Source organism: Paenibacillus gansuensis, from assembly GCF_042684925.1.
Classification (GTDB): Bacteria; Bacillota; Bacilli; order Paenibacillales; family DY6; genus Paenibacillus_N; species Paenibacillus_N gansuensis.
In genome coordinates this window covers 346,030-394,592 of record NZ_JBHUME010000019.1, presented here as the reverse complement: position 1 = coordinate 394,592, position 48,563 = coordinate 346,030, and the positions used below count along the sequence as shown (strand labels likewise).

34 protein-coding genes, 1 rRNA gene, 1 pseudogene and 1 riboswitch (1 of these 37 running past the window's edge) are annotated in these 48,563 nt (G+C 49.8%); of the genes and pseudogenes, 3 read left to right on the top strand and 33 right to left on the bottom strand.

The window, feature by feature from the left end:
• From ACFSUF_RS24595 to ACFSUF_RS24575, 5 genes are all read right to left on the bottom strand, one after another.
• Positions 1-138 (bottom strand): 16S ribosomal RNA (locus tag ACFSUF_RS24595); the annotation flags it as partial.
• 279 nt (positions 139-417) lie between these two features.
• Positions 418-2,439, bottom strand: coding sequence for an NAD-dependent DNA ligase LigA (ligA, locus tag ACFSUF_RS24590; protein ID WP_377607632.1), 2,022 nt, complete (start codon positions 2,437-2,439; stop codon positions 418-420).
• Positions 2,440-2,536: 97 nt separating this feature from the next.
• Positions 2,537-4,837, bottom strand: coding sequence for a DNA helicase PcrA (pcrA, locus tag ACFSUF_RS24585; protein WP_377607597.1), 2,301 nt, complete (start codon positions 4,835-4,837; stop codon positions 2,537-2,539).
• A 40-nt stretch (positions 4,838-4,877) separates the two neighbouring features.
• A complete protein-coding gene (locus ACFSUF_RS24580; RefSeq protein ID WP_377607595.1) occupies positions 4,878-5,573 on the bottom strand; it encodes a heptaprenylglyceryl phosphate synthase in 696 nt (231 codons plus the stop codon).
• A gap of 345 nt (positions 5,574-5,918) precedes the next feature.
• A complete protein-coding gene (locus ACFSUF_RS24575; RefSeq protein WP_377607593.1) occupies positions 5,919-8,429 on the bottom strand; it encodes a U32 family peptidase in 2,511 nt (836 codons plus the stop codon).
• Positions 8,430-8,665: 236 nt separating this feature from the next.
• Here ACFSUF_RS24575 and ACFSUF_RS24570 point away from each other — a divergent pair, with 236 nt between their 5' ends.
• A complete protein-coding gene (locus ACFSUF_RS24570; protein WP_377607591.1) occupies positions 8,666-9,634 on the top strand; it encodes a sugar phosphate isomerase/epimerase family protein in 969 nt (322 codons plus the stop codon).
• 87 nt (positions 9,635-9,721) lie between these two features.
• Here the strand turns inward: ACFSUF_RS24570 and ACFSUF_RS24565 are convergent, their stop codons facing one another.
• Positions 9,722-9,940, bottom strand: coding sequence for a hypothetical protein (locus tag ACFSUF_RS24565; RefSeq protein WP_377607590.1), 219 nt, complete (start codon positions 9,938-9,940; stop codon positions 9,722-9,724).
• Positions 9,941-10,207: 267 nt separating this feature from the next.
• On the opposite strand from ACFSUF_RS24565, the gene ACFSUF_RS24560 reads away from it, so the two are divergent.
• Entirely contained in the window at positions 10,208-11,818 is a 1,611-nt protein-coding gene (locus tag ACFSUF_RS24560; protein ID WP_377607588.1) for a nitrite/sulfite reductase, read from the top strand.
• Positions 11,819-12,187: 369 nt separating this feature from the next.
• Here the strand turns inward: ACFSUF_RS24560 and uvrA are convergent, their stop codons facing one another.
• The 7 genes from uvrA to ftsE form a co-directional block, all read right to left on the bottom strand.
• Complete coding sequence (uvrA, locus tag ACFSUF_RS24555) at positions 12,188-15,370, bottom strand: excinuclease ABC subunit UvrA (RefSeq protein ID WP_377607586.1); 3,183 nt, start codon at positions 15,368-15,370, stop codon at positions 12,188-12,190.
• A 30-nt stretch (positions 15,371-15,400) separates the two neighbouring features.
• On the bottom strand, positions 15,401-17,395 hold the full coding sequence (uvrB, locus tag ACFSUF_RS24550; protein ID WP_377607584.1) for an excinuclease ABC subunit UvrB: 1,995 nt from the start codon (positions 17,393-17,395) through the stop codon (positions 15,401-15,403).
• Positions 17,396-17,621: 226 nt separating this feature from the next.
• Positions 17,622-18,905, bottom strand: coding sequence for a PDZ domain-containing protein (locus ACFSUF_RS24545; RefSeq protein ID WP_377607582.1), 1,284 nt, complete (start codon positions 18,903-18,905; stop codon positions 17,622-17,624).
• A gap of 142 nt (positions 18,906-19,047) precedes the next feature.
• Complete coding sequence (locus ACFSUF_RS24540; RefSeq protein WP_377607580.1) at positions 19,048-20,493, bottom strand: S41 family peptidase; 1,446 nt, start codon at positions 20,491-20,493, stop codon at positions 19,048-19,050.
• Between the two features lie 115 nt (positions 20,494-20,608).
• On the bottom strand, positions 20,609-21,886 hold the full coding sequence (locus ACFSUF_RS24535) for a murein hydrolase activator EnvC family protein (RefSeq protein ID WP_377607578.1): 1,278 nt from the start codon (positions 21,884-21,886) through the stop codon (positions 20,609-20,611).
• Between the two features lie 129 nt (positions 21,887-22,015).
• Positions 22,016-22,933 carry a permease-like cell division protein FtsX gene (gene ftsX / locus ACFSUF_RS24530; RefSeq protein ID WP_377607576.1) on the bottom strand — a complete coding sequence of 306 codons (918 nt, stop codon included), beginning with the start codon at positions 22,931-22,933 and terminating at the stop codon, positions 22,016-22,018.
• Positions 22,923-23,609 (bottom strand): cell division ATP-binding protein FtsE, encoded by a 687-nt coding sequence (gene ftsE, locus ACFSUF_RS24525; RefSeq protein WP_377607574.1) that lies wholly within the window; start codon positions 23,607-23,609, stop codon positions 22,923-22,925. Before ftsE ends, ftsX begins: the two co-directional genes overlap by 11 nt.
• A gap of 232 nt (positions 23,610-23,841) precedes the next feature.
• On the opposite strand from ftsE, the gene ACFSUF_RS24520 reads away from it, so the two are divergent.
• A complete protein-coding gene (locus ACFSUF_RS24520) occupies positions 23,842-25,443 on the top strand; it encodes a VanW family protein (RefSeq protein WP_377607572.1) in 1,602 nt (533 codons plus the stop codon).
• A 142-nt stretch (positions 25,444-25,585) separates the two neighbouring features.
• Here ACFSUF_RS24520 and argH read toward each other — a convergent pair whose 3' ends face one another.
• The 20 genes and pseudogenes from argH to ACFSUF_RS24420 form a co-directional block, all read right to left on the bottom strand.
• Complete coding sequence (gene argH, locus ACFSUF_RS24515; protein WP_377607571.1) at positions 25,586-27,010, bottom strand: argininosuccinate lyase; 1,425 nt, start codon at positions 27,008-27,010, stop codon at positions 25,586-25,588.
• A 152-nt stretch (positions 27,011-27,162) separates the two neighbouring features.
• On the bottom strand, positions 27,163-28,440 hold the full coding sequence (locus ACFSUF_RS24510) for an argininosuccinate synthase (RefSeq protein ID WP_377607569.1): 1,278 nt from the start codon (positions 28,438-28,440) through the stop codon (positions 27,163-27,165).
• A 40-nt stretch (positions 28,441-28,480) separates the two neighbouring features.
• Positions 28,481-29,446: an ornithine carbamoyltransferase gene (gene argF, locus ACFSUF_RS24505; RefSeq protein WP_377607567.1), complete on the bottom strand. Its 966-nt coding sequence runs from the start codon at positions 29,444-29,446 to the stop codon at positions 28,481-28,483.
• A gap of 23 nt (positions 29,447-29,469) precedes the next feature.
• A complete protein-coding gene (locus ACFSUF_RS24500; RefSeq protein WP_377607565.1) occupies positions 29,470-30,738 on the bottom strand; it encodes an acetylornithine transaminase in 1,269 nt (422 codons plus the stop codon).
• Positions 30,739-30,759: 21 nt separating this feature from the next.
• Positions 30,760-31,590 carry an acetylglutamate kinase gene (argB, locus tag ACFSUF_RS24495; RefSeq protein WP_377607630.1) on the bottom strand — a complete coding sequence of 277 codons (831 nt, stop codon included), beginning with the start codon at positions 31,588-31,590 and terminating at the stop codon, positions 30,760-30,762.
• Positions 31,591-31,606: 16 nt separating this feature from the next.
• Positions 31,607-32,842 (bottom strand): bifunctional glutamate N-acetyltransferase/amino-acid acetyltransferase ArgJ, encoded by a 1,236-nt coding sequence (argJ, locus tag ACFSUF_RS24490; RefSeq protein WP_377607563.1) that lies wholly within the window; start codon positions 32,840-32,842, stop codon positions 31,607-31,609.
• A gap of 20 nt (positions 32,843-32,862) precedes the next feature.
• Positions 32,863-33,912 carry an N-acetyl-gamma-glutamyl-phosphate reductase gene (gene argC / locus ACFSUF_RS24485; protein WP_377607561.1) on the bottom strand — a complete coding sequence of 350 codons (1,050 nt, stop codon included), beginning with the start codon at positions 33,910-33,912 and terminating at the stop codon, positions 32,863-32,865.
• Between the two features lie 139 nt (positions 33,913-34,051).
• Positions 34,052-34,924, bottom strand: coding sequence for a YitT family protein (locus tag ACFSUF_RS24480; RefSeq protein WP_377607559.1), 873 nt, complete (start codon positions 34,922-34,924; stop codon positions 34,052-34,054).
• Between the two features lie 57 nt (positions 34,925-34,981).
• A protein-coding gene (prfB, locus tag ACFSUF_RS24475) for a peptide chain release factor 2 (protein WP_377607557.1) occupies positions 34,982-36,092 on the bottom strand; the annotation gives its coding sequence in 2 pieces (ribosomal slippage) (positions 34,982-36,019 and positions 36,021-36,092; 1,110 coding nt in all).
• A gap of 116 nt (positions 36,093-36,208) precedes the next feature.
• Positions 36,209-38,722, bottom strand: a complete 2,514-nt coding sequence (gene secA, locus ACFSUF_RS24470) for a preprotein translocase subunit SecA (protein WP_377607555.1) — start codon at positions 38,720-38,722, stop codon at positions 36,209-36,211.
• Between the two features lie 219 nt (positions 38,723-38,941).
• Positions 38,942-39,502, bottom strand: coding sequence for a ribosome hibernation-promoting factor, HPF/YfiA family (hpf, locus tag ACFSUF_RS24465; RefSeq protein ID WP_377607553.1), 561 nt, complete (start codon positions 39,500-39,502; stop codon positions 38,942-38,944).
• Between the two features lie 261 nt (positions 39,503-39,763).
• Positions 39,764-39,961, bottom strand: a complete 198-nt coding sequence (locus ACFSUF_RS24460) for a cold shock domain-containing protein (protein ID WP_377607551.1) — start codon at positions 39,959-39,961, stop codon at positions 39,764-39,766.
• A gap of 413 nt (positions 39,962-40,374) precedes the next feature.
• Positions 40,375-40,518 (bottom strand): annotated as a pseudogene (locus ACFSUF_RS24455) (transposase); the annotation flags it as partial.
• Positions 40,519-40,670: 152 nt separating this feature from the next.
• Positions 40,671-43,562: an IPT/TIG domain-containing protein gene (locus ACFSUF_RS24450; protein WP_377607550.1), complete on the bottom strand. Its 2,892-nt coding sequence runs from the start codon at positions 43,560-43,562 to the stop codon at positions 40,671-40,673.
• Between the two features lie 78 nt (positions 43,563-43,640).
• A riboswitch (cyclic di-GMP riboswitch) is annotated at positions 43,641-43,718 on the bottom strand.
• Positions 43,719-43,742: 24 nt separating this feature from the next.
• Positions 43,743-44,078 carry a hypothetical protein gene (locus tag ACFSUF_RS24445; protein ID WP_377607548.1) on the bottom strand — a complete coding sequence of 112 codons (336 nt, stop codon included), beginning with the start codon at positions 44,076-44,078 and terminating at the stop codon, positions 43,743-43,745.
• A complete protein-coding gene (gene fliS / locus ACFSUF_RS24440; protein WP_377607547.1) occupies positions 44,071-44,475 on the bottom strand; it encodes a flagellar export chaperone FliS in 405 nt (134 codons plus the stop codon). Before fliS ends, ACFSUF_RS24445 begins: the two co-directional genes overlap by 8 nt.
• Positions 44,476-44,498: 23 nt before the next feature.
• Entirely contained in the window at positions 44,499-45,989 is a 1,491-nt protein-coding gene (gene fliD / locus ACFSUF_RS24435; RefSeq protein ID WP_377607545.1) for a flagellar filament capping protein FliD, read from the bottom strand.
• Between the two features lie 21 nt (positions 45,990-46,010).
• Positions 46,011-46,394 (bottom strand): flagellar protein FlaG, encoded by a 384-nt coding sequence (locus ACFSUF_RS24430; RefSeq protein WP_377607543.1) that lies wholly within the window; start codon positions 46,392-46,394, stop codon positions 46,011-46,013.
• A gap of 76 nt (positions 46,395-46,470) precedes the next feature.
• Positions 46,471-47,697: a flagellin lysine-N-methylase gene (fliB, locus tag ACFSUF_RS24425; RefSeq protein WP_377607541.1), complete on the bottom strand. Its 1,227-nt coding sequence runs from the start codon at positions 47,695-47,697 to the stop codon at positions 46,471-46,473.
• Positions 47,698-47,765: 68 nt separating this feature from the next.
• On the bottom strand, positions 47,766-48,563 hold the 3' portion of the coding sequence (locus ACFSUF_RS24420) for a flagellin N-terminal helical domain-containing protein (RefSeq protein WP_377607539.1). The gene runs 30 nt beyond the window's last position; only the last 798 of its 828 coding nucleotides appear in the window; its start codon lies beyond the right edge, outside the window; the stop codon is at positions 47,766-47,768.

The window sequence follows — 48,563 nt, the reverse complement described above, 5'->3', positions numbered from 1 at the left end:
AGGCAGGTTGCCTACGTGTTACTCACCCGTCCGCCGCTAAGCTTCAGAGAAGCAAGCTTCTCTTCTACTCCGCTCGACTTGCATGTATTAGGCACGCCGCCAGCGTTCGTCCTGAGCCAGGATCAAACTCTCCATAAAAGTTCGTTTGACTTGCTCAATCTATTTCGCTTGGCTTTGAATCGATGTAAACACCGATTCGTGATTCCATTCATTTGTTCAGTTTTCAAGGAGCTTACACCTGATATTTCTTTCGTGAGCCGTGTGTGTTTCTCGCGGTCACAAGAAGATATATTACACGACTCCACGAAAGAACGCAACCCCTTTTTTAAAGGTAAAATTTTACTGCATCTTTTTCTCTATTTACACTTAGTAATCCAAACTAAAAAAGCGCCCCGAAAGGCGCTTCCACATAACAAGCTACTCTGCTTTCCCCTCTAACAACCGGACAAACTCTTCCTCATCATCGATGATACGAACGCCCAGATCCTGAGCTTTAGTCAGTTTACTTCCGGCATTTTCCCCCGCTATGAGGAAATCAGTCTTCTTAGACACACTTCCGGACACCTTGGCTCCATAAGCCTCCAACCGCTTGGAAGCCTCGTCGCGCGTCATCAGGTGAAGTGTTCCTGTCAACACGACCGTTTTGCCCGTAAATATATTTTCCCCGACCGGTTCTGCCGCTCCCGCTTCTACAGCCGGGGTGACCCCGCGTGCGAGCATCCGTTCCACACTATCACGCATAGCAGGCTCAGCAAAGAAGGAAACGATACTATCCGCCACAATACCACCTACATCCGGAATCTGAACCAAATCATCAACCGTTGCTTCCATCACACGGCGCAAATCCTTGAAATGATCAGCCAGAGCCTTTGTAGTCGTCTTGCCCGTATTCGGAATACCCAAAGCGTATAAGTAAGAAGAAAGGTCACATATTTTGCTCTTCTCGATGGAAGCAAGCAGGTTGCCGGCCTTTTTGGCGCCGAAACGAGGAAGACCCAGCAAGTCATCCAATGTAAGGTCGTACAAGTCCGCCGGATCTTTCACTCCCCGCTCATCGTAGAGCTGTTCCGCCGTCATGTTACTGAACGTTTCAATATCCATCGCATCCCGCGAAGCAAAGTGGACAATACGGCCTACCAGCTGAGGACGGCAACCGTACTTATTCACACAGAACAGGTGAGCACCCTTCTCCTCCAGCAAGGAACCGCATGCCGGGCAATGGGTTGGGGCAATAATTTCCCCGCCGTCCTGCTCATCCGTTACTTTGCCGATCATTTCAGGTATGACATCATTTGCTCTCCGGATGTAGACAAGGGTTCCAAGTGCAAACTTCAATCCTTTACGCTCAATGTCCCCGACATTATTCAAAGTACAATTTCTCACCGTCACCCCGGCAATATCTACAGGTTCCACATTCGCTAGCGGAGTGATCTTCCCGGTACGGCCGACTTCCCAGCTGACATGTTCCAAAATGGTCGTAGTTTCCTCAGCCTCAAACTTATAAGCAATCGCCCAGCGTGGAAACTTATCCGTATAGCCAAGGACGTCACGCGTACGCAGGTCCACAAGTTTGATAACCGCACCGTCGATCAGAAAATCCAAGTCATGCCGCCTAGCTTCTACTTTCTTCAATTCCTCAAATACCTGATCCAGCGTATCGCAATATACGGCATAAGGGTTTACTTTGAACCGGTTCTCGCGCAGGAAATCATGCATTTCACGGTGAGTCGAGAAAGAAAGGCCTTCTTTGTAACCAACATTATAGAAAAAAGCATCCAGCTTCCGCGAGGCCGTCACCTTAGGATTCAAATTGCGGAGGGCGCCTGCGGCTGCATTGCGGGCATTTTTCAATGGTTCTGCCGCAGTTTTGTTGTAATCTTCTAGAACCGATAAGTACATGATGCCTTCGCCCTGCACCTCAAACTTCCCTTCAGTAAAGGGGATCCGGGTAGGTATAGACTTAATCGTTTTGATCTGAGGCAAAATAGCTTCGCCTACCGTTCCATTCCCCCGTGTGGAGGCTTGGACTAATTCTCCGTCTTCGTAGGTCAAGTTGAGCGTCAATCCGTCGTATTTCAGCTCAATGACATAGGAAGGTTCCGGCAGGGGTTGTTCCGGGTTTTTGGCATTATAATCCGTGATTAAACGGGCGGCGCGCTGCTGCCATGCTTGCAGGTGTTCGAACGTTTGGGCCTTATCCAAGCTCCACAGGCGAGACAAGTGTTTGTGGGGCTCGAAACCTTTCAGTATTTCACCGCCTACGCGCTGTGTCGGAGAATGCGGAAGAACCGTACCGGTTTCGCGTTCCAGCGTAACCAGACGGACATACAGTTTATCGTAGTCCGCATCGCTGATCGAAGGCCGGTCTAACGTATAGTATTCGTAATTATGCCTGCTGATCTCCTCAATTAAATGCTGCATTTCCTGTTTCGGATCCATCGCCGTGGACATGAAGGCATCGCCCTTTCTTCTATAACCTTCTATCTATGTAGCAGGGCAGGATACCCGTTAAAAGAAATACCCTGCAACCCTGTTGTTATTGTACTTTGGTAATCGGTGCAAAACCTGCCAGCAAACGCTTTACGCCGACTGGAGCAGGAAACGCAATCTGCAGTTCGGTATCGTCGCCAGAGCCCTTCACGGACACAATCGTACCCGTTCCCCACTTGCCGTGGGAAACCTTGTCGCCTACGCCAAACTCGCCCGGCTTAGGCCGGTTTGCAGCCGCAGCAGCAGAAGGAGCTGCAGACATCTGTGTCCGCACCTGCCCGCTCGATGCAGCTGCAGTGCTGCCAAAGCCCCCGAATCCGCCGCTGCGCTGCGCACCTGGACGGCTGAATCCGCCGCCCCCGCCTATACTGCGCCCAAACCCGCGGGAGGACGAAACTATTTCCCGGTGTTCCTCGGGGATTTCCTCCAGGAAACGGGAAGGCGCATTCGCCGCTGTGCGTCCGAACAATGTCCGCATCCGAGCTGACGTCAGATAAAGCTCCTTCTCTGCCCGGGTAATGCCCACGTACGCTAAACGCCGCTCCTCTTCCATCTCCTCTACGTCATTCAAAGCGCGCATATGCGGGAATACGCTCTCTTCCATACCGCAGATGAAGACAACAGGGAACTCCAAGCCTTTGGCACTGTGCATCGTCATCAGCACGACAGCCTCTTTGACCTCTTCATCTTTATCCATAGAGTCAATGTCGGCAATCAGCGCCAAATCCGTCAGGAAGGAAACGAGGGATTTATCATCATTTCTTTTCTCAAAATCCAAAGTAACGGACAGGAACTCGTCAATGTTCTCCAATCGGGATTTGGACTCGATGGTCCCTTCCCGGTGAAGCTCCAGCTTGTACTCCGTCATCTCCAGCATCTGTTCCGTCAGTTCCGTGACCGAAAGATACTCTACCATCTGATTCAAATGGTCGATCGTATTGCGGAATTCAGCCATTAACGACTTTGTGCGGGCTGCAATATCAAGCACATCCAGGTTGCGAAGCATGGCGAACGCAGAAATCCCCCGCGCCTGGGCGGCTTCCGTCAGCTTGGCTACCGTCGTATCGCCGATCCCTCTTTTGGGCACATTGATGACCCTGGCCAGTGAAATATCGTCGTCCGGATTCGAAATCAAGCGCAGATAGGCCAAAATATCCTTAATCTCTTTTCGGTCGTAGAACTTGATGCCCCCGACGATTTGATAAGGGATATCCGATTTGATCAGAATTTCCTCTATTACCCGTGACTGTGCATTCGTACGGTACAAAATCGCATGTTCATTGTAAGATTTCCCGGATTTCCGGTTTTTAATAATCTCGCCGCAAATAAAGTATCCTTCTTCATGCTCAGAGTCGGCCTGGTAGATTTGAACCTTTTTGCCGCCTTCTTTGTCGGTCCACAATTTCTTCGGCTTCCGCCCCGCATTGAGCTTGATGACCCCGTTCGCCGCGTTCAGGATATTGGAAGTAGACCGGTAGTTTTGCTCGAGCAGAATCGTAACCGCATCCGGATAATCCTTCTCAAAGTTCAAAATATTGCTGATATCCGCGCCCCGCCAGCCGTAAATCGACTGATCGCTGTCCCCGACAACACAAATCCGCTTATGCTTATCGGCAATCATCAGACAGAGCATGTACTGCGCCCGGTTCGTATCCTGGTACTCGTCGACGTGGATGTATTTGAATTTATTTTGGTAAAAATCGAGCACTTCCGGCACTTCTTGAAACAACCGGATCGTCACCATGATCAAATCGTCGAAGTCCAGAGAGTTATTCGCTTTCAGCCTGCGCTGGTATTGCGTGTACACTTTGGCCACAATGCCCTGAAAGTAGTCCCCGATTTTCTGCTCATACTGCTCCGGGGTGACCAGTTCGTTCTTCGCTGTGGACATCGCCGCCTGAATGGCCTTGGGATCAAATTTCTTCGTATCGATGTTCATATCCTTTAAAATACTGCGGATAACCGACAGCTGGTCTGTGGAATCCAATATCGTAAAATTAGAAGAATAGCCGATTTTATCAATATCTTTGCGCAAAATCCGCACGCACATGGAGTGGAATGTAGAGACCCAAATATCCCGGCCCACCGGCCCGACCAGCTTGGACACCCGCTCCTGCATCTCGCGTGCGGCCTTGTTCGTAAATGTGATAGCTAAAATGCTCCACGGAGCAGCCTTCCCAGAAGCGATCAGGTAAGCGATCCGGTGCGTAAGCACACGGGTTTTGCCGCTGCCCGCTCCTGCCATAATAAGCAATGGTGACTCTACCGTTTCTACGGCTTCTTTTTGCTGGGGGTTCAATCGATTTATTGCCTTAAAAATATCTAAAGCTTCGTTTATCACGAGCATCAGTCCTTTCCTATGAGACAGCGGAAGCAATCTGCCGCTCCTAAGCCCCGTTCCTTGTCGCCGGCACCGTTTCCAGTGCCCGTTCCAGATCTTCATAGATAATGTTGCCGACTACTATCGTATCTGCCGCTTCCGCCGCAAGTTCCGCTTTCTCTGCACTATCAATGCCGCCTCCATAGAACAGCCGGGTTTCCGAGAGCTGGGCACGGGCTTTCCGTACAATGTCCATATCGCCGAAGGTTCCGCTGTATTCTACATAAAACACAGGCATACGGAATAGATGCTCCGCCATTTGGGCGTAGGCTGCGACGTCTTTGGCATCGAGATTTGTTTGGGCTCCGGTTAGTTTTCCCACGGTAGAATCCGGATTCAACACCACATATCCTTGTGCGGCCATCTCATCCCATGGGGTCATGTGGCTGAATTCTTTCACGGCCCGCTGATGGTGTCCGGTAATCCACTCCCCTTGGGAAGTGTTCATGACGATCGGTATAAAATATAAATCAAACCCTGGCACCACAGCCTCTTCGTTGGAAATCTCCAGCGCGGCAGGCACCGTATATTGACGAACCCGGGACAGTAATTCTACGGTATTGTCGTACGTCACTCCGCTGGAACCGCCGACAATAATCGCGTCCGTACCCGACATGCAAATCCGGTCCAGCGCTTCGTCGCCGATCTCCCGGTCCGGGTCCAGTTTAAACACGTGTTTCCATGATTTCAGTTCATTCTTCAATGCTGCTTGTTCCTTTCGGAAAGGGAATGTTAGTTCTCCTTTTTAAGTCTATTCGATGGAAGAAGGAGTGTCAATTTACAAACTTTAGATGAAGGGAGAAGCTCGGCCATAGCTGCAGGTAATACGAAAAAGGTCCAAAGGAACAAGGTGACACGGCTGATGCCGTCTTTAGGTGAGCAGTTCGTTTCATTCCGGAGATATTGCAGAATCAGGTTCTGTAAAAGGAAAAACGGCCCCACCGGAGTGAGGCCATTGTTGATTCTATCTGGTTGTGCTGCAAATGAGATGTATGTTCCGTTAACCGATAACTTGGGCAAAAGCGGAAGAAATGGCCTTTGTTACAGCTTATTTCACCAGCTGTCCCCGTGTTACGCCAAGCTGATTGGTAGCTTTCAACGTACGCCAAACTTGGGTACCGCTGATTTCGCCTTTTAGTGCGCGGCTGTACAGATCCAATACTTCCAGCACTTTGTCACCGGTCTCTTCCAGGAATTCCACACGGTAAGAAGGTACACCCAGCTCCAGGAAGTTTTGCAAATATTCCGCTCCGGACTGTTCCACGGCGTTGTATACCGTGTTACGGCAGCCTTCATCCACCCTTACTGGGTGAGACATGCCGATCCTGTCTTTCAGCGAGGCGCGTTTTTCTTCGCATGGGCGGCCGCAGTTCGTGTAGTCAGTACCTTCACTCATGAACGTACAGTACACGCAGTGTTCGGTGTGGAACATCGGCAGATGCTGGTGAATGACCAGCTCTACCTTGGAACCGTCAGTCCGGCGCAGCATGTCGACCATTTGCTGAATGTTCAGGTCATAAGAAGGCGTTACTACGTCGCAGCCTGCTTCCAGGAACAGCTCCGCCGCCTTATGGTTGGCGATGTTGAGCGAGAAGTCGCCAATGAGCCGCGGATGCTGCTCGTTCGGGTTCTCTCTGCGCGCTTTCAGGTAGTAGTAAAGCGCGCCTGTGTTCCGGACCAGCACGGCGTCCGGCTTCAGGTTCAGGATGTTGCGGTGGTAGCCGTTCTCATTCGGCATATGGATGCGCGGCGTTGCCAGCGCAATCTGTTTGCCGGCCCGGCGTACCGCCTCAATCGCTGCCGGGAACTGCTTAATAAATTCAAAGTCGGCGTAGATGAAGCCGACGTCGCTGCGCGACGCAGCAGCCTCGACCTGTTCGAGGCTGCGGCACAGCACCGTCAGCTGCGCGTTTGCGCCAGCGACGGGCTGGCGGGCCGGAGCGGCGTCGCCGAATACGTCAATGCTCCGCTTGACGTAGACCGGCGGCTTCCGCCGCTCGGCCTCGAGCTGCTCCACGGCGCGGCGGCGCAGCGCGTTCAGTTCGCGGATCGGCAGGATCACATCTCCGGAGAGATGTGCATCCAGCCCGCGCAGCTCGAACAGCGTGCCGCCCAGCCGGCCGAGCTGCTCGGCCAGCAAGGCCTCGTCCATCGGCCGCTTCTGAGCAAGCTCCAGCGGCAGCTCGGACTCCACGTGAACGACGGAACCCGTCTTCACGTCTGTCCACTGCGTGCGGAGCGGCTGTCCCGCCGCGCCCGTCACGCGGATATCGACCGGAAACGTATGATACGGTTTCTCGGTCTCGAACGTCTGCCGCAGGCGCTTGTCCAAGTGCGGATCGTTCGTCTTCCAGATCCGGTCCCCGACATGCACCCGCTTCAAATCCACATCGTTTCGGCCTGCCACGATCTCGATGACCGCGCCTTCCCCGGCTTCGCCCTCGATCTTCACGCCGCGCTTGCGAAGATCATAGACGCGGCCGCCCTCTTCCTTCTTCGTCGGGTCGCCCGCGTCAAACACAATCCCGTCGCCGCGCTTCAGCGGCGCCTCGATCTCGCACACTACGCCGTCCCGGAGAATCTCCTTGACGCGTCCCAGATAAACCCCGCGGCTCTTAGGGAACGTGCCCTCCACCAACTGCTTGTTGTTGGTGCCTTTCAGGAACCCGTACGTGAAGCCGCGGGAAAAGCTTTGCTGCAGCTCCCGCACTTCTTCCTTGGCCGGCATCGGATCCCGGCCTTCGAAGTAACGGTCGATCGCTTTGCGGTATTTGCTCACTACGTTCGCCACATACTCCGGGCTCTTCAACCGCCCTTCGATTTTAAAAGACGTCACGCCGGCTTCGATCAGCTCCGGCAAAATCTCCAACGCAGCCAAATCCTTCGGAGACAACAGGTACGCGATGTCGCCCATCGGCTGGTGCACCCCGTCAACCATCAGATCATACGGCAGGCGGCATGCCTGGGCGCATTCCCCCCGGTTCGCGGAGCGTCCGCCCCACATTTCGGAAGTCAGACACTGCCCGGAATAGGACACGCAGAGTGCGCCGTGCACGAACACTTCCATCGGCAGCTTCGCCTGATCGCCGATCGTCTTGATCTGTTTCAGGTTATTTTCCCGTCCCAGCACGACCCGCTCAATGTCAAAAGGCTTCGTAAACTCCACTGCTTCCGGCGAAGTAATCGTCATTTGCGTAGAACCGTGAATCGGGAAATCCGGTGAAATTTCGCGAATCATCCGCACCAGGCCTAAATCCTGTACAATAACCGCATCTACACCGGCTTCGATACAAGCGTCGATGAGCGCCTTTGCATCCGGGAGTTCTTCCTCAAACACGAGAATATTGAAGGTGAGAAAACCCTTAACTCCGTAGCTGTGCAGATAGGACATAATTTCCGGCAGTTCCGCCATCGTAAAGTTCTTCCCGCGCGCCCGGGCATTAAACTTTTCCACCCCAAAAAAGATCGCATTCGCCCCGTTCGCCACCGCTGCCTTCATGCAGTCCCAGTCGCCGGCCGGAGCCAGTAATTCTATATCGTCAATCGTAAGATTACGCATTCTTTTTGGTCCTCCAGACTATATCTTTGTAACCCTAGTGTTCCCAACAAAAAAGGCCCCGAATCTCTTCCGAAGCCATCATTTTATTATAGCACATTTTGATACTAGATAGGACTTTTCGCAGCCCTGATACCAAAATCGCATAAAAACTCCGCAATCCTATGCATTTTATCCTGGGTTGGAGTAATGATATAATACGCGTGTATACGTTTTCTATAATTTGGAGGTGCCACGGAATGAAATTAGGAGTATTTGCAGTCTTGTTTGCACAGAAGCCTTTTGAAGAGGCATTGGACTACATCGCAGCTAAAGGTTTGGACGCAGTTGAAATCGGTACCGGAAGCTACCCGGGGAATGCGCATTGCGATCCTGCCGTACTTCTTAGCGATGACAGCAAGCTGAAAGCTTTCAAAAAAGTAGTGGAATCCCGCGGCCTGATCATCAGTGCCCTGAGCTGCCACGCTAACCCTCTTCATCCGCAAAAAGCTATCGCAAAAGCGGCGCATGACAACATTCTGCAGACGGTTGAACTTGCACAAAGACTGGAAGTTCCTGTAGTTAACACTTTCTCCGGCTGCCCAGGCGACCATGAAGATGCGAAATATCCGAACTGGCCGGTAGCTCCTTGGCCGAATGACTTCCAGGAAATTCTGGACTGGCAGTGGAGCAACAAAGTCATTCCTTACTGGACGGAAACAGGTAAGTTCGCTTCCGACCGCGGCGTAAAATTCGGTTTGGAGCTGCACGGCGGTTTCTCCGTACATACGCCAGCCACCTTGCTTCGCCTGCGTGAAGCTGCCGGTGAAGTCATCGGGGCTAACCTGGATCCTAGCCACATGTGGTGGCAAGGCATTGATCCGGTTCAAGCGGTTCATATTCTCGGCCGTGAAGGCGCAATTCACCACTTCCATGCAAAGGATACAACCATCGATCCGATTAACGTGAACAAGCACGGCGTAACTGATATGCAGTCCTACTCCTTGATGCTGGACCGCGCTTGGCAGTTCCGTACTGTAGGCTTTGGACATGACATGAAAGTATGGGCCGATATCATCAGTGCGCTTCGCTTAGTCGGCTATGACTATGTTGTCAGCATTGAGCACGAAGACGGCCTTATGTCCGTTGATGAAGGCTTCACTAAAGCTGTAAACAACCTGCAGCAAGTACTGATCCGCGAGCCTTTGGGCGAGATGTGGTGGGTATAATTTCACTGTAACACGCAAAAACCCTTTGAACGCCAGTTCAAAGGGTTTTTCATATTCATTCATATGTACTAAGTTACGTACGGAGGTCTATAGCAAGCCAAGCCAGTTCTTAATCATCAGGTAATCCAGAAATAAGAACACAAGAAGGCTGACTCCGGCGAAACCGATTGCAAATTTATTCTTCTCAGGTGCCTTCAGTAAGCGCAAAAACCCGATCAGGATTATTACTGTAAATGCAATGATGAATACATCGAACGGATCGAAATTGCTTGTGGTTTTCTTTGCCGCCTCTTCTGCCAGAAACATGGGGGGCCCTCCTTTTTGTTCACACAATATTCCTATATTAATACATGTTAGCTTCCCGGACCTCCAGTTGCAAGTCCCAAACAGATTTATTAACAAGTTTGTCACAACCTTACTTGGGTATAAGGCCATACACCTTCATTTATAATAAAGTCTTATATCTTGCAAGCTGTCAATTCGTTTACGCAGGCTACCAAATATGGTACGATCAATTATATTCATAGTAATTTAATCGGAAATAAATTTATTATGCGACCGAGGGGGATCAACATGGCTTACGAACCGGTTTGGACGGCTAATTCCGACAAATTAAATAAATTCGAATTCGCCAAACTGCAAAAGGATGGACTGGACGTCATCCGCACGATTATCGAAGAGTATGCTCACAAAGGCTATGACGCGATCGACGCAGACGACATGTCCAGATTTAAGTGGGCAGGCGTGTATGAACAGAAGCCTAAAGACGGCTATTTCATGATGCGGATCCGCATCAACTCCGGTGTATTGACTTCGGAGCAGGCCCGTATGATTGCTGCTATCGGCAAAGACTATGGACGCGGCTTAATTGACGTCACTACACGCCAGGCTATCCAGTACCACTGGTTAACTGTGCAGGATTTGCCGGATATTTTCAAACGTCTGGAACAAGTCGGCCTGTATTCTTATGAAGCATGCGGCGACTGCCCTCGTACGATTGTCGGCAACCCGCTTGCAGGAATCGATAAAGACGAGTTAATGGATACAACGGCTTTAGTGAATGAAGTAAACGACTTCTTCCTGATGAACCGTGATTTCTCCAACTTGCCTCGTAAATACAAAATGTCCATCTCCAGCAACATTCATAACAACGGCAACGCAGAAATTAACTGCCTGGCTTTCACTCCTGCCATAAAAGTGATTGACGGTGAAGAGGTGCTTGGCTTCCACGCTTCCGTAGGCGGCGGTTTGTCTGCAAAACCTCACTTGGCACGCCAGATGGATATGTTTATCCGTCCGGAAGAAGTGTTGAAAGTAGCGGAAGGCGTTACTGTCATTTTCCGTGATCACGGTTATCGCGAGAAACGCCATCACGCACGCCTGAAATTCCTTGTGGCTGACTGGGGAGTTGAGAAGTTCCAGGAAAAGCTGATCGAACTAATCGGACCTATGCCCACTCGCGGCGAAGACAAAATTGCCGGCTGGTCATCTTCCTACTATGACGGCGTTCATCCACAGAAGCAGGAAGGCCTATACTATGCCGGCTTGAATGTTCCTGTCGGCCGTTTGAACAGTGAAGAGTTGGAAGAACTTGCGCGTCTGGCTGACACTTACGGTGACGGTACAATCCGTACTACTCAATCTCAAAATATTATTCTTACCGGTGTTCCTGAAGCAAAATTGGAACAGTTCCTAAACGAGCCTGTCTTGCAGCGCTTGACTCCATTCCCTAACCGCTTCATGAGCCGCACGGTTTCCTGCACTGGCAACGAGTTCTGCAACCTGGCTCTGGTTGAAACTAAGGAATTTGCCCGTGACGTAGCCAAATACCTCGATGCTGAAATCCCAGGTATGGAGGAAGAAGTTCGTATCCACTTCATCGGCTGCCCGAATTCCTGCGGACAGAAGCATATCGCTGACATCGGCTTGCAAGGCGCTTTAGTGAAAACTCCTGAGGGTATGGTCGACGCTTTCGATATTGCAGTCGGCGGAACACTCGGACCTGAAGCTAAGTTCAACACAGCCCTGAAGGGCCGCGTAAGACATGACCGTGTAGCTCCTGTTTTGAAAGAGCTGGTGCTCTTCTACAAGAACAACAAGCTTGACGGCGAAACTTTCCACCAATATGTACAGCGCGTTGGTGTACCGGCTTTCCAAGAGAAACTGACTGAAATTATTGCTTAATTTATGAGATAGAACCGGCAGCTGATAAGGCTGCCGGTTTTTTGATTGCTTCAGTCTATGAGGGTGTTCTAAACCTACAATTCACCTGTATAGGGATAGGAAAATCGAAATACTGCACTTTGTACAACATTTGAATCGTAATTCTGATAATAATTGATGAAATGCTGTACAAAGTACAATAATTTCAAGCATAGAGGGAAACGAAGGCCAGGCATGTTGTACACCGTACAACATATTGACGATAGAGGCCGCTCATGTCGCTTATTGTTTACCGTGGACGTGATCGAACCGCCGTTAATTCTCCAAATTTCATACTCCTCATATCAAAAAAGGGATGGGCCCTTAGGGGCCTATCCCTTTATAATTATTCTATCTTTTCTTTGATGGTTTCATTGCATAATCTTCTTCTTCCTCAGCAACCTGATTCGCTAGATCCTTCTCCACCGCTTGACGGATAAAATCTGCTACGAGATCGCGGCCCTCTTCCTCATCAGCCGTCTCATCCACAGCATCATGGGCAGTATCGAAAGCTTCCTCTACATCCAAATCAGCGACCGAATGCTTCGCACGTTCCATTTCATTCTGTGCTTCAGCTGCAGCCTCAGCCATATGCAAGGAGATGTCGGTTTCTTCCGGAGCAGACGCAGCCTGAGGCCCCTTCTTCTTGGAAGATTTCTTCGTATCGGAAGTATCTGCATTTTCATCCGCCATTTCATCAGTCCGCTTCCGGTCACGCTCCAGAATTGGCTTGAGGTAACGGCCCGTATAGGAGATATCTACCTTCACCACATCCTCCGGCGTACCTGATGCAATAACGGTTCCGCCGCCGCTTCCGCCTTCAGGGCCCATATCGACCAGGTAATCGGCTGTTTTAATCACGTCAAGGTTATGCTCGATAACAAGAACGGATTCCCCTGAATCGACTAGACGATGCAGCACTTCAAGCAGGCGTTCAATATCGTGAATGTGAAGACCGGTAGTCGGCTCATCCAAAATGTAGAGCGTCTTGCCTGTGCTTCTGCGGTAAAGCTCTGCAGCCAACTTCACACGCTGTGCTTCCCCGCCGGACAGTGTTGTTGCAGGCTGCCCCAGCTTCATGTAGCCGAGACCAACGTCCAGAAGGGTATTCAATTTCCGGTGAATCTTCGGAATGTTCTTGAAGAATTCGCAGGAGTCTTCAATTGTTAACTCTAAAATTTCGGAGATGTTCTTGCTCTTATACTTTACTTCCAGCGTCTCGCGGTTGTACCTGCTGCCTTTGCAGATTTCACAAGGAACGTAGACATCCGGCAGGAAGTGCATCTCAATTTTAATGATCCCGTCACCGCGGCAAGCCTCACACCGGCCGCCCTTCACATTAAAGCTGAACCGGCCTTTCTTATATCCGCGCATCTTCGCTTCATTCGTGGAGGCAAAGACATCGCGGATATCATCAAATACCCCGGTATAGGTAGCTGGATTCGACCGCGGTGTTCTGCCGATCGGCGACTGGTCAATATCAATTACCTTCTCGATATGCTCAAGCCCGCGGATTTCTTTGTGCTCTCCGGGACGAACTTTCGCCCGGTTCAAGTCGCGGGCCAGCGTCTTATACAGAATCTCGTTAATAAGCGTACTCTTTCCCGATCCGGAAACGCCTGTTACAGCTGTGAATACTCCAATAGGAATCTTCACATTCACATTCTTCAGGTTATTCTCTTTGGCGCCGCGGATTTCCAGCCACTTGCCGTTCGTCTTGCGGCGCTTCTTCGGAACCGGAATGAACCGGCGCCCGCTGAGATACAAGCCTGTCAAAGAGTTATCGTCCTTCATAATCTCTGCAGGCGTCCCTTGTGCCACCACATTGCCGCCATGAATCCCAGCTCCCGGGCCGATATCGATAATATAATCGGACGCCAGCATCGTGTCTTCGTCATGCTCAACGACAATCAAGGTATTTCCAAGATCCCGCATATGCTCCAATGTCTGAATTAAGCGGTCGTTATCTCTCTGGTGAAGACCGATACTAGGCTCGTCCAGAATATAAAGTACGCCCATCAGGCTGGAACCGATTTGGGTAGCCAGACGTATCCGTTGAGCTTCACCGCCGGACAAAGTTCCCGCAGCGCGGCTAAGCGTAAGATAATCCAATCCGACATTCACAAGGAAGCCTAAGCGTGCATTAATCTCTTTCAGTATCAAATTGGCGATCGTACGCTCCTTCTCAGTCAGGGTAAGCGAACTGAAAATTAGCTGTGCGTCACCGATCGATTCATTCGTCAAATCGGAGATGTTCTTGCTGTCTATCGTAACGGCCAGAATCTCCGGTTTCAGACGCTTTCCTTTACAGGAGTTACACGGCTTTGAAGCCATATAAGCCTCGATATATTCACGGATACCTTCCGAAGCGGTATCGCGGTAACGGCGCTCCAGATTGCTGATAATCCCTTCAAAAGGAACCATAGCCTCCTTCGTGTGGCCGAATTCGTTCTGATAACGGAAACGGACACGCTCTCCGCCGGTACCGTGCAGCAGCTTCTTCATCTGTTCCGGGGTTAAATCCTTAACCGGTTTATCCGTAGGGATACCGTAATGCTTGCAGACCGAGTCTAAAAATTGCGGATAGTAGTTAGACGTACTTCCCGCCCAAGCTTCAAAGGCTCCTTGATCAATCGATTTCCCGGGATCGGGAACCAAAAGATCCGGATCAACAATCATCTTGCTGCCTAACCCGTCACATTCCGCACAAGCGCCGAAAGGACTGTTAAAGGAGAACATTCTAGGCGATAGTTCATCTATACTGAATCCGCATTCCGGACAAGCCAGGTTCGAGCTGAACATCAACTCTTCCTTATCGATGACATCGACCAGCACCTTGCCTTCGCCCCACTTCAAGGCGGTTTCAATCGAGTCGGCCAGGCGAGTCTCCACTTCATCCTTAATTACGATCCGGTCAATCACAAGCTCGATGTTATGCTTCTTGTTCTTCTCCAGCTCGATCTTCTCGGTTACTTCACGGATTTCCCCGTTAACGCGGACACGCACGAAGCCTTCCTTCTGAATATCCGCCAGAACTTTGGCATGTTCGCCCTTCCTTCCGGAAACGAGCGGAGCCAGAATTTGAATTTTCGTACGTTCCGGATATTCCATAATCCGGTCAACCATCTGTTCTACGGTTTGCGATGCAATCTCGATCCCATGAATAGGACAATGCGGCCGGCCGATCCGGGCAAATAACAAACGCAAATAGTCGTAAATTTCCGTTACTGTTCCTACTGTGGAACGCGGGTTACGGCTCGTTGTCTTCTGATCGATGGAGATAGCCGGAGACAACCCCTCGATGGAGTCTACATCCGGTTTCTCCATATTCCCCAAAAATTGTCTTGCATAAGCGGACAAAGACTCCACATAGCGACGCTGCCCCTCAGCATAGATCGTATCGAATGCAAGGGACGATTTCCCGGAGCCGCTCAGTCCTGTGAGCACGACAAACTTATCCCTTGGGATCGTTACGTCGATATTCTTCAGATTGTGCGCCCGCGCGCCTTTAATCACAATATTATCCCGTGACACGTTGTTTCTCCACTTCCCCTCACCCGTGCATTAGCTTTGTGCTTTTAATTCCAATAAAGCATCTCGTAGTTCCGCCGCCCGCTCGAACTGCAGATTCTTCGCTGCCTCTTTCATTTCCGCTTCCAGACGTTCGATTAACGAAGCTCTGTCCTTCTTAGACATCTTACCCGCTTGGTCGGTCAGATAATCCGCCTTCTGCTCCGCCACTTTCGTCGCCTCAATCACCTCGCGGATCTTCTTGCGGATCGTCTGAGGCGTGATGCCGTGTTTCTCGTTGTAGGCAATCTGAATCGTGCGGCGCCGTTCGGTTTCCGATATCGCTTTCTGCATGGAGTCTGTAATCCGGTCTGCGTACATGATGACACGCCCGTCGGAATTCCGCGCCGCCCGGCCGATCGTTTGAATTAAGGAACGTTCGGAACGTAAGAATCCTTCCTTATCGGCATCCAGAATGCTTACAAGAGAAACTTCCGGCAAATCAAGGCCTTCCCTCAGCAGGTTGATCCCGATCAGGACGTGGAACGTGCCCAAACGAAGATCACGCAAAATCTGCATGCGTTCCAGTGTCTTGATATCCGAGTGAAGATATTTCACCTTGATGCCTACTTCTTTCATATAATCCGTCAGATCTTCCGACATCTTCTTCGTCAGCGTAGTCACTAGAACCCGTTCGTCCCTTGCTACGCGCTCATTAATCTCGGCAATCAGGTCATCAATCTGCCCCTTGGTAGGACGGATTTCAATGACAGGATCCACCAGGCCGGTAGGACGGATAATCTGCTGCGCCATCGTAGGGCATAATTCCAATTCATATGGGCCCGGCGTAGCGGAAATGTACATGATCTGGTTGATCCGTTCCTCAAATTCCTCAAAGCGGAGCGGACGGTTGTCTTTGGCAGAAGGCAGCCGGAAACCGTGATCTACAAGCACGCTCTTCCGTGCCTGGTCCCCATTGTACATAGCCCGGATTTGCGGTAATGTCACGTGCGACTCGTCGACGACAATCAGCATATCTTTCGGGAAGAAGTCTAGCAGCGTGTATGGAGGTTCGCCGCGTTCCCGGAACGTCATCGGACCGGAATAGTTCTCGATCCCGGAACAGAAGCCCATTTCGGCCATCATTTCCAAGTCGTACCTGGTACGCTGCTCCAAACGCTGCGCTTCTAACAGTTTTCCGTTCTCACGCAGGTACTCAAGACGCTCTTCCAATTCCCGTTCGATGTTTACCAGTGCGCGCTTCATCGTACTTTCATGGGTGACAAAGTGAGATGCCGGGAAAATGGCGACATGTTCCCTTTCGCCCAACACTTCACCCGTAAGCACGTCGATTTCGGTGATCCGCTCGATCTCGTCCCCGAATAATTCTACACGAATAGCCTGCTCTCCGCGGGAAGCCGGGAAAATCTCTATCACATCGCCTCGTACGCGGAACGTACCGCGCACAAAGTTCATATCGTTCCGCTGATACTGAATGTCGATCAGCTTGTGTAAAATTTCGTTGCGCGGCCGTTCCTGGCCTACCCGCAGCGACAAGACAAGGTCAAAGTACTCTTTCGGAGAACCCAAACCGTAAATACAGGAGACGGAAGCTACGATAATCACATCCCGCCGTTCAAACAAAGCGCTTGTTGCGGCATGTCGGAGCTTATCGATCTCGTCGTTAATGCTGGAATCCTTCTCAATAAATGTATCCGAAGAAGGAATGTAAGCTTCCGGCTGATAGTAATCGTAATAGCTGACAAAATACTCCACAGCATTATTAGGGAAAAATTCCTTAAACTCGCTGCAAAGCTGTGCCGCCAGCGTCTTGTTGTGGGCAATGACCAGCGTCGGCCGGTTCAACTGGGCGATTACCTGCGCCGCCGTAAACGTCTTACCCGTACCTGTCGCTCCCAGCAGGGTTTGGTGCTTCTGACCGGACTGAATGGAGCGTACCAGCTCTTCAATCGCGGCAGGTTGGTCTCCTTGAGGAGAGAAATCGGAAACCAGTTCAAACTTCTTATCGCTCATTACTACATCGCTCATGCGTCCAATCACCCGGTTTCTTCTATAGTTTCATACTCATGATGAATATGGTCAATTATGGATAGGAATATTTGTTCCCATTTTACCATTATACCTTTTTGAGCAAATAGTTGCAAATCTTTTACAACGGCAAAACACCTGATCTCATTCTATCCGCGGCTATACCATTGTTTACAAATAAACGCTGCCGATAGACGCAAAAAAGCCCTGCTTTCGCAGAGCCTTATCACATATCCGCGGGCCCGTTCCGGGACAGCCCTGTCAATTTGCCGCGCAGCACCGTCCAAAGATTCGTTTGATTGGTGTCCACTACATACATAGCCTGCTGGTCCGGGGCCAGGATGACACCCAGCATATGGTGCTCTCCCGCAAAAAGCGCACGCTGCACAAATTTGCTCTGGCCTTCCAGGTTGATCACTTCGAGCTTGCAAAACGCAGATTGAAGACCTAGTGCCGCGTGTAAATCTTCTTTGCGGGTCACCTTCACACCGTTCACTTTATGGATCCGTTCTCCAGTGACAATCCCCAGTTCAGCCGCCGGGCTGCCTGGCAGCACATCCAGCACCATCAGTCCGCGCCGGTCATGAACAAACATAGGGGAACCTTCATGCTCCACCCGCAGGCTGTAACGGATCATCGCCTCATGCAGGACAATGGAGCCAACCGAAGCGGCGATCGTAAATGGAGCCCAGTACCATGCCGCCAAGCCCATAATCAGTACAGCAATACTGTATCCAAACAAAAGAAATCCGCTTAATCGTACCTTTTGGCTGGGAAGTCGGGTCCAAGTCATTTCTGTGAACCCGATAATCAGCGGAAAGGCCAGAAACGTCCATCCTCCCGCTCCCTGCAGCCCGTCAAATAAGGTAGGCCAACTAACGGACATTCCGCCATCGGCAGCAGGTACCGTCAAAAACAGCGGAACGGGCCAGAAGCCATACAATTGAAACCCGCCGACTACTTTGCCGCGCTTGCTCTCCATAAACAGCGGCGTAGCCGATCTCGCCCCTGTGCCGCGTACCAGCAAAGCTTCCACAGCATGGACCACAGCGACAAGAACCAGCAGACCCGGCATGCTCACCTCATCCACCAGACGCAACATATCACCCCAAAACCCTGGAGTCTCCAAAGCCTGAGGCAGGAAGGAAACAATAAACTGTATGATGCCTAAGAGACCAATCGAATAGGCAAAACATAAGTATCGAGAACGAACGAACATCAATAAAATGGAAAGCGCCCACAAAAGCAGCACAACTTCCATCTTGAGCCCGATCCCGACAAAGGCCAGCACAACGGAAGCCCCAAGCCCGGAAAGAAAGCCCCACACCAGTGTCCGTAAAGATTCATCCACTAAAGAGTGCAATTTCGTGTGAAACAATTTACGTTCTAATTTAATCTGCCGCCGGTACTGCAGCACGATCAGCAGGATCCCGATATAATAAAATGGCTGGATCAGCAGCTGCAGAAAAGCGCCTGCAAATCGGTGCAACACTTCCAATGCAATCTCCATGCGACCATTTCTCCTTTTCAAAATGAACCGTCCGGCACCGCCGAACAAGCGGCGGTAAAAATGAAAAGAAGGTTGAATGAATCCAACCTTCCTCGGTATTCGACGCCGCCCAGCGAATTTCCTGCTTCGCCGGCGTTCCGGTTTATTTGGTTTGTTCCTGCAAATACTTTACAGCTTCCGACAATTGCTTGTCGTTCTCCGGTTTGCGGATCTGTTCGATCAGTGCCGCCTCCAGCTTCACCGCTGTCCCCTTATCCAACTTGCCGGTTACCGGCAGGTCCGCAGTTTCCTGGAACACCCTTACGGCTTCCGCCGTCGACTTGCTGTAGTATCCATCCTGGCGTCCCGGCTTGAACCCGAGACCGTCAAGCATGATTTGCGCATTCTTCACATCTTCGCCGGTCTGGTCTTCGACCAGCGTAGTTTCTTTTGACAACGGCGAGACGGTAAAGTAAGAAGGCTGGTCAACGTGAATGTCAGGCTTAATGCCCTTCTCATGAATCCAGTTCCCCTTAGGGGTCAGCCATTTGGCGATTGTCATCTTCAAAATGCTGCCGTCGCCCATCTCTTCCCCATAGCTGATCTGCACAGTTCCTTTGCCGAAGCTGGTTTCCCCCATCAGCTTACCGCCTCCGGCTTCCTGTACGGCTGCGGCCAGAATCTCCGAAGCGCTTGCGCTTCCTTTGTTAATCAGAACTACAACAGGGTAGTTCTTCCCGCTTCCTTCGGAAGGCGTCGCTTTGCGGTTCTTGTTCCGGTCTTCTACCTGAACGATGGTTTTGCCTTTCGGCACAAACTGTTCTGCGATCTGCACTACGACCGGAAGAATGCCGCCCGGGTCATTCCTGACGTCTATAATGAGCCCTTTCATACCTTTGGACTCCAGCGACTTCAGGTCTTCCAAAAACCGCTCTCCCGTGTTTTTGGAGAACTGGCGGATTTCTATTTTGCCGATCGAACCGTCCATCATTTCGCTGAACACAGTTTCAACATCGATCGTATCCCTTACCAGGGTAATCTCCGTCGGTTCCGTGGAACCCTGGCGGAGAACGATGATTTTAGCTTTCGTCCCTTTCGGACCGCGGATGAAATTCAAAGCATCCGACAACTTTAATCCGTCGAGCTTATTCCCGTTTACGGAAAGAATAACATCTTTTGCATGAATGCCCGCTTTCTCAGCCGGAGAGCCTTTAATGGGAGATACCACCGTTACACGGCCGCCCACCATGGTTACTTCAGCCCCGATGCCGGTAAAACTTCCCTGCACATTATCCGTAAACTGCTCCGCTTCCTGCTCGTCCATATAAGAGCTGTATGGGTCGTCCAAAGCGGAAACCATTCCGTGGATAGCCCCGTCTACCAGTTTCTTGCGGTCAATCGGACGTACATATTTCTGTTCAATCAGCTCAAATGCGGCAGCCATCTTATTCATTTCCTGTGCCGACAGCTTACCGGCATTGAGGCGGTCCTGTTCCGCGTGCCCTCGCTGCACCAAGATGGAAGAGTCCACCAAAGTTAACGTGATCAAGCTGCTGGCAAAAACGGACAGTAGAATAAAAGCCAGTACCGTGCGTCCTTTAAACTGCATCCTAGTAAACACCACCTTTATTTCCAACCATTGTCATACCCTTTAGTATATGCACGCTTGTACAGAATATTATACTTATTTCGGGCGGTTGAAGCTAGGTGACGGTCCAGGAACACTACCTTAGATACGGCAGCGGGTTCACAGGCTCTTCATTAATACGCACTTCAAAATGAAGATGGTTGCCGGTCGAACGTCCTGTTGACCCGACTTCAGCAATCTTTTCGCCGCGTTTCACCATGTCGCCCTCACTTACTTTGATGCCGCCGTTCCGGATATGGCCGTACACCGTCCACATGCCTCCGCCGTGATCGATAATGACACAGTTCCCGTAGCCGTTCCACCACTGAGCCACAATGACCTCTCCGCTCTCCGCCGCATAGATCGGCGTTCCGTTCGGAGCACCGAAATCCGCTCCTTTATGGAAGGATTCGCGCTCACCCGTTACCGGATGCGTACGATAGCCAAAATCGGAAGTAACACGCAACCCTCCATGCAGTGGGGATGCTAACTCGCCTCCGCTGTAAGACTCGCTGTTTGAAGCAGATGCAACGCTATGTCTTTTATTGCGCTTGGCTTCGGCCGCTCTGCGTTTGGCCTCGGCTGCTTTTCGTTTCCGGGCTTGTTCCTCTTTGATCTTGTTGGCCTCGGCATTGAGGGAAGAACGTTTCCGGGCAAGCTGCATCAACTCTTGCTCCATCTCTTCTCCGATTTCCTCCAATGCATGTTCTTGGGCATGAAGGCTGGCGATCATCACTTCTTTTTCCCGTTCCTTGGAAGCCAGGTACTGATGCTGCTCCTCCATCTTGGCATACAATTGTTTCACTTCAGCCAACTGTGCTTCCACAGATTTTTTTTGCTCGGCGATCTGAGCCTGGTCCTTTTTATTCGTAGCAAGGATCGATTTATCTTCATTGACGATGGATTTCAAAGCATCATACCGGTCAAGAAAATCCGAGAAGCTGGTGGAGCTGAACAATACGTCCAGATAAGAAACAAAGCCGTTCGTATACATCAGGCGGATCCGGTCCCGCAGCATGCTGTCGCGCTCCTTGACCCGGTTCATTGCTTCCTGAAGTTCTTCGCCTGTTTTCTGCAGTTTCTCCGTACGGTCACCGATCTGGCTGTTGTAAGCATTCATCGCGTTGCCGACTTTATCAATTTCGCCCATGAGGACTTCAAGGCCTTGCGCGGTAATTTTGCGTTTATACTGCACTCCGGCGATATTCTTCTCGGCTTGGCGTGCCTGCCATGCGGCAGACTCCTGTTGTTTTTTGACCTCTTTGAGCTGTTGGTTGATCTTATCTATTTCCGAGACGGCAAACCCCGGAGAGGGTAAAGCTACCGGTGCAAGCAGTCCGGCTGTAAGCAGCAGAGGCAGGAATAACTTTTTCAAATCAAATACTCCTCCTTAGATCTAGCAACCTGGAACCAGGCTGGCCCGGCACCGTAAGGTTTGCGATTCGTAATGATCCTATCATGGGTAAATAGACTTAGAGACTTTAGTAATTTCGAACGATGATAGCTATACTTTCAAAAATTTCCGTATGGAAATCGTACTTCCCCATATGCCAATGACCGTGCCTAAGAGTAACAGTAGCAGCCCGACGTTCACCGCAATCTCCTCAGCCGGGATCAACTGGAACATAAGCAAGCCAAGCTCCATTTGGGAGTAAGAGATCAATTCCGTGTAACCGTAGACGAGAATAGCAATAGGGATAATAGAACCGATGATCCCCAGCAAAGCTCCCTCAATGAAAAACGGCCAGCGGATAAAACTGTTTGTAGCACCTACCAGCTTCATAATGCCGATTTCACGGCGGCGGGCTAAAATGGTTAATTTAATCGTATTCGCAATCAGGAACATAGCGGTGATACCTAATCCGGCGACAATAATCAGACCGATATTGCGGATCGCCCTTGTTACTTTGAAGAGCACTTCCACCGTACCTTTGCCGTAATTCACCTGCGTGATGGGCTTATTCGGATCATTCTGGTTCAACGCCTCAATCTGTTCGGCCACCTGACCGACTTTGGTCGGCTCCTTCACCTCTACCGTCAGGGAATCGGGCAGCGGATTGTTCTTGCCCTCGAAGCCGTTCAGCATGTCCTTATTGTCCTCGCCGAGCTTTTCTTTCAATAGCTGCAATCCTTCATCCTTGGAAACGAATGTAACTTTGCTGACATCCGGAATCGACCGGATATCAAGCTGTACTTTGTCCGCTTGCTCCTTAGGCAGATCCAGACCGAGAAATACCCGGATTTCCACCTGGCTTTCTATCTGGTCGGCCATCGCATTCACGTTAAGGCTAAGAATCAGGAACACGCCGAGGATAAAAAGAGAAATGGAAATCGAACTGATGGAAGCAAACGACATCCATCCGTTACGGATAATGTTTTTGGCGCCTTCCCGGACATGACGCAGCATGGTGCTAATCTTCATAGCCGTAGTCACCCCGTATCTCGTCGCGCGCGATCTGGCCGCTCTCTATGGCTAGCACTCTTTTGCGCATCGTGTTTACGATCTCTTTGTTGTGAGTCGCCATAATGATGGTCGTTCCCCGGAAGTTGATTTCCTCCAGCAGCCTCATAATGCCCCAGGACGTTTCCGGATCCAGGTTCCCCGTAGGCTCGTCCGCTACGATTACCGACGGATTGTTCACAATCGCTCTGGCGATCGCCACCCGCTGCTGTTCTCCTCCGGATAACTGGGCCGGCAGGCTGGCAGCTTTCCCCTTCAGGTTGACCAAATCCAGCACTTCCAGCGTCCTTTTGCGGATCAGCTTCTTAGGCGCCTCTATGACTTCCATTGCAAAGGCAATATTTTCGTACACCGTCAATTTGGGCAGAAGCCGAAAATCCTGAAATATAACGCCGATATTCCGCCGGACAAAAGGGATTTTACGCTGTTTCAACTTGCCCAGATTAAAACCGTTGACCGAAATTTGCCCTTTCGTAGGTTTCTCTTCCCTATATATCAGCTTCATAAAAGTGGACTTCCCCGCTCCGGAGGGTCCGACTACATACACAAATTCATTCTTGTCGATCTTGACGTTAATCCCCTTCAGCGCAGGGGTGCCGTCCGGATAATTCTTCCAGACATCTTGCATTTCTATCACTCTATCACATCCTGGGAATCAAATATCGAGCTAGAGTATATTCGACAACTAGTATGGAAATCCTCTATTTTCTACCTTTTTTCACCACATTTACTGATTATAGCACGGGTTCGTCACCATTCGACATTAAAATCCCATGAAAATTTCCCAGAGTTCTGCATATAGATGTAAAAGATGGGTGGATAAGCCCTCTGCAGTTTTTTAGGGCGGACTGGAAAAATGGGGTGATTGTTTGGATAGATTCGTTCGTGCCCGTTGGGTGATTGCGGCTGGGTTGGGGATTGCTTTGGTGATGTTTCTGGTGATTGTCATGTACGGCGGACAAGGCCGCCTTCCCAAAGGCGTTTCGGTTTCCGGCTGGGAGCCTGGGCCGTTGAGTTATGTCATGTTTCGACAGGAATTGAGCTTTAGAGTGAAGGTGGCGGGGGAGAGGTTGGTTGCTGTTGGGGTGAGCAAGGAGGCTGAGGGGGATGGAAGAACGGATGAAGGGCAGCAGGATGGAGGGCAACAATATGAAAGGCAACAACATGAAGGGCAACAACATGAAGGGCAACACACCATGAATAGCAGCAACTCCAAAGAAGCGGTACAGACCCTGCGGCATGAAGACGCTGAGAGTGCGCGTTATGAAGAGGTGACGCTGTCCGCCGCCGATTGGGGCGTGCGGTGGAACGAGGACGAACTTGCGGCGAGGGTTAAGCCGCTGTTCGTCGGGTCTTTGTGGGAGAGAGCCAAGGCACGCTGGCGGTTCGACAAGCAGTTGGCGCTGCGGGCCGGCGTCGACGACGCCGCGATGCGCCGGGCGGCGGACGCCGCCTGGCCGGAGCTTGCGAAGCAGCAGCCTGTGGACGCGAAGCGTCGCATTACGGCGGACGACCGTGTGGAGTATACGCCGCATAAGAGCGCGTACCGGGTGGACACGGTCGCGCTGGCACGTGCCCTGACGGCCCGGGTAGGCGGGCCGTTGTGGGCGGGGTTGGCGCCCCAGCCGGGACTGCGGCTGGGGCTGCGGCTGCGTCAGCTCGACCCGGAGCTGACGCTGGCGGAGCTGCGCGCCCAGGGCGTGCAGCGGAAGATCGCGGAGTTCTCGACGCCGATCAAGAGCACTTCCGCGGGGCGCGAGTTTAATATGAGCGCTGCCGCCAAAGAGATATACGACAGCATGCTGGCGCCGGGCGAAGTGTTTGATTACTCCAAAATCATCAAACAAGCGGAAACGAACTCCGGCTTCCGGCCGGCTCCGGTTATCCTTAACGGACGGATGGTTCCGGGCGTCGGCGGCGGCATCTGCCAAATCTCCAGTACCTTGTACGTTGCGGTGCTGCGGGCCGGCTTGGAAATTGTAGAAAGGCGCAACCATTCCCTTCCTGTCAGCTATGCACCGTTAGGGCAGGATGCAACTTATGCGGGCGGCTACATTAATTTTAAATTCAAAAACACAACCGGAAAACATATGGTGATCCGCACCTATCTTCAGAACGGAAGAGTAGTCGCCAAGCTGTTCGGGACGCTTCCTGCCAACGTAAAGTACGAGCTCTCCTCCAAAACAGTGAGGACGATCCCCTCTCCGGTCAAATATGTACGCAACCCGTACATCCCGCTGGGCACGGAACAATTGGTCCAGCGCGGCAAGGAAGGGTATGTAGTCGAGACCTATCGTTATAAAAAAGTGAACGGCCGTACGGCAGCAACCGAGCGTATCTCACGGGACACCTACAAGCCGCAAGCCACTATCATTGCTGCCAATACCGGAAAAGCTCCTTTGCCGAAATCCGTTCAACCTCGTCTGGAGCCTGATGTGATAGAGGACGGGGTCGCGCTGCTTGAGCCATAAGTACTTCAGCTGCCAAACCTATTCCCTTTCTGACGCGTTTCAGCATCACTTTTCACCGTTTTGCTCCCTCGCCCTATCCGGCCCATTTACCGCTGTCGGCTCACAAAAGCCCCTTCATACTAATGAAGGGGCTTTACCTTGTTTATGCGTTCTGCTTTTGTTTTTCGGAATACTCCTGTACCCATGCCTGCGCCTGTTCGTTCGAAGCCTCGGCGCGCGCAATCGCATCCTTGACCTGCGGTGCCGCCGTACCTCCGTACACATTACGGGCATTGACCACGTTCTCAGGCTGCAGCACTTCGTAAATATGCTCATCAAACAGCTCGGAGAACTGCAGGAACTCATCCAGCTTTAAATCCAGCAGGTACTTGTCGTTTTGGATGCAGTACAGCACCGTTTTGCCGATAACCTCATGCGCTTGACGGAATGGCAGGCCTTTCCCCACCAGATAGTCAGCGATATCCGTAGCGTTGGAGAAGTCGTTGTTGACCGCCTGGCGCATGCGTCCGCGGTTCACCTTCATGGTTGCGACCATCGGGGCGAAAAGCTGCAAAGCCCCTTGGAGCGTCTTCACCGTGTCGAACATGCCTTCCTTGTCTTCCTGCATGTCCTTGTTGTAGGCCAAAGGCAGCGACTTCAACACGGTTAACAAGCCGATCAGGTTGCCATACACACGGCCGGTTTTGCCGCGGACCAGCTCGGCCACATCCGGATTCTTTTTCTGCGGCATGATAGAGCTTCCTGTACAAAAAGCATCGTCGAGCTCCACGAAAGCGAACTCCGTGCTGGACCACAGCACCAGCTCCTCGCAGAAGCGCGACAGGTGGGTCATAATCAGTGCTGCACCGGACAAGAACTCCACAATAAAATCACGGTCGCTGACCGCATCGAGGGAGTTTTCATACACGCGGTCAAAGCCCAGCTCGGCTGCTACGAAATGGCGGTCGATCGGGAACGTGGTTCCGGCGAGCGCTCCTGCACCCAGCGGCAGCGCATTGATCCGCTTGTAGCTGTCCTGCAGGCGCTCAATGTCGCGCTGGAACATCGATACGTAAGCCATTAAGTGGTGAGCGAACAGGATCGGCTGCGCCCGTTGAAGGTGTGTGTACCCAGGGATGATCGTGTCGATATTGTTCTTGGCCTGTTCCAGCAGAGCCTCCTGCAGAGAAGTCAGCAGCCCGACAAACTCCACAACGCGGCGGCGTAAATACAGATGCATGTCCGTTGCCACCTGATCATTGCGGCTGCGGCCCGTATGCAGCTTGCCGCCGACAGGGCCAACCAGGTCGATCAGCTGCTTCTCAATGTTCATGTGAATATCCTCATCCGAAACCGAGAACTCCGCTTCCCCCCGGCGAATGCGCTCCAATACTTGCTTTAACCCGTCTTGGATCGTCTTCACGTCCGCCGCGGGCAGGATGCCGCATTTGCCCAGCATCGTCACATGCGCCAGACTGCCTTGGATATCTTCTTCAGCTAATTCTTTATCAAATAGAATCGAAGCCGTATACTCTTCTACCAACTGGTCCGTTTTCTTCGTGAAACGGCCTCCCCATAGCTTGCTCACTCTCGCCACTCCTTTACTGTCTTTCCCGCAATAAGGCAGCATACCGCACCGTCTATCCCGTAGGCATAGGCTGATCAATCCGCTAACGAACCCAGGCACCTTATTTCGGCTAAAATCTAATTTCAAAGGCGGCCCAAGGGCCGCCCCGTTCCTTACTTCTGTTCCTGAAGCTGCTTTGGAGCAGCACCGCCGGTCTGAGAAGCGTTTTGCTCCACGCCGGAAGCCACTTTCAAACGTAAAGCATTCAAGCGGATGAACCCTGCAGCGTCGCCTTGATTGTAAGCCTGTGTAGGGTCCGCCTCCATCGTAGCAATGTCCGGATTATACAGGCTCACAGGGCTTTTCACGCCTGCGGCGATGACATTGCCCTTGTAAAGCTTCACGCGTACCGTACCGGTTACATTCTTCTGGCTCTCCGTTACCAGCGCCTGCAATGCCAGACGCTCCGGCGCAAACCAAAAGCCATTGTATACCAGCTGGCTGTACTTCGAAATCAGAGAATCACGCAGATGCATCACGTCGCGGTCCATCGTCAGCGATTCCATGCGACGGTGCGCCGCAAATAGAATGGCACCGCCGGGCGTCTCATATACACCGCGGCTCTTCATGCCGACAAAACGGTTCTCTACCATGTCCACGCGGCCGATGCCGTGTTTGCCGCCCAACTCATTCAGCTTCTCCATAACCTGCAGCGGATCCAGCTTCACGCCGTTAACTGCCACGCAGTCCCCGCGCTCAAATTCCAACTCCGCATACTCCGCCGCATCCGGCGCCCGTTCCGGCGATACGCTCAGCACATACATGCCTTCGTTCTCTTCGCTGCTTGCGTCAAACCAAGGATCCTCCAGCATGCCGCTCTCAAAGCTGATATGCAGCAGGTTGCGATCCATGGAATACGGCTTCGATGCCGATGCCTGAACAGGGATCCCGTGCTTCTCCGCATAGGCGATCATTTCCGCACGTCCCGGGAACTGCTCGCGGAACTCTTCCAGACGCCAAGGAGCAATAACCTCAAGCTCCGGCGCCAGGGCAGCCGCGGTCAGCTCGAAGCGGACCTGGTCGTTCCCTTTTCCCGTGGCCCCGTGGGCAATAGCAACAGCGCCTTCCTTCCTCGCAATCTCAACCATCCGTTTCGCGATCAGCGGACGCGCGATGGACGTACCGAGCAGGTATTGTCCCTCATAAAGCGCACCCGACTGGAACATCGGGTAGATGAAATCGCGGGCAAACTCCTCCCGAAGGTCATCAATATAAACTTTGGAAGCGCCTGTGCTTAATGCTTTCTCTTCCAGACCGTCCAGCTCTTCCTTTTGTCCGATGTCCGCAGTGAAGGCGATGATTTCGGCATCATAAGTTTCTTTTAGCCAAGCCAGAATGACTGATGTATCCAAACCGCCCGAGTAGGCGAGCACGATTTTATTTTTTGCCATGAATAACGCTCCTTTATTAGTTCCGGTGCTGGGATCTGTTTTATAAAATAGCTGCCATAATTGCTTTCTGTGCATGCAGACGGTTTTCCGCCTGGTCAAAAATAATCGACTGCGCCCCGTCAATCACACCCGCGCTGACTTCTTCGCCGCGATGCGCCGGAAGACAATGCATGAATAAGTAATCTTTCTTCGCGTACCTCACTAGTTCCTCGTTCACTTGATAATTGCGGAAGGCGCGCTCACGAATTTTCTGCTCTTCTTCCTGCCCCATGCTCGCCCACACATCCGTATAGATAATGTCCGCTTCCGCAATTGCTTCTTTCGGGTCTCTAGTCAGCGTAATCGTTGCCCCGGTCAAACTAGCGTTCTCTTTAGCCAGCTGCACTACTTCCGGATCCGCATCGTACCCCTCCGGCGCCGCCAGCGCAAAATGCATGCCCAGCTTGCTCGCCCCGATCATTAAAGAATGCACCATGTTGTTCCCGTCGCCGATAAAAGCAATTTTCAGCCCATCCAAACGCCCTTTGTGCTCCAGCACCGTCTGGTAATCCGCAAGCGCCTGGCAAGGGTGAGACAAGTCCGTCAATCCGTTGATCACCGGCACAGTTGCTCCTCTGGCCAAGTCAACGACATTTCTGTGGGCAAACGTACGGATCATGATCCCGTCCAAATAACGCGAAAGGGTCTGGGCCGTGTCCCATACCGTTTCGCCGCGGTTGAGCTGGATGTCATTCTTACTAAGGAACAGTGCCTGACCCCCGAGCTGATACATGCCCACTTCAAAAGAAACCCGCGTACGCGTCGACGATTTCTCGAAAATCATGCCCAGCGTTTTCCCTTTCAATGGCTGGTATACCTCGCAGTTCTTGTGCTTACTCTTGATTTCTATAGCCGAATCGATCAGGTACCGGATTTCCTCTGGTGTGTAATCCACAAGAGCCAAAAAATCTCTGCCCTTCAAGTCCAGTTCCAGCGCCTCAATTGTCGCTCCCTTTGCCGTTGCCATCGGAACCGCTCCCTTCTACCCCTTTATGATTGAACAGCCTCAGCTGCTTTTTTCGCCAAAATACCGCTAAGCACAGCAATTCCCTGCTCCGCTTCTTCGCGGGTCAACAACAGGTTCGGAAGCAGTCGGATGACATTCGGCCCGGCCGTTACGAACAAGACGCCTTGACGCTGGCCTTCCTCTACCAGTTCGCCAACCGGCTTTGCGCACTCAATACCGATCATCAGCCCTTGGCCCCGTACTTGTTTGACAAACGGGTTACCGGCAAGCTCCTCGTCCAGGCGCTTCATCAAGTACGCACCTGTTTCCGCTGCCTGCTGCGGAACCGACTCCGTCAGCATTGTCTCCAGCGTTGCCAAAGCCGCGCGGGTAGCCAATGGCGTACCGCCGAAGGTAGAACCATGGCTTCCGGCGCTGAACGCCTCTTTCAGCTTAGCCTTGCCCAACATAGCCCCGATCGGGAAGCCGCTTCCCAGACCTTTCGCTAGGGTGAAAATATCCGGCTCAATCCCGTAATGCTCGTAAGCGAACAGCTTTCCAGTGCGGCCCATACCGGTTTGGATCTCGTCGATAATAAGCAGCAGATCGTGTTCGTCGCACAAAGCGCGCACTTGTTGGAGGAAACCGGAATCGATCGGATGGACGCCGCCTTCCGCCTGAACCAGTTCCAGCATGATGGCTGCTGTTTTATCACTGACGGCTGACTTTAGGGCGTCGAGATCTCCCATAGGTACAGTCAGGAATCCCTGAGGCAGCGGATCAAACCCTTCCTTGACTTTCTCCTGACCCGTAGCGGTCAAAGTAGCTAAGGTCCGCCCGTGGAATGAACGTTCAAAGGTTATCATTTCATACCTGTCGCGCCCCAGCACTTTCTTGTTGTACCGGCGGGCGAGTTTAATGGCCGCCTCATTCGCTTCGGCTCCGCTGTTGCAGAAAAAGACGTGGTTTGCACAGGAGTTGGCTGTCAGCAAAGCGGCCAGCCTTTCCTGATTCGGGATGTGAAACAGGTTCGATACATGCCATAATTCATCCAGCTGGGCAACCAGCTGATCTCTTACCGCTTTGGGCGAGTGGCCCAGGTTTGTGACGGCCAGCCCGCACATCAGGTCTAGGTACTTGTTGCCCTGATCGTCCCAAAGCCAGCTGCCTTCCCCTTTAACCAGGGCGATCGGGTAACGTGCATAAGTAGGGAATAAGGATTGGGCCGCCCGGTTCGCACCGCCGTCTCCCTGCACCCCTCGTTCTTGAGGCACCTCCGTGACCAAGCCTGTTTGCTGCGTATTGTCCGCCATAACCTTTTCCACTCCTTCTCCCTAGCGGGATTTCATAATTCTTGTTCCGATCCGTTCGCCGCTCATCACTTTGCTAAGCACTTCCGGCTCGGACCCGTCCACAATAACGACTTCCTCCACGTTGCCGTGAATACATTTCATAGCTGCCTTCACCTTGGGGATCATGCCCCCGTAGATCTCGCCGCTTGCAACCATCTCTTCGATCTCAGCAAAAGTAACTTCCGGCAAAATAACCTTCCGTCCTTGGCCCCCGGCTTCGTCACTGCCGTTGAGCTCGGTTCTCATAATGCCCGGCACATCCGTGACGACAATCATGCGCTTTACGCCGATATGGGAAGCGACTGCACCCGCCGCTGTATCCGCATTGATGTTGTAACGCTGCCCGTTCTCACCCAGGCCAATTGGTGCAATGACAGGCATATAGCCCATCGTAACGATGCCCTCCACGATTTCTGCAGCTACGGCTACCACATCGCCGACAAGACCTACTTCCGCTGCCGTAGCTACCGGTACAGCACGCACCAGGCCTCCATCCACGCCGGACAACCCGATGGCACGGCCTCCCGCGCCCTGAATGCGGCGTACGATTTCTTTGTTAATCTGGCCTGCTAGGACCATCTCAACCACATCAAGTACGGCCTCGTTCGTTTTGCGCAAGCCGCCCACGAATTCCGTTTCGATGCCCAATTTCTCTAATGTATCGTTAATGGCAGGACCTCCGCCGTGGACGATGACGGGAATGACCCCGCTCTCCTGCAGACGCCGCAAGTCTTCGTAAAAAGACTCCGGCAAAGCCGCCAGCGTGCTTCCGCCGCATTTCATTACGAATGTATTCGTTGAGCCTTCACCCATTTCCATCTCCGCCTCCTTACGTCCTGTACGCCGCGTTTATGCGGACGTAATCGTACGTCAGGTCGCAGCCCCAAGCTGTTGCATTTCCGTCTTCCATGTTCAACTCTACACGGAATACAACGGTATCACCTTGTAAGTAAGCCGCAGCGCGGTCTTCATCGAACCGGACAGGCCTGGATTGTACAAGAACCGCAATGTCGCCCAAGTAGATATCGACAGTGTCTACATTTACCGGCTGTCCTGCACGGCCCACCGCCGCAATTATACGGCCCCAATTGGCATCCGCTCCAAACACGGCCGATTTCACCAGGCTGGATCCGATCACCGTCTTCGCGATCGCTCTGGCTGCATTTTGGCTCACTGCACCATTCACCTGCACCTCTACCAGTTTGGTAGCCCCTTCGCCGTCGCGGGCAATCGCCTTCGCTAGATACTCCGCTACGTGCTGAAAGCCTTCTTTATAAGCATCCCAGTCCGGATGACCCGGCGCCAAGCGCTCAGCACTTGCCAGGCCGCTGGCCATTACAACCACCATATCGTTCGTACTTGTATCCCCGTCAACGGTAATCATATTGAACGTGCTGTCCGTGACGCCGCTCAGCAGCCCCTGCAGGTCCGCCGGCTCCACCAAAGCATCCGTCGTAATAAAGCCCAGCATCGTCGCCATGTTCGGATGAATCATGCCTGAACCTTTCGCCGCCCCGGCGATGTAGACGTCCTTCCCGCCCACGCTCACCTTGACACAGACCTCCTTCTTCACGAGGTCCGTCGTCAGGATCGCCTGGCAGAAGTCGCCCCCGCCTTCCGCGTGAACCCTTGCCGGCAGCTCCGCGATGCCCTTCCGCACGCGCTCCATCGGCAGCGGCTCCCCGATCACCCCCGTCGACGTCACGCCGACGTAGTGCTCGGGCAGCCCCAGCGCCGCCGCCATCGCGCTGCGCATCTCATACGCATCGGCCTCGCCCTGCTTGCCGGTGCATGCATTGGCGTTGCCGCTGTTCACGAGCATCGCATGCAGCCGTCCTCCGGACGCTGCTACGCTTTCGCGCGTGACTCCCAGCGGCGCCGCCTGGAAGGCGTTCAGCGTATATACCGCTGCCGCCGCCGCAGGCACCTCGCACACGATCACGCCGAGATCGTAGCGCTCGGTCTTCTTCAGGCCGCAGTGCAGCCCTCCGGCCTGAAATCCTTTGGGCGTCGTTACCGAGCCGCCCGCTACTACTTGAAACTTCTGTCCTGCTGCCGTCCCCATCCTTACGTCCAGCCCCTCTCTTAAGGAAACGCCGGCGTCAGCTCCAAGCCGAGCGCTTCGTTCCAGCCCATCATCAGATTCATGTTCTGTATCGCTTGGCCAGCCGCCCCTTTAACGAGGTTATCAATGACCGAGACGATCGTCACGCGGCCGGTACGTGCATCCGCCGCGAAACCGATATTGCAATAATTCGAACCCCAAACCTCTTTCGTAGCAGGCCATTTTCCTTCGGGGCTGATCCTTACGAACTTGCGTCCCTTGTAAAATTCACTATATAACTGTATGAACTCCGCATTTGTCCGGTTCCCGTTCACCGAGGCATACATCGTGCACAAAATCCCCCGCGTCATCGGTACCAAATGAGTCGTAAACGTCGTCGTAACCGGCTTTCCCGCTTCCCTGGTAAGTACCTGTTCTATTTCGGGTATGTGCTGATGCTGATTGACTTTGTAGGCTAGAAAATTTTCATTCATTTCCGAATAATGCACGGTTAAACCCAGTCCGCGTCCCGCTCCCGAAACGCCAGATTTTGCATCCACAATGAGAGTAGCCGGATCGATCCAGCCTGCCTTCACTGCCGGAATCAGCCCTAGCAGCGTTGCCGTCGGATAACAGCCCGGATTCGAGATAAAAGGCACATCCCGGACTTCTTCCCCGTAGATCTCCGCCAGCCCGTATACCGCTTCGTTCAGCAGCTCTTGGGGCGGCGCGTCATGTTTGTACCATTGTTCATAGAGCGCTCCGTCCTTCAACCTGAAGTCCCCGGACAAATCTATCACTTTCAATCCGGCTTCCAATAGCTGCGGTACTAGTTTCGCACTGACGCCGGAAGGCGTTGCGGTAAACACCAGGTCTGATTTCTCCCGGATCAGCGGCACATCCACCCCGTCCAGCAGGTCCGTCACGATATCACGCAAATGCGGAAATCCGTCCCCCAGCAAACTTCCGCTGCTTGATGAAGAAATAACTGACGTAATCTGTATATTCGGATGACCCAGCAAGAACCGGATTAATTCCACTCCGCCGTAACCTGTAGAGCCGATAATCGCGACCCGCAGCGTATTTCCCATTGTTCTCCGCCTCCCTGACGTTGCTCTCTATCTATGTTATTCCTGTATAAGGAATGTATATTTCCGAAAAGATATGTATTATTATACGGTTGGTTTCATGTTTATACAACACTTTTTTGCACAAAAAAAAGCAGAGAACCTAAGTTCCCTGCACTTTAAACCCTTTGCCTAACACTTCCGTCGTATCGCTGATAATGATAAAAGCCGACGGGTCCACGGATTGAACCAGTGTTTTCAGCTTCGTCACTTCCGTTTGTCCGACCACAACCATCAGCACCGGACGGTCCGTATTTGTAAATCCGCCTTGGGCGGTCAATTTTGTTAGTCCCCTATCAAGGTCTTTCAAAATCACTTCACTCAGCCGATCCGTCTGATCCGAAATGATAAAAGCCACCTTGGAATAACCGAAGCCCATTTGTACCACATCGATCGTTTTGATCGTTACATATAGTCCGATGAGGGCATATAAAGCTTTTTCAGGCGATATCGCCAGCCCTGCAACCAGGATCACGGTCCCGTCCAGCAAAGCTACACATAAACCGAGCCTTAAACCCGTATATTTATGCAAAATTTGCGCTGCTAAGTCCAACCCGCCTGTCGAGGCTCTGCCCCGGAATACCAATCCGAGCCCTGCTCCCACTCCGATGCCGCCGTATATGGCTGCCAGCAGAGTGTTATCGGTCAAGGACGGAAGTCCGCTGGTTACCAAAACAAGCAGCGGCAATACGGCCGATCCGACTAACGTTTTGATACCGAATTTCCCGCCCAGCAGCCACAGCCCCGCAAAAAACAACGGTATGTTTAATGCCCACTGGGTAAGCGCCGGCGTGACGCCAAACAGCTCTTTGACGATAATCGAAATGCCAGAAACTCCCCCGGACGCCACCTGATTCGGCACAAGAAAAATATTAAAGCTCAAAGCGATCACAAGCGATCCTAAAATTAAATATACGTACTCCATGATATGGCTTAAGGGGCTGCCGATCTGGATGAACGGTTCTCTTCTGCTCATTATGCACCCCGCGTAGTTGGTTCCTTACATTTTCAGTGTTGGGTTAAACCCCGTCCCTTATTCTTCCTGCTTGATCTGCAGACGAAGATATCCGTCGATAAACGGATCCAGGTCGCCGTCCATCACGGCTCCTACATTCCCCGTTTCGACTTGGGTCCGATGGTCCTTCACCATACTGTACGGGTGGAATACATACGAGCGGATTTGGCTCCCCCATGCGATGTCGCTTTGGTCACCGCGTATTTCAGCGAGCTGCTTCTCCTGCTCTTCGATTTTCTTCTCGTATAACTTGGAGCGAAGGTGTTTCATCGCGCGTTCCCGGTTTTTAATTTGCGATCTCTCGGTTTGGCAAGTGACCACTACGCCGGATGGGATGTGCGTTATCCGTACCGCGGAGTCCGTCGTGTTGATATGCTGTCCGCCTGCACCGCTTGCTCTATACGTATCGATTTTTAAATCTTCCGTACGAATTTCAATTTCCACATCATCTTCAATTTCCGGTACGATATCACACGAAGTAAAAGAGGTATGCCTGCGTCCGGAAGCATCGAACGGCGAAATCCGAACCAGCCGGTGAACGCCTTTCTCCGCTTTCAGATAGCCGTAGGCGTTGTAACCCTTGATCAGCAGCGTTACGCTCTTTACGCCCGCTTCGTCTCCAGGCTGATAGTCGAGCGTCTCCACTTTAAAGCCGCGCTTCTCCGCCCATCGGGTATACATACGCAGCAGCATGCTTGCCCAGTCCTGAGATTCGGTGCCGCCCGCTCCAGGGTGAATCTCGAGAATCGCGTTCAGTTTATCGTAAGGCTGGCTGAGCAGCAGCGTCAGTTCAAAGTCTTCGACCTTACGCAGCATAGCCCGGATGCTGTTCTCCAAGTCAGCAGCCATGCTCTCGTCGTTCTCTTCCTGCGCCAGTTCAATCATCACTTCGATATCCTCGAATTCGGACCGCAGCGCCGTATAGTCGTCCACAACGGACTTAATCGCGTTCATTTCCGCAATGACTTTCTGAGCGGCTTCATTATCGTCCCAAAAATCAGGGGCAGCCATTTTTTCCTCAAAGTTTGCGATATGTTCCTGCTTTAGATCTAAGTCAAAGAGACCCCCTAAGGCCGGTTAATTTCTGGGCGATATCGCGCAAATCCTGTTTCAATGTGTAATCAAACATGGTTTCGTCACCTCTTAAATTATTGTTCATACGGAAAGGGAAGCATCCGCATATGGAATCGCGGATCCTTCCCTGAACTAACATATACATGTATATTAGTTAATTAATATACCGATTTAAGACTGGCCGTGGCAGTTTTTGAATTTCTTGCCGCTTCCGCAAGGGCACGGGTCATTGCGGCCGATCTGATCTTCAGCATTCACTACCGGACGCTTCACAGTCGGTTCGCTGCTGTTCGTGCTGATCTGCTGCTCGTCAACTACGGATTTCCGCTCCAAGTTACGCTCTACTTGAGCTTTCATGATGTACATCGCCACTTCTTCCTGAATGCTGGCGATCATTTCTTGGAACATCTCATAGCCCTCGAACTGGTATTCGCGAAGCGGATCCGTTCCGCCGTATGCACGAAGGTGGATACCTTGGCGAAGCTGATCCATCGCATCGATGTGATCCATCCACTTGCTGTCTACCGCACGGAGTAGAATCACTTTCTCGAATTCACGCATCGTCTCCGAACCCATAATTTCTTCCTTCGCATCATAATCGCGAAGGACTAGAGATTTCAGATACTCGATGATCTCGTCCTGCTCTTTGCCTTGCAGATCTTCTGCCGTTACGCCGCCTTCCTGAAGCAGCGTAGCGTTCGTATAGTCTGCAATGGACTGCAATTCCCACTCTTCCGGAATGATATCTTGCGGCGCATGAGCTTTCACGATCCGGTCGATTACCGGGAAGATCATTTCCAATACGATTTCACGGACGTTATCGGAGTAAAGCACTTCGCGGCGCTGCTTGTAGATAATCTCCCGCTGCTGATTCATCACGTCATCATATTGAAGGACGACCTTCCGCAGATCGAAGTTATTGCCTTCTACGCGCTTCTGCGCCGATTCAATTGCTCTCGTGATCAGACGGCTTTCGATCGGCTGATCCTCTTCAAAGCCCAGACGGTCCATCATATTCATGATGTTCTCCGCTCCGAATCTGCGCATCAGTTCATCTTCCAAGGACAGATAGAACTGGGATGAACCCGGGTCTCCCTGGCGTCCGGCACGACCGCGCAGCTGGTTATCGATCCGGCGGCTTTCATGGCGTTCCGTTCCTATAATATGCAGACCGCCAACATCCGGTACACCTTCACCCAGCAAAATGTCGGTACCGCGTCCAGCCATGTTCGTTGCAATCGTCACGGATCCCGGTACGCCCGCACGAGAAACGATCTCCGCTTCTTCCGCATGGTACTTGGCGTTCAGCACTTTGTGGCTGATGCCTTTCTTCTTGAGCATATCCGACAGCTTTTCCGAGTTCTCAATGGATACCGTACCAACCAGTACCGGCTGATTCTTCTGATGGCGCTCCACGATCTCATTCACTACCGCACGGAACTTGCTCATTTCCGATTTATAGACGACATCCGGGTTGTCCTGACGGATATTCGGACGGTTTGTCGGCACTTGGACTACGTCCAGGCCGTAGATTTTCTTGAATTCTTCTTCTTCTGTCTTCGCCGTACCGGTCATTCCGGCTAGCTTGCGGTACATCCGGAAGTAGTTCTGGAACGTAATGGTCGCAAGGGTCATGCTTTCGTTCTGAACTTCCAGCTCTTCCTTCGCTTCAATCGCTTGATGCAGTCCGTCGGAATAACGGCGGCCCGTCATAAGACGTCCTGTAAACTCATCGACGATCAGCACTTCGCCGTCTTGTACTACATAGTCTACATCGCGCTTCATAATCGCATGTGCTTTCAGCGCCTGTTGAATATGGTGGTTCAACGTAACATGCTCGTGATCAAACAGGTTGTCGATACCAAACGCTCGCTCTGCCTTAGCCACACCGCTTTCAGTCAGTGCTACAGAACGGACCTTTATATCAACCGTGTAATCTTCTTCATATTGCAAGCGCTGTACGAACCGGTTCGCAGCAAAATAAAGCTCCGTAGATTTAGCCGCCTGTCCCGAAATGATCAAAGGCGTTCTGGCCTCATCAACCAAGATCGAGTCTACTTCGTCAATAATCGCATATTGTAACGGACGCTGTACCATCTGCTCTTTGTACATCACCATATTATCGCGCAGATAGTCGAATCCGAATTCATTGTTTGTTCCGTAAGTAATGTCGCAGGCGTACGCAGCCTGTTTCTCATCGTGAGACAGATCATGCAGGTTAACACCTACCGTCAATCCCAGGAAGTTATAGATCTGAGCCATCTCGGCGCTGTCACGCTGTGCAAGGTAGTCGTTGACCGTAACTACGTGCACGCCTTTGCCAGCAAGCGCGTTTAAGTAAACCGGAAGCGTTCCGACAAGTGTCTTCCCTTCCCCGGTTTTCATTTCTGCAATACGGCCTTCGTGAAGCACCATGCCCCCGATCAGCTGAACGTCGTAATGACGTTTGCCCAGGGTCCGCTTGGAGGCTTCTCTGACTGTTGCAAAAGCTTCCGGCAGCAGGTCGTCCAAATCCTCGCCTTTCTCCAGCCGTTCTTTAAATTCTATCGTTTTATGGGCTAACTGCTCATCCGATAAACTCGCAAAATCCGGCTCCATCTGGTTAATCCGGTCTACCGTCTTGAACAATTTCTTAATTTCACGTTCGTTGGAATCACCAAATATCTTCTTTACCAATCCCAGCATGGGTTTTCCCCTTTCTACTTCCAAAAACCATGGTTTGCCTTAAATTGTAACAGTTTGTGGGATAAGCCGCAACCAAACCGACAGCAAAGCTTCCTATAGATCATACCATAACGGACCAACTTTGTTCCCTATTCAACGTGAATTTCCAGAGGAAAGTTGCAGGATTCTACTGGAAAAAAGAAAAACCCGGCACACCGGCCGGGTCCTTCCGCCTTCTATTTAATTAGCAGGCTCAATCAGCCCGTATTTGCCGTCGTTTCGTCTATACACTACATTGATAAGGTTGGACGCCGCGTTAGAGAATACAAAGAAGTTATGTCCTACCATATTCATCCGTAAAATCGCTTCTTCCAAGTCCATGGGCTTGAGGTTGAACTGCTTGGTGCGGACCACTTCATCCAAATCTTCCTCATCCAACAACTGGGTGGCTGTTGCTGCCGTGGCATCCGCCGTTTCCTTAAACACTCTCGCTCCCCGTTCATGTCTTACTTTACGGTTCATTTTGGTTTTATGCTTCCTGATTTGGCGCTCCAGCTTATCGACAACCATATCGATGGAAGCGTACATGTCCTCGCTTTTTTCTTGGGCACGTAGGAAAAATCCGTTTAGAGGGATGGTAACCTCCACTCCGTGGATCCCGCGTACTGCGGTTAGTGTTACATGAGCATCGGATGCAAGGGGTGTCTCAAAATACTTGTCAAGACGGGCTAGCTTCTTCTCGGCGTAGTCTTTCAGTGCTTTCGTAACTTCCAGGTGATCTCCGCGTATCAACAGATTCATAGATGAAACGCCTCCTTAGACTTTGCTGAGCTTTCACATGCAAGCAGTGTAACCTGACTTACATATATACCTATTCGACATACAGTTAAAAATTCCTTTACATGTTGCGATAAATTATCAGAAAATTTTGACTATATATAGAGAGAATAGGTAAGAGTAGTTATGTACACAAAAAAGCACCCTGCCTAAACAGGGTGCCGTTGCAAGCGTTATTATGCATACCAGGTTTAACCATCTATAGGAGCCCGAACGGGCCGATGATTACAACTTAGTTACGTTAGCTGCTTGAGGTCCGCGTGCGCCTTCCACGATGTCAAACTCAACGGATTGACCTTCTTCAAGAGTCTTGAAGCCTTCGGATTGAATTGCGGAGAAGTGAACGAAAACGTCGCCGCCTTCTTCGGATTCGATGAAGCCATAACCTTTTTCTGCGTTAAACCATTTAACTTTCCCTTGCATGTAAACAACATCCCTTCATCTTCAAATGCTGTAGGCTCGCGCCTTACAAGTTGAATATATCACCGCAAGAAATCAATGTCAATCGTAAATGTAAGCGGTCACATGGTGTGTAAGGAGTTGTCAGAATATTTTGGTATACACATATTTTCGACAAATTACACACATCATGAAAGCTTGTTTTCATTAGTTATTAACAGAGTTATGCACATTATCCACAGGGAAAATATTCACGGTTAATTACTCTAATTCAACATCAATCGACACGCCTCTCAAAGCCTCTTCCCTCAAAAATGAGTAAAAAGGCATTCATGTCCTATGAAAATAATCCTAAAGAAACTCCGTCTACAACTCAATTGCAGACGGAATTTGATGTACTGGTCCTACTTCACGTTTGAATTCAGTCCGTGATATTACCGAGCTGCAAGCCACATAAACATGATGTTTTCACGGACAGCTTTAGCGATTTGACGAGTGGAGTAGATACGCTGGGTGTAGGCGTAGATGATAACTTTGGCGAGAATTTTAGGGTGATAGCTATCCCGGCCGCTGCCAGGATATATTGAATGTACAAAGAAACCAATCCCTTCGTAGATGGCGGGTGGTACTTCCATATTAACAAGGAATGGTTTCCTTTTTCTGATAAAAATGAGAAAGGGGGTGTCCCTATTCATCATCTCATGATGACTTTTGGGACAGCCCCTTTCACCAATTATAGGTAATTGTAAGTTACAATATTACTTTTTTGTCCATCTGGATTTTCAATATAAATTTGTACCGGTCCAGGAACGGTTGCTGGCGGCATTGTGATTTTAACTCTATAAGTGCCGTAGTAGGTCATTACAGGCACGAGCTTTCCATCGACATAAACCTTTACAGCAGAGTTCATATTGCTGCCGTTAATTAATTGAACCGTACCGCCTGTTACAGGTCCGCTTGTCGCGCTTATGCTCGAAATTGTAGGTGATGGCGCGACTGGATTTTGATAAGTAAAGGTAGTGGTTACCGTAGCTCCCGAAGGATTCGTCAGCACTACATTAACGGCACCCGCTACTGCACTGCTAGGCGTAATGATTTTAATTCGATTTGCGCTGTAATAAGTAGCCACTGGCACAGACTTTCCAGCGATTTGAACGGTTATTTTGGAGTCAAAATTCGTACCGTCAATTAGAACAGCGGTGCCGCCCGCAAGAGGCCCATTATTCGGCGAAATCGATGTAATCGTAGGCAATGCCTCCATATAAGTAAATGCTTGGCTTATAATGGCTTCCTGTCCGTCTGGATTAACGACTCTAACATCGACTGGGCCTTTAGATACAGCTGCTGGAGAAGTGACTTGAATGCGTCCCGTAACCATGTAATTAAATTGAGCTAAATTATTTCCAAAATACACCTTTGCTCCTGAGGCAAAGTTCGTACCGTTAATATTGACAAGCGTACCGCCGGACAAATAACCAGAATCGGGGCTTATGGAAGAAATTGTAGGAGCTTCTGCTTTAGGAGGTAATGTATAAGTATAACCTCCTGTTACAGTCGCCTCTTGACCATCCGGATTTACAACCTTTACATCCACGACCCCTTCTGTTAGAGATGGCGGGGTAGTCACTTTAATTCTTGAACCTGAGAAATAAGTCGTTAATTTGCCCTCAACATTTCCGAAAAACACTTTCGATTGAGAAGACAATCCGCTGCCATCAATTAACACATCGGTTCCTCCACTGATTACCCCGGTATTCGGTGTTATCACCGTAATCTTGGGAGCTGGCGCCGCAGGCAGAGGATCATAGCTGTATCCAGCAGGAGCAACAGCACTGGAGCCGTCCGAGTTTTCAACTTTTACATCCACCGGCCCTGGTTGAGTTGCCTTAGGAGCTGCTACTTTAATTCTTTGCGGGGAATAATATGTGACCATATTCGCTAAATTAGCCCCAAAATAAACCTTGGAGGAAGAGGTAAATAGATTGCCGTCTATAATTACAAATTCTCCTCCACTAACTAGTCCAGTATTGGGTGTAATCGAAGTGATTTCCAACTTAGGCAGTACTGGTTCATTGTAAGTGTACCCCTGTTGAACAGTCACAGTGGTTCCATCTGGATTCGTTAATGTAACATCCTTCGCCCCGGATGTTTCGCCTTCCGGAACAACTACCTTCATAAGGGTAGATCCATGATAATAATTCATGGCCGCCGGTTTCCCGCCGATAGTCACCTTAATGCCGGACATGAAATATCTTCCCGTAATCGTTACGATATTTCCACCAGCAAGCGGACCATTCGCAGGATCAATTAGTGTGATAATGGGTTCGGCCTTATACTGATAAGTGCTAAACGCTGTCTGCCCGTCAGGGTTTTTAACCGTTAATTCACTCGTACCTTGTACGCCTGGAGGCACAACAGCTTTCAACTCAATTGCACTTATCCATTGAATATTTAAAGCCTGTTTAGTCCCAATAGTGATAGTTGCTCCATTACGGAAATTTGAACCGATTATCGTAATTTCGTTTCCGCCGTCTGGATGCCCGCTGTTTGGTTGAACAGATGTAATTGTAGGTGCGGGAAAATTAACTTTTAAATATTTCTGAGGGATTAATTTCGTTCTTGCAGCACCCGCATAATCTAAATAGGTAGCCTTCGAATTATAATCAGATGTGTAGAAAGTACCTGTCTTGTTAAGGTCTTTAGGTCTGATTTTGTATGTAAAGGTAAGGGTATTATTCTTTAACTCCAAGAAACTCCATGTCAACGTGTTTCCATTCACCACAGGTTGAGGGATATTATCCTTATAGGAATCGGGGACAATTTCAAATTCAGGGGAAACGATATCAGACACAACCACATTGTATGCGCTAGCAATGCCTATCTCTTTAACAATCGCCGCATAAATTTCGGCAAGTCCGGTTGACCCAAGTACAAAGTGATGGTGACTTGAAGTGGTAGCCATTTCTTTTAACAAAATATTAGGTCCGCTTGTATCCGGGTTGTCTGTTGTATTCAACAATGCGATAGTGTAAAATACAATTCCTTCTTCTTTGGCTAAATTTGCCTTTTCCTTAGCGTACTGGTAAGCGGTTCCTGTAGGCACAGTCGCATCTCCATCCGTCATAAGCACAATAACAGGTTGTGCCTCTGGCCTTCTGCTCTCAAGCATCTCCATAGCTTTTAGGATGGAATCTCCAGTAGCGGTGGCTCCGCCTGCATTAAGATTACTAATATAATTCTTTACCTGAACCGAGTCCGTAGTAAGAGGCAGTCCCTGGGCATCGGAACTAAAATCTACAACGCCGACTCTATGTTTCGTCAGATCCATCATATCAACAAATTGCTTAGCTGAGCTTATTGCATCTGTCATTTTCTGACCTGTCATACTGCCCGAACGATCGATGATTACAATAACGTCGTTCGGCACAATTACATTAACAGGTGGCGTACCCTTAATATCCAAGGTAACTTCAGCCTCTTTGTCTGTTGTAATAGTTGCAGGATTTACAGACCTGTCCACTGAAACATAATCTGTAGCTGCAGATGCTGGAGTTACGTAGCACAAAGACGAAAACAAGAACATAAGCGACATGACGATGCATACTATTTTATTCAAAGATTTCATAGTTCTCCTCCTTCTTGGTAAACCAGTTCAACATGCAAAAAGAAGCAACAGCTGGTTGCTATTGCTCTGATTGGAACAAAAAGCAACCTGGCGAATCTAAACTTTAGACCCATGGCTTTGCGTCCTTACATCACTGTAAGTTTGCCATATTCATTTGGATAATTATAGAATATTATTAATCTATTTTTTTTGGTCGAAAAAGATACTATCTGAAATAAAATTCTCTTCATATCTATTTTTTTGTTTTCGAGCCATTGCGGCCATGTTGAAATTATGAAGCGATTCTTCTTTAAGCTGCTGCATTTTGTTCAAGATAACATGATCGTTTAGGAGCAGATTTACAATTCTATCCCTAAAGTGCTCTGCATTAATCTCAATCTGGTCTGAATTTAGTATCTGTTGAATCAGTTCTTCCCGTTTGTCAACATACTGAACCATCTCTTCAACAGACAGCAATTCAATCTGTCCAATCCATTGCTGGGTATGCTCCTCTAATTCTGACAATGATTTAGGCATGAGTCATCGCCTGAGACTTGCCGGAGATAATCAATTTGCTTGCTTCAATCCACGTTTCTTTTAGCTCTATCAGATAGCCCAGCACTTCTTCAATTGGGGACTTAACCTTTTTTATATTTCCTTGGATGAGCAAATAATTCATATACTCGTACAGCTTGTGCAACCCGTCCGACACTCCATGACTAGAATCCAAAGAAGAAATAAATTCATTGATGATAGCTTGAGCCTTGCACAAATTAATATTCGTCTGCTCATAATCATTGTTTTCAATCGCCTCAAGTCCAGACCTGCAAAAGCGAATCGCTCCATCATATAACATTATCAGCAGCTGAGCAGGAGTCGCTGTTAAAGCGGCATTCTCCAAATACTTGTTTGTAATTTTTTGATGTTGTAGCATAAGAGCCTCCCTCTTTTTAAGCTCTATTGACCACCAAAGGAATTCATTAAGGATGCCGACTGAGCTTGGTATTTATTCATAGCTTGTTCCATAGCGTTAAATTTTTTATAATAGTTGTTCTCTAACGTTGTTAGCTTGCTGCTTTTCTCCGAAATTTGAGTTAATAGTTTTTTTATTTCCCTGCCCATCATGCTTTCCGTATTATACGGCTGTGTTGTTGAAGAAGAGTATGCCGATGTGCCGACCTTGGAAGCGAACGCGTTAAGAGTTTCCTGAAGATTATCTTTCATTCTTTCAAACAAACCTGTTTCGTCATGAGTTGCCCCTTTTCCCGTAAAGAAGGACATTACCTTATCAGGATCGGTCTCAATCATCTGTCTTAATTTCGCTTCATCCTTTAACGTTAGCTTCCCTCCTTCGTAATACTTTCCGGTTACAAGCCCTAATTCACCCAGCGTTACATCGTCGGCGCCGATTTTCACAGGCTTGGTAACATCAGTTCTCAAATCGGTAATGCCTTTTTGGACCAAGCTTTCGTTACGAAGCAAGCCGCTTTTAGCTTTTTCTTCCCACAACTTAATCTCATTTTCTTTCATTTCCGATTTTTGATCCGCTGTGAGCGGCAAGTAATCTTTATACCGTTCTTCTTTAATTTTGTTATTCATCGTGTCTATAAGTTCGTTATAATCTTTTATGAAAGATTTGATTGTATCTACAAATTTATCAGTATCTTTGGAAACGGTAATAACTGTTGGATCCCCAACCGTCTTAGCCTTAAGAGTAATCTCGACGCCGTTTACAGTAAATGTATTGGAGGATCTTGTAGTTGCTACTCCATTTATTTCTACCTGAGCATCGGCACCTGCACTAAAGGTGTTCATATTGAACGCCCCTGTTAATAAATCGCCTGCCAGAGCAATATTACCGGTTCCGTTAATATTACCGGTTTCCTTTGAGGTAATAGATAGTTTACCTGTGGTCTGGTCGAAGAATGCGTTAGCCTTCGCGCCTGTGTCTTTGTTTATTTTTGAGATTAGGCTAGAGATCGTATCTGTATTCTTATCTACAGCAATCGCAGAACCATTGATGGTTATCGTTGAATCCGAGAAATCGGCTAGTTTGCCGTCGGCTATTAATGTGGCCAGCGTTACTTGAGTTGAAGCATTAGGAGCTATACCTGCAGTGCTGGTTACAGAAGCGGCTTTTGCCAAATCATTCACCTTAACGGTTAATGAACCTTCAACCGCGTTAGTTAGAGACTTCGCCGTAAAGGCATTGGTGTCCCCGGATAAAGTGGTCTTTGTAGCCGAGAGGCTACTACTTAGGCTATAGTTAAATAACTTATTATTCCGAAAATCAACGATCTTGGAGTTTAACTGTCTGTAGTCGTCTCTCTGCCATTCCATGACTTGTTTTTTCTGGGAAAGACGATCAATGGGCATCTGATGCCCCTTCATGAGTTGCTTAACAATCGTGTCGATATCAAGTCCCGAGGACATTCCCGTAATTCTCATCTTCTACCTCCTTAAAATTCATTACAATTTTTCATCAACAATAACGCCCGCAGCTTCAAGCAAGTAGACTAAACGATCAAGCGTCTTTTCCGGCGGTAGCTCACGGATAACTTCACCAGTGTCACGATTTACAATTTTGACCATAATATCCTTGGTTTTTTCATGAATGGAATATTCCGCCTTCACATATGGACCTTGCAAAACTTTCATAGCTCTGTCTACAGCCTCAATAAACTTCTCTTCGCCTATTGTTACGCTTCGACCTTGCAATTCAGCGACTTTTAATTCTCTTTCATTATGGATTTCAGGCAAATTCGGCGTTTTATGAGAACCGTCACTAACAATTGAATTCATTATGTTTATCTGTGGTGTAGTCCATCCTCCTAATGATACATGATTAGACATTAAACGACCTCCAGTCATTATCCTTTAATTACAATATCGGCAGATATATGAGATAAATTAGATACTTTTATAGATTTTAATCATTTTTAATTAGAATCATTAGATGCGACATTTGGGTATAGCCGGTTTCTTTTAAAATCTTCAATATACCTCTTAGAACACCCTCGCTGTGTTCAAAATTTCTCGAAAAAGATTGAATTAATTTAATCACAATTTCATCATTTAGTTGTTTATTGAATGCGGCAATACCAATTAGTTGCATTTTAATCAAGGCATAATGCAACACCAGCATTAAGTAGCTGTCAAATACACTTCCCTTTGTACTAAAAGGAAACAACTTACTGAACACATAGTTGACCAAATAGTTTTCATATATATATTCACGACTATTAAAATATTCAGCATAATAGTCCTTATATGCTTTTTTATAATTTGCGGTAATACTAGACAAACTTTCATTCCTCTTAAAACCTAGTCCCATTAAAAATTCATTAAAGCATTCTTCATACCGTTTATTTTTTTTCTGCAGAACAATATCCGTCAATAGCTTTAACAATTCAATTTGAACACCGACAACAGAGGGAACCTCTCGTAAAGTTCCATTTAATGCCCCCGTATCCACTGCATGCGAATAATCGCCGATCAATTGGGCTATATGATCATCATTTTTTTCAGCTATCGCCTCAGAACATTCCATATAGAACATCCCTAATATAATGAGTCGGTCTTCTATCGTATAATTTCTATTTTGTAGCAGCTGAATTGAAAACACTCTTAAGTCCCAAAAAAACGATTTTTCATCGTCTCCACTATTTAGAGTGAGAGCAATAGCGGGTCTATGATGTTCATGCACTTCTTCTTCGACAACATTAAATTCCATCGGATTGGGGTTTAGCAGGGCCTTTCTCGCCACTTCGGGACACGATACGACACCAGATCTTTCAACCCTTCCGTCTATTACATGATTTAACTTAGGGTACACGGAGCAAACCTTTGATAAATACTCTTCACCATGCTTTAGCTGGATTCCGCAAAGCCCTTGTTTCGTAAGCAACGGACAACTTCCATTTGAATCCATTTGAATATAAGCATAATTAGTATCTCCCGCCCCGTTCTTATTACGTTTAATGGACTTACCCATCGTTTCCTTTAGTTCCGGATCTCTTAGTTTCATATACTTCTTATACGTTTGGCGATCTATGTCCACTTTCCAACCTTGACAACAAGTGTCCTCACATTCGGAGCCAATGCATGCAAATTGTGAAATATAATCAGCTGTAAGAATCTGTAAGCGTTTCTTCATAACCCAGTACCCCCTGATGAATTAAGAAAGACCCGGGAAAATCCCGAGTCTTGTAAGTTGAACACAAATTAACGAAGCAATTGCAATACGCCTTGAGGCTGTTGGTTGGCTTGCGCCAACATCGACTGAGCTGCTTGTGTAAGAATATTTTGTTTCGTGAAAGTCATCATTTCTTTCGCCATATCTACATCACGGATACGGGACTCAGCGGCTTGAAGGTTCTCGCCAGTTGTGTCCAAGTTGTTGATTGTGCTCTCAAGACGGTTTTGGTTAGCTCCCAAGTAAGAACGAGCGGCACTTACTGCGTTAATTTGAGTTTCGATAGTACCTAGAGCTGCATTTGCGCCTGCCTGATTACCAAGATTGTAAGCAGCTACTGCAGTATCAACAGCAGTTAAGTTGAATTTAGTTGTATTCAAGTCAAGGATTTGAGCAGCCTCTTGACCGATTTGAAGAGTGATTTTGTTACCTGCTGCAGTGTTATCCAGCAAGCTGATGCCATTAAATTTAGTGTTATCTTTAACGTTCGTGATTTGTTTGGAGATTTCAGTTAATTCTTCTTGAACACGAGTTAAATCAGCTGCTGCATCATAAGTTCCGTTAGCCGCTTGAGTTGCTAGCTCTCTAACACGAACAAGCATGTCGCTAACAGATGCAAGTGCGCCCTCGGCTGTTTGAATCAGGGAAATACCATCTTGAGAGTTACGGGAAGCTTGATCCATACCACGGATTTGGCCTCTCATTTTCTCGGAGATGGACAGACCAGCTGCATCGTCTGCTGCACGGTTGATACGGAAACCGGATGATAATTTCTCCATGGATTTGCCTGCACCGATGTTGTTGTTCGTCAATTGACGGTGTGTGTT

Excerpts from the sequence above, each read along its gene's own strand:
- ligA (WP_377607632.1), bottom strand. The coding sequence starts at position 2,439 with ATGGATCCGAAACAGGAAATGCAGCATTTAATTGAGGAGATCAGCAGG.
- pcrA (WP_377607597.1), bottom strand. The coding sequence starts at position 4,837 with ATGCTCGTGATAAACGAAGCTTTAGATATTTTTAAGGCAATAAATCGA.
- ACFSUF_RS24575 (WP_377607593.1), bottom strand. The coding sequence starts at position 8,429 with ATGCGTAATCTTACGATTGACGATATAGAATTACTGGCTCCGGCCGGC.
- ACFSUF_RS24570 (WP_377607591.1), top strand. The coding sequence starts at position 8,666 with ATGAAATTAGGAGTATTTGCAGTCTTGTTTGCACAGAAGCCTTTTGAA.
- ACFSUF_RS24565 (WP_377607590.1), bottom strand. The coding sequence starts at position 9,940 with ATGTTTCTGGCAGAAGAGGCGGCAAAGAAAACCACAAGCAATTTCGAT.
- ACFSUF_RS24560 (WP_377607588.1), top strand. The coding sequence starts at position 10,208 with ATGGCTTACGAACCGGTTTGGACGGCTAATTCCGACAAATTAAATAAA.
- uvrB (WP_377607584.1), bottom strand. The coding sequence starts at position 17,395 with ATGAGCGATGTAGTAATGAGCGATAAGAAGTTTGAACTGGTTTCCGAT.
- ACFSUF_RS24545 (WP_377607582.1), bottom strand. The coding sequence starts at position 18,905 with ATGGAGATTGCATTGGAAGTGTTGCACCGATTTGCAGGCGCTTTTCTG.
- ACFSUF_RS24540 (WP_377607580.1), bottom strand. The coding sequence starts at position 20,493 with ATGCAGTTTAAAGGACGCACGGTACTGGCTTTTATTCTACTGTCCGTT.
- ftsX (WP_377607576.1), bottom strand. The coding sequence starts at position 22,933 with ATGAAGATTAGCACCATGCTGCGTCATGTCCGGGAAGGCGCCAAAAAC.
- ACFSUF_RS24510 (WP_377607569.1), bottom strand. The coding sequence starts at position 28,440 with ATGGCAAAAAATAAAATCGTGCTCGCCTACTCGGGCGGTTTGGATACA.
- argF (WP_377607567.1), bottom strand. The coding sequence starts at position 29,446 with ATGGCAACGGCAAAGGGAGCGACAATTGAGGCGCTGGAACTGGACTTG.
- ACFSUF_RS24500 (WP_377607565.1), bottom strand. The coding sequence starts at position 30,738 with ATGGCGGACAATACGCAGCAAACAGGCTTGGTCACGGAGGTGCCTCAA.
- argB (WP_377607630.1), bottom strand. The coding sequence starts at position 31,590 with ATGGGTGAAGGCTCAACGAATACATTCGTAATGAAATGCGGCGGAAGC.
- argJ (WP_377607563.1), bottom strand. The coding sequence starts at position 32,842 with ATGGGGACGGCAGCAGGACAGAAGTTTCAAGTAGTAGCGGGCGGCTCG.
- argC (WP_377607561.1), bottom strand. The coding sequence starts at position 33,912 with ATGGGAAATACGCTGCGGGTCGCGATTATCGGCTCTACAGGTTACGGC.
- ACFSUF_RS24480 (WP_377607559.1), bottom strand. The coding sequence starts at position 34,924 with ATGAGCAGAAGAGAACCGTTCATCCAGATCGGCAGCCCCTTAAGCCAT.
- secA (WP_377607555.1), bottom strand. The coding sequence starts at position 38,722 with ATGCTGGGATTGGTAAAGAAGATATTTGGTGATTCCAACGAACGTGAA.
- hpf (WP_377607553.1), bottom strand. The coding sequence starts at position 39,502 with ATGAATCTGTTGATACGCGGAGATCACCTGGAAGTTACGAAAGCACTG.
- ACFSUF_RS24460 (WP_377607551.1), bottom strand. The coding sequence starts at position 39,961 with ATGCAAGGGAAAGTTAAATGGTTTAACGCAGAAAAAGGTTATGGCTTC.
- ACFSUF_RS24450 (WP_377607550.1), bottom strand. The coding sequence starts at position 43,562 with ATGAAATCTTTGAATAAAATAGTATGCATCGTCATGTCGCTTATGTTC.
- ACFSUF_RS24445 (WP_377607548.1), bottom strand. The coding sequence starts at position 44,078 with ATGCCTAAATCATTGTCAGAATTAGAGGAGCATACCCAGCAATGGATT.
- fliS (WP_377607547.1), bottom strand. The coding sequence starts at position 44,475 with ATGCTACAACATCAAAAAATTACAAACAAGTATTTGGAGAATGCCGCT.
- fliD (WP_377607545.1), bottom strand. The coding sequence starts at position 45,989 with ATGAGAATTACGGGAATGTCCTCGGGACTTGATATCGACACGATTGTT.
- ACFSUF_RS24430 (WP_377607543.1), bottom strand. The coding sequence starts at position 46,394 with ATGTCTAATCATGTATCATTAGGAGGATGGACTACACCACAGATAAAC.
- fliB (WP_377607541.1), bottom strand. The coding sequence starts at position 47,697 with ATGAAGAAACGCTTACAGATTCTTACAGCTGATTATATTTCACAATTT.